The sequence below is a fragment of the Methylovulum psychrotolerans genome (genome assembly GCF_002209385.1).
Classification (GTDB): Bacteria; Pseudomonadota; Gammaproteobacteria; order Methylococcales; family Methylomonadaceae; genus Methylovulum; species Methylovulum psychrotolerans.
Genome location: NZ_CP022129.1, coordinates 2,364,711 through 2,422,381 on the forward strand (window position 1 = coordinate 2,364,711; position 57,671 = coordinate 2,422,381).

Sequence of the window (57,671 nt, forward strand, 5' to 3'; positions counted from 1 at the left end):
CTTTGAAGTATCCCCGCAAGCGGGGCGGTTTCTGCTGACCCATTACGACCGCGATCTGGCTTCGCTCTGGCGGTTGCTGGACACCTTAGACCGCGCCTCGTTAGCGGCGAAGCATAAGATTACCCTGCCTTTTGTGAAAAAGATTCTGCAACATCCCGTATGAGCAAGGTGTTAAGTGTTTATGTACGCGCTTGTGCTTGACGCTTTTTTTACTCAGTTTCTGAAGGCTTGATTATGACTAATCCCTATCGCATAGAAGCCCTAGCTTTACATCAAGTAGGCGTGTTCACGGACTAAACCTGCCCGCCAGAACCAAAGCCAGAAAAAGGGAATGGGAAAGTTATCACCGTGACCCTGAGCCGTTTTTGGATGATTACAATTACCGCTTTTTTCTGGATATGGCTTAGGCTAATCTGTTAATTGGAGGTGCAAGGACTTTAACCTTTACACCCCAATTTGTCATAAGCCTTTCACTGCCGCTTGGGCATCTTCCAAACCGATAAATTTTTGCTTACTGGCAAGTGCCTTGTTTAACAAAGCTTTTGCCTGTACTTTATCGCCCTGTCGTAGGTAAGTCATGCCCAAATGATAATTGAGCATCGGGTTTTCTGCATTCAGCTTTTGGCTTTTTGCCAAGAGGCTTTGGGCTTTCGGATAATCATTTTGCTGATAGGCAATCCATCCGGCGGTATCAAGCATTTGCGGGTCTGGGGTATTCGCCAGCGGCTCGGCAATTTTGGCGGCTTTCGCTATATTGGTAGGCTCTGGCGCGTACAACGACAAGTAGCTGGCCAAGCGTTGCCGTATCGCTAAGGCGTGTGGATAGAGCTGATAGAGCTCTTCGTATAAGGCAATGACTTGTTGGTGCTGGCCAGCCTGATGGTAGACCGCCGCCAAATCCGTCACAACATCCAAGGCATTATGGGTGTTGCGCTTGCCTTCATTGAGGATTTCCAGCATTTTATCGGTTTGTTTATGGTTAAGGTACAGCACCGCCAAATGCCGATACGCATCAGACCATTCGGGCTTGATGGCAATAGCTTTTTGATAGGCAGCTATCGCCTCGGCGGTTTTATTGCTGTTGGCATAAACATCACCGAGCAAGGAATAGGCATAAAAATGTTTGGCGTCTTGCACGGTCAATTCGCGCAGCTTTTGCACCGCCTTATCGGTTTGCTTTAACGCCAAATAGGTTTTTACCAATTGGGTCAGCGGTTCAACCGCCTCCGGCTGCTTAGCAAGGGCTTGGGCAAAACTGGCGGCACTTTTATCCAATTGCCCGGCGGCTTGGTACACCAAGCCGGTCATATAAAAGCCTGACGCGTCGTCCTTATAAGCGGTTTCCAATTGCTTGGCGATGTCCAGTGCCTGTTGCCATTGTTTTTGCGCCATATAAATCCTAAACAACGCTTCCAAGCCGTTTTTACTGTTAGGATTGCGCTTAAACAAGGCATTAAGCTGCTCGGTGGCTTGGTCTTTGGCACCGGTTTGAAGCAATAAATTGACCAAATCTAAGCGGGCGGCCTCATCATTGGGTACCAATTCGATAACTTTAGCTAAATTTTCCCGGGCTAACAAGGGTTCGTTATTGGTGACATGCGCCGCCGCCAACAGTTTGAGTAACTGGGTATTGTTAGGGTATTCAGCAAGCAAGTTCCTAAAGCCGCTGATCGCTTCGCCTAAGCGGTATTCCGCCAAGGCCATTTCATTGTCTAAAATCCGCGCATCAAGGTCTTTGGCATTGGCGGCCAATAAAGTTTTAATTAAGGCCTTGGCCTCATCAAAACGTTGGGTCGCCTTATACAAACGCGCCAATTTATTACGCGCCTTCGCAGCCTCTTTGCCGTCCTTATCCAAGCTGATAATGTCGTTTAAGGTTTCTTCGGCCTTATCCGGTTGTTTTTGTGCCCATTGCAAATCGGCTAGCTTAAAGCGCAACGCATAATAAGGCGTTTCAGAATCCAACATGGGCAACACTTCTGCTATCGCCACTTCCGGCGAGCGGTGCGCGGCTAAAAATTCTATCAGCAGCAATTTTGCCGATTCATTGTCGGGTAAGTCGGTTACGGCGGTACGCAAGACCTTTTCGGCGGCATCGGCCTGTTTATGTCCCAACAGCAAGGCCGCCAAGCGTTGGCGATGGTCAAGTTGCTGCGGTTCGGTTTTAATCAGGGCAGTCAGACTGGCCTCTGCCTTATCGGTTTGCCCCAATTGGTTGTACAAATTCGCCAGCATGAGTTGGGCGGCAACATGTTCGGGATGTTTGCCGATAAACTGTTGCAGCAACTTTAACGCCGCATCGGCTTGGCCGGTTTTCGCGTGTAACGAGGCCAATAACAGCGTCGCGGCGGCATCGTCGGGCTTTTTCGCCAATACGGCTTGGGCTTGGACAAAAGCGCCGTCGCTATTGTTTTCTGCCGCTAAGACACTGCCCATTAAGACCATGGCATCCGTGTCATCGGGGGCGATAGCCAAGGCTTCTTTCGCCATTTGTTCGGCCAATGCGGGTTTACCCGCCAGCAAGTAAATATTGCCCAGCTTTAACCGCGCTTGCAAATGCTTGGGATCTAGCTTAGCGACTTCTTGATATTGGCTGACGGCGCTTTGCACATCGCCTAATTGCCCTAATGCTTCGGCAACGGCAAACCGCCCAGCCGTATTTTTAGGGTCATCGCCAATAGCTTGCTCAAAAGCCGCTTGGGCGGTTTTATAATCACCCGCCTTAAAGGCTTGGCGGCCTTTTTCGATAGCTTCCGAGCTTTTGGAATTCTGGTCACAAGCGGATAAGCCATTGAGCAGGGAGGCAAGAAGTAAAAGTTTTACAGAATGTGCTAGTGTCGGCATAGTCAAATCCTATCGCTAGCCATTGGCAAGCGACATCATGAAAAAGAGGGGGAAGTGTGTAAGCAAAACGGCTGGATCTGCTGATTTAGGAAGGATAAGGCTTATTAAAGCTGTTCCGGGCATAAATATACCCGTATTCGATAAAAAAAGCCCTACCTGAATGCCGTGGCATTCTCCGGTAGGGCTTGGCAGTAAACAAGATAACCCGATTATTTGTTGCTTGGGGCGGGTTGTACAGCAGGTTTGGCCGCGTTAGGTACGGCTCCTGGCTTGGCAGTTTGTGCTGTAGGGGCGGCGGCAGTCGGAGCCGCTGGTTTTGCCGCTTGTCCGGTAGGCGGAACTGCCGGTTCGGCCTGCTCTTCTGGTGCCTGCGCTTGTGCAGGCGCTGAAGACGGGGCTTTTTTACCTTGATACTTTTGCTTTCTCAGCTTATCTTCGTAATCTTGCATGGCGTTTTCAAATTCGACATCCTTGACCTGAGAAAACGGTTCCGAGCCGATCAGCGTATCGACAATGCCGCGTTTTTGGCAGCTTTGGTAGCCGTCCATGACCGCTTTCGCGCCTTCAAACATCTTAACGTTTTTGGCTTCGCAGGTTTTTAAGTCTGACGATGTCGCTTGCTGGGCATTTTGCAACGCCGTATAGGCCACTGCCAAATCATTTTTGGCTTTATTTAAGGCATTGTATTTATCCACCACTTCGCGCAATTTTGCGGTGGTGTTGTCAAGGCGTTGATGGACTTCTTCGGCGGTGGATTTTTGCGCCGCCAAATCTTCCGCCAATTTATTTTTCTCAAGCCCTGCCGCCGTAACAGCATCTTGGCTTTGCTTTTGTTGGCCTTTTAAAGTCTCCAATTCGGCGGCGACTTTGGCGTTTTCGGCCTTTAGGGTGTCGCGCTCGGTGGTGATTTCTTTCACCATCGTCTGTAATTTATTGACCGCCGCCTTCGCGTTGCCGCCGCCCGCGTCACGCGGTGCGGCAGTCGCCGCACCTGTCGCTACCGCCGCCAGCAATATAACCCTAGCCACTGATTTCATAATAGTGTTATCCGCAGTCATTAGAAGCTCGTGTTCAAATCCAATTGCAATACGTCATTGCTGTATTGTGGGCCAGTAATCACATCGGTGCTTAACCAGCGGCCAGTCGCCCAAACATTTTTCATCAGACCATAGTTTGCCCCGATGACCCAACCTTTGGCGTTCGTACCGCCTAAATGGAAATCAGAATCAGTAAAGGCACTCAAGACGGCATCGCTTTGGACATATTTGTAAATACTAAAGACGTTCCATTGATGCGCACGGTTTACCCTTGGCCAACCGAAATCGACCCGCACTTGCCAAGCATTGGTATTGTCACCCACCGTAGTCTTCGCCAATCTTTGCACACTCGCCTGGTCAAAGCCGACGTTTTTCGCATAATCCGCACCGACAATCAAATGGTGCGGGGCAAACATCGCAAAGTCGTATGCAAGATTAGCGTTCACGATCCGGTAATCGGAGGCTAAACCATAACGGGCCGGAATGTTGTTGCTGTCATAACAGATAATGCCGACCGTGTTGCCAAACTGCATGTATTGTGGCACCGAAAAATTGTTATTCGCGTTATTGGTGTCACAAGTGGCTGGCGTATTGGTGTTGGGTTTGGCTTTGATATTTTCATAATCATAAAACGCCACGGCCATTTTAAACTGGTCATGGTTGGCAAAGCCCCAATCCACCCCTACTTGTGAGCCATACAGCCATTTATTGCCTGAGCTTAACGCCGATTCCTGTAATGGGAAAGCGCCGACAGTGGCAAATAACGAATGGCCGTTATTATTGCCTAACGCCTTACGCGCCGTGGCGGCAAAACCTTCAAAGTTTAAATCCGTATCCCAAACCAATTCGCTGCCGCCGCTGAACTCACCGCCGCCGACATACCAAGGGCTGGCAATCCGACCGCCTGTTAAGGTCAACCATTTAAAGCCGTCTTTATCGGTTGCGTCGTATTTAAGAAACGCCCGGTCGACTAAGAACTGATACTGGCCGCTGTAATTGCCCAGCGTTTGGTTGGTCGATGTCGGGTCATACCATAGATTATTACCACCAGCGGAAACGTTTGCGGTCGCCATACGCACACTGGCTTTCAGGCCTTCGGTGACATCGGCGTCGACCACTAAACGCAAGCGTTCACGAAAGCGCTGCCGATCTTGATTGGTGTTTAAGTAACCATTTAAGCCCGCCGCCGTCAAACCGCCGAATTGGTTGATATTTTGGAAGTTAGCATAATAAGAACCCAGCGGCGCGTTACCCTGTGCCATTATTTCGGTTTGCGAACGCAGGCGTAAATCGCCGGATAATTTAAAGCGGCTAATCCATTCAGGTAAGGCTTCAGGCATCCCCCATTTTTGGGTTTTGGCTTGTTGCATGACATCTTTGACCACATCGCCGCGCAATTCGTTACGGACTTGCTGGCGCAACTCGTCTTTGATGAAGTCGGGCACATAAGGCACCCTGACTTCACCTTGTTCGGGCGGCACATCTTTGCCCGCCGGTTTAGCGGCCTGCTGGGCGGCGACTTGTGCCTCTGCGTCAGCCTCGGCCCGTTTGATCATTTCTTGGGCGGCCTGCTCAGTCAACACATGCTGTTTGACTAATTCTTTAATCAAATTGGTCGTGGTATTGCGCAATTTGAGCAATTCTTCCTTTTCGCCCGCATGAGCCATGCCCACCATACCACAAAGCACCATGGTCATTAGCTGCTTTTTATTATCCATTTGTCTACCTGTACATTAATTTAGATTTTTGATGTAATTCTTAGCTTAATCGGCTGTTCCATCCCCACGGGGAGCGGTTCGTTGACCTTTTTGTATTTGGTCAATAACTGATTGATCAGCTCGTCTATTTCGCTGTCATTACTGCCTTTCGCTAGCTCGAAGCGGGAAATGGTGCCATCTGCTTCAACCCATAACTTGACGATTGCGGTGTAGCCTTTAATGCGCAGCTCTTCGTGTTCGGAAAGAATATCCAAAATATCGTTTTTAATAATACCGCCATACCAAGCGTTAGGATCGCCGCCGCCACCGCCACCTAATAGGCCTTTGCCGCCTTTACGCGCCGCCAAGCCAAAGCCGTCAGAACCCGCCGAACCTTCGGCATCCAAACCTAAATCACCGGGCGGTGGTGCATCGGCGACATCAGGCATTTCTTCGGGTTCCGGTTCAGGCTCTTGCTCAACCTTTTCCTCCATCTGCGGCTCAGGTGGTTTTTCCACCTTAGGGGGGGGAGGCGGAGGGGGGGGCGGTTTAGTTAAGGTAATCTTTTGGATGGTGCGTTCTTTTTTCTCCGGCTTATCTTCCATATTACTGATCGCCCGGACAATAAGTACCGTAACGGCCAGCAAGATGAGGCCACCGATAATGGTGGGCAAATAAACCCGAAAATGTTTCTTCTTTGTCGTCATTGGGCGTTTTTATTTAACCAGATTTTGCGTAACCAACCCGATCTGGGTAATGTCCAGTTTACCCAGCAATGCCAGTACATCGACGATCTTGACGTACTGCACGCTGGCATCGCCCTTAATAACCACGGGCAAGGCAGGGTTGACCGCCTTAAACTGTTGGAGCATAGATTCCAGTTGCGCCATATCGACCGGATAAGTATCCAAAAAAATAGTGCCGTCAGCGGTAACAGTAATGGCCTTGGTCTGTGGTTTGGCAAGGCTTGGCGCATCACTGGCCTTAGGCAGATCAACGGTAATGCCTTGCACCGATGCAGTACACATCAGGATGAACACTACCAATAACACATAAGCTAAATCCAACATCGGCGTGACGTTAATCTCGTCATACGCCGCATTCTCTTCTTGTACTTTCATAACGGTTGCTCAGGTACGGGGGATGATCCTAGGTATGCTGTTCGGACATTTTTGCGATGAACTCATCGACAAAAACGTGCATGTCAGCCGTAATGGATTGGATGCGTCCGCCCAAATAGTTGTAACCGAACAGACAAGGGATAGCCACCATCAGGCCGGCAACGGTGGCCGTTAACGCCGCCGCAATACCTGGGGCGATAGAGTTGACGTTAACCTCGCCGCTTACGGCAATTGCCGCAAAGGTAATCATAACCCCGACTACCGTACCCAACAGCCCCAAGAAGGGGCCACCACTAATAGCGATGGTCAACAAGACCATTTGTGCATTCAGCTTTTGTAATTCCCGCACCACAACCGCATCCATTGACGCTTTAACCGCATTCATGGCCTGGGCGCTCAACGCAATATCGTTAGTTTTGGTTTTGTTTAAACGACGGTTCATTTCTTCGACACCGACATGGTAAACGCGGTACAGCGAAGAGCCAGTGAATTCGCCGTGGCTCGCCGTCAGCGACAATAACAAGGGTGATTCTTCATAATCCGCATCTTCGTCGGTGTCTTCATGATTTAACGAGGCCATATCTTGAACGTTTAAAGAAGCAAAGGCTTCTTCAAACTTTTTATTTTGTTTGGCGGTGCGGCTGAGGATAATCGCCTTAGAAATCATTACCATCCAACTGATGACAAACATCACGCCCAAAATGCCGATAATGACCCAGCCGTCGATGGTCACGCTGTTAAGCGTACCCATAATATAAGATTCGCCTTCTTCACTATCAGGCGTAGCGTCTTCGCCGTAAGTCAGCATCGCCGAGTTTGCGCCTTGCATTTGCGCGTCAAATTTAACGGAATTGGCATCGCGGGTGATTTTGTAGACCACGAATTGGTCTAACGCTCCAGTCAAGCCTCTAGTGCCGCTAGTGTCAGCCCCTAAGGTCAAATCGCCTGTCAGTTCCGCTAGCGTTACCGGAAAAGTACCCGCCGCCGCGCCATTAACATAGAGGGTGATGTCGCTGGCCGTGGCTACCACCGCCAGATGTTGCCAAGTCGCGGCGGTTAACGGCGCAGTGGCGGCAAATTCTTTTTTGCTGCCTGAAGCATCGGTCACTTGCAAAGTGGGGGTCAGTTCTTTTACCGCCAAGGTAACGCCTGCCCGTTGGAAAATAACGGCATTTTGCTGGGCCTGTTCAACTTTGGCCCAAGTTTCCACTGTCCAGCCAGTCGTTGGGGACATTGCCAGCGACGGTGCGCTGGCGACACGGATAATTTGGCTACCTTGGAAAGTGGCGGCGGCACCAATCAAGCCCCCTTCGCTATTCGTGGCCGTCGCGTCTGAGGCGACATGCGCGTAAGCGGTCAGATCTTTAATGGCCGCTTGGTCAAACGGATACGCCAAGATTTCGCTGGCATCGAAGGCGTTAGCGGCATCTTGGCCATCAACCGCTTCGGCATTGCCATAGTACAACCAGAAACTGGGCTCGGGGTCTTTGCTAATGTCTTTCGGCAATTTCACCCAGATAAAGGCCATTTCGTTAACGGGGTCGAGTTTTTCGATATAAAATTTTAACGGTGTCGCTTCATCAGCCGCCAAGACACGGATATCTTTGCCTTTTTCGGCAAGATCTAAGAAATAAGTAAAGTTACCTGTATGCAAACGCACCAAGGCAAAAGCATCTTGGGGCATAGTGACCCCGTCTTGCTGCATTTTTTTTGCATCAAAGCTTATTTTCTTCTTATAGCCCCAATCATCGTTCCACCATGCAGAGGCGAATGACGGGAAGAGTGTTAAAAGAATCAGTAGGAGGCCAAACCGTTTCATTGCTATTCTCAATTTCATAATTAATGACTCAATTATCACAAAATTTCGTTACAGTATTATGAAATTGGCGGGTTTTCTCAAAAAACCCAGCCATAACGGCTAAAATTAACGGACTATAGACGTTAGTCGATGGGTATAAGCGCAGATTTGTGCGGAATAGATCATATAAAAGGTATATATATTGCTTGGACAATGACACCTCCTAAAATGACTTGAAAGCCGTAGTTTAAATTTAATCCTTTTTATTATGAAGAACTCAAGGTTAAGGCTTGAAAAAGGCTATGGCCTTTGCGGCGAATGACTTTTAAACTATGGGTTTCAGGACAAATGGGGTTTAATAGGCATAAGACGGGCAAGCGTCAACTATTTTAAAAGCTTAAATACGTTAGTGCTGGGGATTACGGCTGTCTAGCTAAAGCTGACCATCACTGTCATGCACCATGATGGCTCAATAAAGCCTGCCTTAAAGGCATTAACAAAGGCGAAACAGCCAAGGCCGCCCTGATAAGCCCCGCCCTACCCCGTAATAGCAACCAAAGATCGGCAGAGCCTTAGTCAATCCCTCTTTATAGAGAACCTAATATTATGAAGTTTATATATTTATTAATAGCATTGCTGTTAGCCCCATTAGCTGCCGCGCAAACGCCCCTCACCGTTAAGGCTTCGCCACTGCTGATGCAACAAATAAAAATCATTACCTTAGGCTCCAGCCAAGTGCATGAATCCTTGCGTTTGCCCGCCAGGGTCGAACTCGACCAAGAAAGGATAGCCCGTATTGGTGCGACCGTCACCGGACGCATTACCGAAACCCAAGCGGTTATCGGCCAAGAAGTCCGTAAAGGCGAACGTTTGGCGACCCTCAACAGCACCGAACTGGGCATGGCCCAATCGGCTTATTTAAAGACCCGCTCGCAATTGGCTTTGCGACAGTTGGTCGCCAACCGTGCCAAACGCCTGTTTGCTAGCGACATCATCCCCAAGGCGGAATTGGAGGAACGGGAAAGCCTGCTGAGCGAAGCCGATATTGATTTGCGTACCGCGACCGACCAACTGCGGGTATTTGGCATGTCGGACGCAGATTTGGCGCGTTTGGCAAAAGAGCGGAAAATCCATTCGCTACTGCCGATCACTGCCAGCATCCAAGGCACTATTGTCGAGCGCACTGTCACCTTAGGGCAAGTGGTACAGCCTAGTGATGCGCTGTTCACGGTCGCCGACCTCTCCCATGTCTGGGTGGTGGCCGAACTGCCCGAACAGCAGGCGCATTGGGCGCATGAAGGCGACGAGGCTTTGGTTACCTTAGCGGCTATCCCCGAACAAGAACAACGCGGGCGCTTGATTTATGTCGCCGATATGGTCGATCCGCAAACCCGCACTGTCACCTTGCGCATGGACATCCCTAATCCCCTGCGCATTTTTAAGCCGCAAATGCTGGCTACCTTAGTCATCTACAAGCAAAGTACGCAAGAATTGGCACTGCCTGATTCGGCAATTATCCGCGTTGATGACCGTGACCATGTTTTTGTCCAGACCGCGCCGGATGAATTTACCTTAAAACCTGTCAAACTCAGTGCGCGTAATGGTGCGGTGCGCCAGGTTCTTGATGGTTTACAGCAAGGCGAAAAAGTCGTTATCGAGGGTGGCTTCCACCTGAACAGCGAACGTCAACGCAAAGAACTGGGGTAAACCATGATTGAAGCCTTGATCCATGGCGGTTTACAGAACCGTATTTTGGTGCTGGTATTGGCGGTGGGCTTGGGTCTGTTTGGCATAAAAGCCCTGCAATCCCTATCGGTTGATGCCTTTCCTGATGTCACTAACGTCCAAGTGCAAATCGCCACCGAAGCCACCGGACGCTCGCCTGAAGAAGTCGAACGCTTTATCACCGTACCGCTGGAGATTGCCGTGACCGGCTTGCCGGGACTAACGGAAATGCGCTCGCTCAACAAAAACGGCCTGTCGCTGATCACCCTCGTCTTCACGGATGACACGGACGTGTACTTCGCCAGGCAATTGGTCATGGAACGGCTGATGGAAGTCAGCCACACCATGCCCGAAGGGGTTATGCCTATTTTAGGCCCCGTTTCGACTGGCCTGGGTGAAGTCTACCAATATACCTTGGAGCGGACTGATGACGGGCAACGCGCCTTAAGCCCCGAAGAATTGATGCGCCGTCGGGAAGCTCAAGATTGGGTGGTGCGCCCCTTATTGCGTGGCATTGCCGGAGTGGCGGAAATCAACTCGCAAGGCGGCTATAACAAGCAATATCAAGTGCTGGTCAATCCGGACCGGATGCACCATTACCATATCGCCCTTAGTGAAGTGTTTGACGCACTTGCCCAAAACAATGCCAACAGCGGCGGCGGGGTGTTGCCGCATTATGCCGAGCAATACCTGATCCGTGGCGTGGGTCTGATCCGGGATGTCACCGATATTGGCAATATCGTCCTGAAAGAAGAAAACAGTGTCCCCATTCATATCCATGATGTCGCCGAAGTGAAAATAGGCCATGAAGGCCGGGTGGGTGCTGTGCTAAAAAACGGCTATACCGAGGCCGTAGGCGGTATTGTCATGATGCTGCGCGGCGGCAACGCCAAAGAAGTGGTTAGCCGCATCAAGGCACGGGTTCAGGAAATCAACGACAAAAACATGTTGCCGGAAGATTTGAAAATTGTCCCTTATTATGACCGTAGCGAACTGGTGGATGCGGCCTTGCACACCGTCACCAAAGTATTGCTGGAAGGGGTCGCCCTGGTCGTCGTCATCTTACTGCTGTTTTTAGGGGACATACGCTCCAGCGTCATCGTGGTCTGCACCCTACTCATCACTCCGCTGATTACTTTTATTGTCATGAACCAACTGGGGCTTTCCGCTAACTTAATGTCCTTGGGCGGCTTAGCGATAGCCATCGGGTTGATTGTCGATGGTTCGGTGGTAGTAGTCGAAAACGCCTTCACACTGCTGACCTTACGCAAAGGCGGCACGACCAGCCGCCTGAAAGTGGTCATGGCGGCGGCGGAAGAGGTCGCCACGCCGGTCCTGTTTGGGGTCGGCATCATTATCGTGGTGTTTTTGCCCTTAATGACCCTGCAAGGCATGGAAGGCAAAATGTTCGCCCCCCTTGCCTACACCATCGCCATTGCCTTGTTGATTTCGCTCATCTTATCGCTGACCTTAACACCTGTGCTGTGTTCGTTTCTGCTCCAAGGCCACTCTCATAAAGACCATGACACCCGCATTATCGCGGTCATGAAAAAGCCCTACTTGCAACTGCTCGACTTGTCCTTACAGCATGGCAAGCTAGTTGTTGCTGTGGCGGCGGCTTTGTTTGCCGGTACGCTAGCGTTAATGCCGTTCTTGGGCAGTTCCTTTATCCCGGAAATGAAAGAAGGCTCCATTGTCCCCGCCATTAACCGTGTCCCCAACATTTCCTTGCAAGAAGGCATTAACATGGAAATGGCCGCCATGCGCATGATTATGGACATTCCCGGCGTAAGCCTGGCTGTGACCAACATCGGACGTGGCGAAAGCCCCGCCGACCCGCAAAGCCAAAACGAATCCACCCCTATCGTCAGCCTGAAACCCAGAAACGAATGGCCAAAGGGCTGGAATCAAGACACCATCGCCGATGCCATCCGCAATAAACTCAGCACTAGCCTGCCCGGTGTGCAAGTGGTCATGGCCCAACCCATTTCCGACCGCGTTGACGAAATGCTCACCGGAGTACGTTCCGACTTGGCGATAAAAGTCTTCGGCGATGATTTGGAACAGCTTAAAAATACCGCCAATACCATCGCCAAAGTCGCCGGTACTATCCCAGGTGCTCAAGACATCCGCGTCGAACGCCTGACCGGACAACAATATCTATCCATTACCGTCAACCGCGAAGCTATTGCCAGACACGGCATTAACGCCGCCGCCATCCATGATGTTATCGAAACCGCCATCGGCGGCAAAACCGCCACCGAAATCTACGAAGGCGAACGCCGCTTTTCCGCCGCCGTGCGCCTACCCGAAAGTTTCCGCAATAGCATAGAAGCTATTGATGCCATCTTGTTAACCTCTACTAACGGCGCACGGGTCCCCTTAGGCGATTTGGCCGACATCCGCCTGAACGACGGCCCCTCACAAATTAGCCGCGAAATGGGCAAACGCCGGATTGTCATCGGTGTTAACGTTAAGGACAGGGATTTGGGCAGTTTCGTCGCCGAACTGCAACAGGCCGTCGGTAGCCAAGTCAAACTACCGGAAAGCTATTATCTGGAATGGGGCGGACAGTTCCAAAACATGGAACGGGCATTGGGGCACTTAAAAATCATCATCCCGATCACCATCGGTGCCATCTTCTTTTTATTATTCATGCTCTTTAACTCGCTACGTTTTGCCAGCCTTATCATCTTAGTCCTACCCTTTGCCTCCATCGGCGGCGTAGTGGCGCTGTTCATCAGCGGCGAATACCTGTCCGTCCCCGCTTCGGTTGGCTTTATCGCCTTATGGGGTATCGCGGTGCTGAACGGCGTGGTGCTGGTGTCCTACATCCGCAATTTGCGTGATAGCGGCCTCAGCCAACTGGAAGCCATCCGCCAAGGCTGCGCCCAACGCTTCCGCCCCGTCATGATGACCGCCACCATCGCCCTGCTCGGCCTCGTACCCTTCCTGTTCGCCAACGGCCCAGGCTCGGAGGTGCAAAAACCCCTAGCCATCGTGGTTATCGGCGGCCTAATTACCTCAACATTGCTGACTTTGGTGATGCTGCCGACGCTGTATCGGTGGTTTGAGGAAAAGCGTTGATACTGGCAAGTATTCTAAACGGTTAACTTTTAGTTTCTGTACACATGGCCATTCATAGTTCGTTAAGCCTTTCATGATAAAGTCAACCTGAAAGACATCGAGAAACGACTTAAAAAATTCGTGTCCTTCGTAATAAATATCTGTTTTAAATAATGAATTTTAAAATATGCTGGGTTGGAAAATAAAATGGCAAAAAACCAAATAATGGGTAAAACTATGGGGCCGACATTCAGCAAACGACAGAATAAACATACAGGCTAACGGTCGGCCTTAAAGCCGGATTGGTCTGTGCCGATTAATTGGCGATGGCATCCCTATCTTAGGCATACAGTATAAGACGCAGTATAATATCGAAAAAATAACAATATTATCAATACATTAATGTATTTTAAGGATAAGCGATGGCAACCTATAACGGCAATAACAATAATAACACCTACAATGGTACAAGTGCGGCGGATACCATTTATGGCAATGGGGGCAATGATACCCTTAATGGTGCAGGGGGCGATGATTACATAAATGGCGGTAGTGGTAATGATATTTTAAAAGGCGGTACGGGCAACGACTACCTGCAAGGTGATGGCGGGGCGGACACCTATGTGTTCGGGATAGGCGACGGGCAAGACGAAATTTACAATGACGACACCGACAACAGCATGGACACCGTGCAGTTCACCAACCTCGCGTCGTCCGGCCTGACCGCCCTGTTTGACAACGGCAACTACGGCCTCGTCCTCCAGTACGGCAGTGGCGACCAGGTCACCATCGACAATTATTTTTATTACAGCGACACCAACTGGCAAGTCGATAAAATACAGTTCACCGATGCCACTTGGGGCTTCGCCGACCTCCTCCAGCGGCATAACGGCACCTCAGCCGGTGACACCCTGAACGCGATGGACGGTATGGTAAACACCCTCAACGGGCTGGGCGGCAACGACATCCTTTATGGCGGCACGGGCAATGACACCCTGGCGGGCGGCACGGGCAACGACTACTTGCAAGGCAATGGCGGGCTTGACACCTATGTGTTCGGCATAGGTGACGGGCAGGACGAAGTTTACAATTACGACACCGACAACAGCATGGACACCGTGCAGTTCACCAACCTCGCGTCGTCCGGCCTGACCGCCCTGTTTGACAACGGCAACTACGGCCTCGTCCTCCAGTACGGCAGTGGCGACCAGGTCACCATCGACAATTATTTTTATTACAGCGACACCAACTGGCAAGTCGATAACATACAGTTCACCGATGCCACTTGGGGCTTCGCCGACCTCCTCCAGCGGCATAACGGCACCTCAGCCGGGGATACCCTGAACGCGATGGACGGTATGGTAAACACCCTCAACGGGCTGGGTGGCAACGACATCCTTTATGGCGGCACGGGCAATGACACCCTGGCGGGCGGCACGGGCAACGACTACTTGCAAGGCAATGGCGGGCTTGACACCTATGTGTTCGGCATAGGTGACGGGCAGGACGAAGTTTACAATTACGACACCGACAACAGCATGGACACTGTGCAGTTCACCAATCTGACACTGTCCGGCCTGACCGCCCTGTTTGAAGACGGCAACTACGGCCTCGTCCTCCAGTACGGCAGTGGCGACCAGGTCACCATCGACAATTATTTTTATTTCAGCGACATCAACTGGCAGGTAAATCAAGTTCAGTTTACAGGCGGCGACACATTAACCCACTTTATCGTCGGCACTACCGGAAAGGATATTTTGGTGGGTACTGCCGGCAACGATGCGTTGAACGGACTTGCAGGTGCCGACACCATGAGCGGCGGAACGGGTAACGACCTTTATTTTGTTGATAACGTTGGTGATATTGTCAATGAAAATCCCGCCGCAGGCATCGACACGGTGCAAAGCTCGATTTCTTACCAGCTAACCGCTAACGTTGAAAACCTGACCTTATTGGGTTCTGCCGCTATTAACGGAACAGGCAACAACCTTGCCAATACCCTCATAGGTAACTCGGCAGCTAACGTGCTGGATGGCGGAACGGGGGCAGATAGCTTAAAAGGCGGACTCGGTAATGACAGCTATATTGTTGACAATATCGGCGACACGGTGATTGAAAATACCAATGCAGGCATTGATACGGTACAAAGCTCCGTCACTTACACCTTGGCCGCTAATGTTGAAAATCTGACCCTGACCGGAGCCGCCGCCATCAACGGTATCGGTAACAGTTTGGCAAATACGGTCATTGGCAACATTGCTAATAATACGCTGAATGGCGGTAAGGGTGCGGACAGCCTGATAGGCGGTTTGGGTGACGATATTTATATCGTTGACAATATAGGCGATACGGTCACGGAAAATATCGGCGAAGGCACAGATACCGTGCAAAGTGCCATCTCCTGGACGCTGGGCGCGAACCTGGAAAACCTGACCCTGACCGGGATTGCCGCCATTAACGGTACTGGCAACAGCCTTGCCAATACCCTGATCGGCAATGCTGGGGCAAACATACTCAATGGCGGCTCTGGTGTCGATAACTTAAAGGGTGGCTTAGGCAATGACATCTATGTAGTGGATAATATTGATGACAAGGTGTATGAAACTGTCGACGCAGGCATCGACAAAGTGCAGAGTTCGGTCTCGTATGCCTTGACGGCGAATGTCGAAAACCTGACTTTGACCGGCAGCAAGGCCATTAACGGCACCGGAAACCTGTTCGCCAATGTGCTGCTCGGCAACACCGCCAACAATGTCTTGAACGGCGGTGGCGGAGCGGACACTCTGACAGGCGGCGCGGGCAGCGACACCTTCGTGTTCGGCACGGTGACAGGCGGCTCTGACAAGGTGCTGGATTTTGTCTCCGGCACCGACAAGCTGCAAGTGCTGGACGCGGCGCTGGGCCTGTCCATCGGCAACGGCGACCATAACATCGACAACGCTGCGCTCATCAACGGCCTAGGCGGTTTTTCCGCCTTATCCGAACTGGTGGTGGTCACTTCCAACATCATCGGCGCCATCACCACCGCTACTGCCGCCACCGACATCGGCAGCGCCGCCAGCAGTTACGCGCTGGGCGACACCCGCCTGTTCGCCGTGGACAACGGCGTGGACAGTGCTTTATACCTGTTCAAATCAGCGGGTGCAGATGCTGTGGTCAGTGCCGGTGAATTGACCTTGTTAGGTACGTTGCAAGGCACGGCACAAACGGCTCTGGCGGATTATGGGTTTGCCTGATAAACCTCAAACAGAGGGGTATCTACACCCATCCTTAAATTAAGGGACGGGCAGAAAATAATTGCGGGTAAGGCCTTTCACTCGATCATCAAGTTTTTCATAAAGTCACCTCTAAATAGTGGAAAAGATTAGCGAAGAGCTAAGGCTTGTCAAGGTAGACGGCTCCCTCCCCTGATGGGGAGGGTTGGGGTCACTGCCATTAAGTTAAGGAAATTCTGTTCAGAAACAATGTTTTTTCTTCCTTTTATGGAAGTTCAGCAACCCCCTTGCCGATGTCTTTTGTCTGGGCGGGTTACGGTGCTTTCGTTCCAAGCAAGGATTACGGCGAAATGCGCTTCCATGACAACCTGAAAATCTTTCTTTATGGCACGCCCGGCCAAAAACGCTTTGATTTTATGAGCCAGTTATTATTTGATAACGCCTGGGGCGCCGTGCTGCTGATTGATAACCGCGAAGACGACCCGTTTGCCGAATTGGCCTATTATTTGGATATGGTCAAAGATTTCCGCCATAAAATTCATTTGGCGATAGGCATAACCCATTATGACCTCTGTGCAACCCCCTCCATTAAAGACTATGCCGACTATCTGGGCCAAAATGACCTGTCTTATCCGGTGATGTCGGCGGATGCCCGCGATATCAGCAGCTTAACCCATGTATTAGGCAGTTTAACGCATCAGCCCGCCTTGGCACTGGCTAGCTAAACGAAATAGTTTGATACTACCTTAAATCAACGGGTTACTCATGATGCAACTAATATGCGGGCATTTGCTTTGCCGGATAGGGCTTAAGCGGGTTATTACAGGATATTTGCTCTGTGTTTGATGGTGCGCCATGTTAATATCAAATTTTTAACACATCCCATAAGCCGTTACAATCCTTGGCATTACGCTTTCAAGGATTTAGTTGGGGGGCTAGATAATTACTAGATAACAATAACAACATGGTCACATAATTTAGCAAAATTTTTATTGTCAAACCAACCTAGCCCGCCCAACGGTTAAAAATCCCTGCTTGCTTAAACGCCACCTGCCGCCCAAACACTATCCACCACACACAACGCCGTCATATTGACAATCCGCCGCACCGTCGCCGAGGCGGTCAGGATATGCACGGGCTTAGCGCAACCCAGCAACACCGGCCCAATGGCAACGCCATTACCCGCCGTCGCTTTCAGCAGATTGTAAGAAATGTTAGCGGCATCAATATTCGGCGAGACCAGCAAGTTGGCGCTGCTGGTTAAGGTGGTGTCAGGCAGGGTGTGTTTCAGCATGGCGTAATCAATAGCGTTGTCGGCGTGCATTTCTCCGTCCACTTCCAAATCGGCATCTTTAGCGCGGATAATCGCCAACGCCTTGCGCATTTTTTGCGCGGACAGGCTGTTGCTGGAGCCGAAGTTAGAGTGTGACAGCAACGCCACTCTAGGGATTAGGCCTAAATGGCGCATTTGATCCGCCGCCAGCAAAGTAATTTCGGCAAGCTGTTCGGCGCTGGGGTCTTCGTTGATATGGGTATCGACCAAAGCGATTTGCCGATCCGCCAGCACCAGGTAGTTCATCGCCGCGTATAAGGTGCAATCCGGGCGTTTGCCCAGCACTTGGTCGATATAGTGCAAATGCAGCCTAGGGGTGCCGAACGTGCCGCAGATCAGACCGTCGGCATCGCCTTTATGGACGAGCATCGCGGCGATCAGCGTATGCCGGCGGCGCATTTCCAGCTTGGCATATTGTTCGGTAACGCCTTTGCGTAGGGTCATATTCAGATAGCTTTGCCAATAATCGTGGTAACGCTCGTCCTGATCGGGGTTGACGATAGAAAAATCCACCCCCACTTTCATGCGCAGGCCTAATTTGTCGATATGTTGCTGGATAACAGCAGGGCGGCCTATCAAGATCGGCACCGCAATTTTTTCATCCAACACAATTTGTACCGCGCGTAACACCCGCTCGTCTTCCCCTTCGGCAAAGGCGATGCGCTTGATGGCGGCATCGGTATTTCTCGCCTTATGGAAAGCGGGCTGCATAAACGAGCCGCTATGGTAAGCGAACTGGCGCAGCCGTTCGGTATAGGCCTCCAGATCGGCTATCGGCAGGGTGGCGACCCCCGATTCGGCGGCGGCTTTGGCGACCGCCGGGGCGATGTGGCTCATCAGGCGCGGGTCAAACGGCAGCGGGATCAGGTAATTCACCCCAAAGGACAGGTCTTGGCTACCATAGGCATTGGCGACCACATCCGACGGTTCCGCTTGCGCCAATTGGGCGATGGCGTGAACCGTGGCGATTTCCATTTCACGCGTGATGGTGGTCGCACCGCAATCTAAAGCCCCACGGAAGATATAGGGGAAGCACAGCACGTTATTGACCTGGTTAGGGTAATCCGAGCGGCCTGTGGCAATCACGGCATCGTCACGCACGGCGCGGATTTCTTCGGGCAGGATTTCCGGGGTCGGGTTGGCTAGCGCCATAATGAGCGGGTTGGCAGCCATGCTTTTGACCATCGCCGGCTTTAACACCCCGCCCGCCGACAAGCCCAGAAACACATCTGCATTAGGGATAACTTCCGCCAAGGTACGCGCGGGGGTGTCTTGCATAAAACGGGCTTTGTCGGCATCCATCAACTCGGTACGGCCTGTATAAACCACTCCCGCCAAATCAGAGACGAAGATATTCGCCAGCGGAAACCCCATATCGACCAACAAATCCAAACAGGCCAACGCCGCCGCCCCTGCACCGGACACCACCAGCTTACACTGGCGGAAGTCTTTGCCCACCACTTTCAGGCCGTTGAAGATCGCCGCGCTGACGATAATCGCCGTGCCGTGCTGGTCATCATGAAACACCGGGATTTTCATACGGCTACGCAATTGCCGCTCGATATAGAAACATTCCGGGGCTTTAATATCTTCCAGATTGATACCGCCAAAAGTCGGCTCTAAGGCGGCGATAATATCGCAAAGTTTGTCCGGGTCAGACTCGTTAATTTCAATGTCAAACACATCAATCCCGGCAAACTTTTTAAACAGCACCGCTTTGCCTTCCATCACCGGTTTCGCGGCCAGCGGGCCGATATTGCCCAACCCCAGCACCGCCGTGCCGTTGGTGATGACCGCCACCAAATTGCCCCGCGACGTGAAACGGGCGACATTGTGCGGGTCTTCAACAATTTTTTCGCAAGTGGCGGCCACGCCGGGCGAATAGGCCAAGGACAAATCGCGCTGGCAGGTCAGTTGTTTGGTCGGGGTGACGCTGATTTTGCCAGGCGTTGGAAATTCGTGGTAATCCAAAGCGGCTTGGTTTAGTTGTTGGCGGCACTGTTCTGCTTTCGGGAGAGAATCATTCATATTGGGTAGAAATCCTATTACGGTAAGACGTTGGGCGTAGCCGTCCTGAGCCTGTCGGGTAGGCTATGACGGCAGGATAAAATAAGTGCGGCTCGCCGTTTATGGTTTGACCACGCTGGTTTCAGGGGCAACGGGTTCGCTCAAAGCCGCTTGGCAGCCTTGGCGATAAAATTGCAATGACGGGGTAAACGGGGTAATGTCGATAGTCAAAGTAGTCTCTTGGGTAAACTTGGCGATAGCGGGGGCTACGGCACGTTGGAAGTTCACGCTTAAGTCTTTGGCCAGCCCCTCTTGGGCTTCGTCTTGGCCTAAAGCAAACGGGTTATCATCCAGGTTGGTGGCATTAACGGCCTGTTGTAAGACATCCGCCGAAAAGGCTTGGATGCGGTCAGAAAATTCGGCAAATACCTTATCGCCGCGCTCACGCTTGATACGCTCTATATCTTCAGGATAGGCGTAAATCAGAAAACTGCCTTGCGCCCCTTGCGCCGTGTTCTTACAAGCCAAACCATCCATAATCCTGACCAGATGTAGCTTTTTGCCGCCTTTATCCAAGGTCATGGCGGGGTTTTGGCCGGAAGCCGACGTTTTGTCCGGTTGGGCGGCGGGCGGCGGAACCACGGCGGCAGGAGCTGGGGTGTCACGTTTGACTTCCTGGGTGGAGCAAGCGGCCAACGCTATCAAGACACCAACCGTTAAAAAATTTAAGCTTGCTTTCATAAGAATGTCCTGCTGACTTACTATAAGGTGGGATATAGGCTTATTATAATCGGTAAGAAAGCATAACGGTTAAGAAAGCCGCTAAGATGTGCCATTTTTTGTTATTATCGCCCTTTCGTCTCCGGCACATTTGAACCATCAGCACCAATTGACTCTAACCGTATACCCTTTCCTCCCCCCTCTTTTGACCCTAGACCTACCCTAACCTTGCTTTTGCCTTGCCTAATGAAACAGACAGATAAACGTAGACCTTATTTTTACGCCCAATGGCCCTTGCTGACCGTGTTATTAATACTGGGCATAGGAGCCGTCCAAGCGGCTAACACCCAAACCGGACAAAACCCCCCCGTATCGGCCAGCACCGCCCTACAGGCGAAAATTGATGCCGTTACCGCCCGCCAAGATTTTGACGAAACCACCAAAACCAGCGTCTTAAAATTTTATCATTCCGCGCAAGATAATCTGGCAAATATCGAACTGTTTAACTCAAAAACCGAAAGCTTTAAGCAAGCCACCAAGCAAGCACCCGAAGCGATCAAAAAACTCCAAAAAGACCTCGAACAAATCCAACAAAAACAAGCCAAACAAAAGCCGGAAAGTTTTACCGACATCGCCACCGACGAACTGGAGCAACGCCTGATTATCGAGAAAGAAAAGCTCAGCAACTTGGATGAGCAACTCAAAAATCTCGATACCGAACTGACCCTGCAAAACAGCAGACCGCCCTTAATCCGCCAAGAAACGCTCACCGCCCAGCAGGACTTAGATAACAGCCAGAAAAAATCGGCAAGCCCCGCCACGTCCACCACCTTAAAAATAGAGTCAGAAGCCGAGCAACTTTATCTAAAAACCCTCATTGATGCCCGCACCGCCGAGCTGAAAATGCTCGATATTGAAGCCATCAGCAACCCCGTCCGCGTTGACCTGTTAAAAGCCCAGTACCAACTGTTAGACTCACAAAGAAGCATGGAAGCGCCGATCTTGACCGCCATCGACAGCATTTTGGCAGAACGCCGCCTACAGGCCGCTAAAGAAGCCCAAGATGCGCTCAGCCAAGCAGAAAAGGACTTGGCAGGCAAACATCTGGTCATTCAGATGCTGACCCGCGAGAACATCCAATTCAGCAAGGATTTACAGGCGACCACCAGCAAAACCGACGCGTATAACGAGCAAGAAGCCAAGCTCGACAGCCAAGTCACCGAAATTGACAATGACTTTAAAAGTGCCGAAAAAAAAATCAGTCTGGCGGGCTTAAGCCCTGCCCTAGGCAAAATTCTCCGCGAGCAGCGGCGTAACCTGTTGATCGACATCCAACAAGGCCTACAATCGGAATCCGTCCAAAACGAGACTGCGTTAACCAGTCTGGAATTGTTTAAGGTGGAAGACAAGCTCCAAAAACTCGCCGATGTCGACCATGAGCTGCAACAGATCATGTCCGCGCAGGTTGACCCGCACATGCCCAATGAGCAACGGATGATGATCCAAGCAGAATTGCGGGTCTTGCTGAACAACCAGAAAGAACTGCTCAATAAAGTCATGGTCGCCGATGACACTTATCTGCGCTCTTTAGGCGATTTTGATTTTGCCAGACAACAAATGGTCGCCCAAGCCACAAAATATGCCGCTTTTTTGGACGAACGCCTGCTCTGGGTCCCCAGCTCCGAACCCATTAACGCCGATTTTTTGCCCGGCCTTTACCACGCCGGGCAATGGCTGTTATCGCCGATGAATTGGGCGGAGGTCATTAAAGACACCCTAAAATCCCTGTATTACCACGCGTTTGCCGCCGTCTTGGCAATTGCCAGCTTATTGGTCTTGGTGTTTTCCCAACATTGGAACAAAACCCATTTACTGGCCATTGCCGAACAGGTCGGTAAATTTTATAGCGACCATTTTCTGTACACGGTTAAGGCCTTACTGCATTTGCTCCTGCTTATCTTACCGTTGCCGCTACTGCTGTTTTACTGGGGTTGGTTTTTAAGCCATACCTGGAATATCAATGAATTCAGTAAAGTGGTGGGCACAGGCTTCCAAGTCTCCGCCGTGCCGATGTTCTTCTTGCAATTTTTTTACCGCCTGTTTGCCCCGCAAGGGATTGCCCGCAAACATTTCCAATGGCAAGCCGAAACCGCCAGCCTGTTCCGGCGACAAATCGCTTGGCTACGCTTCATTGCCGTGCCTAGCGTATTTCTGATTAACAGCACGGGCGCATCCGGTGTCGCCTTATACAGCGATAACATCGGACGCTTGGCTTTAGTGCTCAGCATGGTCGCGATGGCGGCGTTTTTCCGTAACATCCTGCATCCGACCCGCGGTCTCTTACAATATGTCATTGCTGCTGCCCCACAAGGCTGGCTCCACCAATCGCGGTATTTTTGGTATCCGGGGGCGATATCCTTACCCCTCATCATTATCGGCTTTGCCGTGGCCGGCTATTATTTAAGCGCCTTAGAGTTACAGCAACAACTGATCATCACCTTACGGCTAGTGTTTGTGCTGGTGGTGATACACTCGCTGGTGTTCCGCTGGCTGACCTTGGTCAATCGGCAGTTAGCGATAGCCAACGACCAGCAGCGCCGCAAATTGGCGGCACAGCCAGAAAAGCCCCATATTGTCGGCGCTGAAGATGTGGTTGTGCCGATTGAAGAACCGTTGATTGACATACCTAAAATTAATGCGCAAACCATCAAACTGCTGAATGTCTTTATCTGTGTGGCCTTGCTGATCGGCATTTGGCTGATTTGGAAAAATATCTTGCCCGCCTTCTCGTTCCTCGACCATATCCAACTCTGGGAATATCAGGTGACTGAAGGCAAGCAGGACACCATGAAACCCGTCACCCTAACTAACCTGCTGTTAGCTGGGGTCTATGTGTTTATCACCGTGGTCTCGGTAGTCAATTTTTCTGGGCTGATGGAAATAGTCTGGTTCCGCCGCCTATCGGTAGAGCCGGGCAGCCGTTATGCCATTAACAAACTCGCCAAATACCTGTTAATCTCCATCGGCTTCCTCTGTGTCGCCAATGAATTGGGCGGCAGTTGGACGCAAGTGCAATGGTTGGTGGCGGCGCTCAGTGTCGGCTTGGGCTTTGGTTTGCAGGAAATTTTTGCCAACTTAGTGTCCGGGATTATCCTCTTGTTTGAGCGGCCTATCCGCGTCGGCGATACCGTCACCATTGGTGACGTAACCGGCAGAGTCAGCCGCATCCAAATGCGGGCCACCACTATTATGGACTGGGACCAAAAAGAATTAGTGGTGCCGAACAAAACCTTCATCACCAACCAATTGGTTAACTGGACGCTCAGCGACTCCATCACCCGCGTGGTGATCCCCATCGGCATCGCCTACGGCACAGATTTGGAAAAAGCCCACCAGCTCATGCTCGAAACCGTGCAAAACACACCAATGGTACTGACCGACCCGGAGCCAGTGGTCGTATTAACCGGATTTGGCGACAGCTCACTGATGTTTTCTATCCGCGTGTTCGTCAGTGAAATGGCGCACCGCCTGCAAGTCGTCCATAACCTGCACCTGCGCTTAGACCGCGCCCTACGCGAACATAACATCGAGATACCTTTTCCGCAGCGGGAAGTGCATGTGCGCGAAACCGTGACGACCCAGGAGACACCGCCAAAATAGTCGTGGCAACCTTTAAACACCCATTTTTTAGTACGCTATCAAGCAGATAAACCAACAAGTTAGCGATGCCGTCCTGATCCGGCACGCGGGATTTTCGCACCCGCGCGTATTTAATCTGTCTATTATTTGACAGATGTTTGCCGTAACAGTACCTTAGATAGCTTTTTAACATTACCCCACCCTGGTTGCCCAAGAGTTGTACATGGAACAATTTCAAAGAATAAGTCGCTTACCCCCTTATGTATTTAATATTGTCAACGAGCTGAAAGCCAAGGCGCGAGCGGCGGGCGAGGACATTATTGATTTTGGTATGGGTAACCCCGACCAACCGACCCCCAAACATATCGTTGATAAAATGATAGAGGCAGCGCAGCGTGACGACACCCACCGCTACTCAATGTCTAAAGGCATCCCCCGCCTGCGCAAAGCCATCTGTAACTGGTACAAAACCCGTTTCGATGTCGACCTGAACCCCGAAACCGAAGCCATCGTCACCATCGGCTCAAAAGAAGGTCTGGCACATTTGGCCTTAGCGACCCTGGGGCCTGGCGATGTCGTGCTGGTGCCTAACCCCGCCTACCCTATCCACCCTTACGGCGTGGTGATTGCGGGCGCAGACTTGCGCCATGTCCCGCTAATCCCTGGTGTGGATTTTTTTGAAGAACTGCACAAGGCGATTATCGACTGCTGGCCTAAGCCGAAAATGCTGATCATCAACTTCCCCGGCAACCCGACCGCCCAATGTGTCGAGCTGGACTTTTTTGAAAAAATCATCGCCTTAGCCAAAGAGCATCATATCTGGGTCGTGCATGACATAGCCTATGTCGATATTGTTTTTGACGGCTACAAAGCCCCGTCCATTTTGCAAATCGAAGGCGCGAAAGACATTGCCGTGGAATTTTTCTCCATGTCAAAAAGCTACAACATGCCGGGCTGGCGGGTCGGCTTTATGTGCGGCAATAAAGAATTGGTGTCGGCGTTGGCGCGGATTAAATCCTATCTGGACTACGGCACCTTCACCCCGATCCAAGTCGCCGCTATCGCCGCCCTGGAAGGCCCACAAGATTGTGTGGCGGAAATCGCCGAAATGTACCGTAAACGCCGCGATGTCCTGTGCGAAGGCTTAGCGTCGGCAGGCTGGCCGGTCGAAAAACCCAAGGCCACCATGTTTGTTTGGGCAAAAATCCCCGAAGCCTACCAAGCCATGGGGTCATTGGAGTTTTCTAAAAAACTGCTCCTGGAAGCCAAGGTCGCGGTCGCGCCAGGCATCGGTTTCGGCCAATACGGCGACGACCATGTCCGCTTCGGCCTGATCGAAAACGAACACCGCACCCGCCAAGCCATCCGCGGTATCCGCATGATGATGAAGAAAGACAAGGTTATTTAACGCCACCACAGGACAACCTTTCCCGGCTACACTCAGGTAGCTGGGAAATTGCCTGACAGAAGCGGACTTATTCACCATAAAATAGCCGCACTATCGGGTCTTCATTTCGCGTATTTGGGCTGAAGCTGCGAAAACAGACAAGAACGCCCATCATTAGTGGCAATAGAAAGTCAAATGCGATTGCCCCGCATTAATACGTCCTCTATTGCACGCTTTCCCACAAATTCTTACGGCCACCCGCATTGATCCAACTTTTTTAGCAAGGCTGATAATAGTGCTTGAATTATTAAACGATAATCATTATCATTAATATCAAGCGATGAATGACCTCTCGCTACTTCTCGTTTAACGCACAGGCGCATTGGTTGTGCGTTAAACATTTTTTGGGCATTCAACCCGAATAGGCGAGCCTTATGCAGCAACAACAATATACCCCTGAAAAAACCGAATTGATCCGGCTCCATGCGGCAACCTGTTTCTCAATGACGCAATTTATCAATGGTCACCATTGCCCGAAACTGGCACATCTCATCGTGCGGCAATTAAGCCTGTTGGTTGCGCATCCTGATTTAGAAGAAGTGTCCGCTAGCCGTGACATGTATTTGCAACTTTTGGAACACTGGCAAAAAGTAACGTCCCATTTGTTGGAACAGCAAGCTATCCGTAGTCAGACGGCGAAATTTCACTAACATTTTTACATCCGAATTTATGAAAAACAATACGAATACCATTACCCTGAGGAGCCATCCCAGTGTCGTGATCTTGGAACAGGAAAATTCCCCAAGCCGACGGCGGGTCAGCAGCGGCGAATTGTTCGGCAAACAGCAAGAGCTGGTGATCGAACACAATGACGAAGAATACCGTTTGCGCATCACCAGCAACGACAAATTGATTTTAACCAAATAACAACACCCCGCAAGCCACCCAGCCCCATCGGGCTAGGCAGCCAGCCCAACAAACTACCATGTAACCATGAGAGGCGGCCATGCCTAGACCTGCTTTAAAAATAGTGCCGTTTCCGGTGCGTACCGACCCGATAATTACGGCGCAAAATAATTCCGACCGCCGTGTGCTGGCCGTAGTCAAAACACGTCCGCCAGTCTCCACGCCACTTGATACCCGCCCTCACTTCATGCGTCATGGCGGCTATGCCTTGGCGGTAGTGGCGACCATCGCCCTGCATGGCTTATGGCTTAGTACGGCGACCGACAGCGTGCCGCACCCGCAAGCAACAGCACCGACGATACTGAAGGTATCTTGGTTGCCTGCGCCTGTGGTGCAAGCGGCGGCAACACTGCAACCAAAAGTCAATGTTCCGCCCAAGCCCCAGGCCAAATCCCAAGCCTTGCCGAAAGCGCGTAACAAAACGCCTGATAAGCTGTTAGCCAAACCAAGCAAAAATGTGTTTGCCAGCAACCAAGGCAAGCGTAGCGTGGCGAGAAACACTACCGTCGTAACGCCGCCTAACTTTGTGCCTAGCCACGTCGCCGCTATCGCCAATCCCACGCCTCCCGCCAGTGCCGCGCCTGAGCCTAAAGCCATTGCCGAACCCATAACCTTGCCACATCTAAATGCCGATTATCTGCACAATCCTGCCCCGGATTATCCGGCGGCTTCGCGGGAATTGGGCGAACAAGGACGGGTGTTGGTACGCGCCAAAATCAGTGCCGACGGCAAGGTCGAGCAAATCCTGCTCCGCAAAAGCAGTGGTTACGCCCGGTTGGATGAGGCGGCATTGGCTGGCGTCAAACAATGGCGATTCGTACCCGCACGGCAAGGTGCAGAACAGGTTGCCGCTTGGGTGGTCGTGCCAGTCGCCTTTTCATTGGAGGGTTAATATATGGATTTACCACATTTTTTAGCGCAGAGCGATAGCGTCGGGCAAACTTTGTTTGGGCTATTGCTGGGCATGTCGATGGCAAGCTGGTTTTTCATCCTTGTCAAAGCTTGGCAAGGCCGCGTGGGCCGTCGCCGTAGCCAACGGTTTTTGGCGCAATTTTGGGAAGCGGCCTCTTTGGATGATGTCGCCCAGTCGTTAAACCGGCATCCTGCCAACGAACCCTTTGCCCATTTAACCCACCACGCCATCAGTTCCTCCCGGCATCATGCCGTTCACGGTGCGCATCGTCTGCATGAAGCGGGTTCGGCTACGGAGTTTTTGACCCGTGCCATGCGTCGCGTCATTGACGAAGAAACCGCTAAGCTTGAGTGGGGGCTAACCGCTTTGGCTTCCATCGCCAGCACTGCGCCGTTTGTCGGTTTGTTTGGCACGGTATGGGGTGTTTACCACGCACTGATCGGCATCGGTAAAGGTGGGCAAGGGACGCTGGACCAAATCGCCGGGCCTGTAGGCGAAGCATTGATTATGACCGGATTGGGTTTGGCAGTCGCCATACCCGCTGTATTAGCTTATAACGATTGCTCACGCTCGAACCGCTTGACGTTGGCAAAGCTTGATGCCTTTGCCCATGATTTGTTTGCATTTTTGACCACGGGTGCTGCCGTGCCGCCACAAACGGGAGGCCAATGATGGCGTTCGGAGGTTTTGACCACAACAAAAATGCGCATCCCGTTGCGGAAATTAATATGGTGCCGCTAATCGACGTGATGTTGGTGCTGTTAATTATTTTTATGATCGCCGCACCCTTGATGACACATACCGTGAAAATCGACTTGCCAAAAACAGGTGGCGCACCGCAACCCGAACAACCGGAGGCGGTCAGCTTGTCAATCAATGCCGACCAACATTTGTTCTGGAACAACAAGCACTTGTCACGCATGGAGTTCCAACAACATCTACAGGAAATTGTCACACAAACCCCGCAACCGGAAGTGCATATCCGTGCCGACCAAGCCGTGCCGTACCGACTGATAGCCGAAACCTTGTCAGACGCCGCCCAAGCGGGCGTAACCCGGATTGGCTTTGTCGCCGCGTCTGAATCAAGCAAGCAATAATAGTTTTAATTTTATTGAAAATTTTATTTTAAATCAGCCACCCAGCATTTCCCCAGCTAGGCAGCCATTTTGAACACTATAAACCTGAGGGGGAAACATGAATAAGGCTATAAATCAAAAAGCCAAATGGCGGTTAGGTACGTTCGTGCCGCTGGGGGCAATGTTGAGCGGTTTAGTCATGGCAGGCGAGCCTGCCGTCACTTATCCTGCCAAGACGGACACCCGCCATTATCAGCCGCACCGCCACCCTGCGGAAGACGACGAAACCGTACTGGAAGATGTCAAAGTCAAAGCCGCACAAGCGCCGAAACCCAACCGCTTCAAGGCTGAAACTTCCACCACAGGTAGTAAGGCCGAGATGGCACTCCGCGATATTCCGCAATCGGTCAGTGTCGTCACAAAAGAGCTGATCAAATCTCAAAATGCGTTCAATTTGCGGGATGCACTAAGAAACGTCAGTGGCCTAACCATAGCTGCTGGTGAAGGTGCACGCACAGGCGATTCCATCACTTTACGCGGATTTGCAGCCAATACCGACAATTATTTGGATGGTGTGAAAGAAAATGGGCAATACAACCGTGACACTTTTTTTATCGAGAAAGCTGAAGTGCTGAAAGGCGCGTCATCCATTCTATTTGGGCGCGGAGCCACTGGTGGGGTGATTAACCAAGTCGCCAAAAAACCGACGGGCAAAACAGGGGTGACGGGTGCTTTCACTTACGGGTCTTATGATTTTAAGCGCACGACCCTTGATGCTGAATCGGCTTACCAAAACCTGTCGGCGCGGCTGAATTTCCTGTTCCAAGATAACGGATCGTTCCGCGATTACAACGACACTCAGCGGCTAGGCTTAGCACCGTCGTTCCGCGTGAAAGTTGACGACGACACCAGCATGGATTTGAGTTTGCTGCATCAGGAAGAACAGGGGGTGTTCGATTACGGTGTGCCGATGTATCGCGGCAAACCCGCCGATGTGCCGATTAACACCTATTACGGTTTCACCGACAATCGCTTGCTGGATACCGACACCAACGTCGCTACAGTCGCCCTTAACCACCGGTTCAACAGTGATTTTTCAGTGAAAAACACCGTGCGGGCCGGAGCGTACCAACGCGATTACCTGACCCATTTGTTCGGTGCGGTCACAGACACGGGCGCAACGTCCACAGTGGCGCGTACCCAAGCCTTGCGCCGTAATGAGCAGGACAATGTCTATAACCAGACTGATTTTACCTATAAAAAACCGTTATGGGGTTTCAACAACACGCTGATGTTCGGTAGCGAATTCGGTTGGGAAAATTACGGTTTCAAATCTAAAAGCTCAACCGGAGTCAGTAGCATTTCGATATTTAATCCGGTGATAACCGCCAGTAGCACGGGTTTGGCGAGCGATTTTAGCGGCACATTGGCAACTGACCGTTACACCAAGGCACAAACTTACGCGGGCTATGTGCTGGATCAGTTTGAAATTACGCCGGAATGGAAATTATTGGCGGGTACGCGCTATGACCAATTTGATGCCCAGCAACTCGACCGCATCAGCACCAATAATTTCAGCCGCAGCGATAGCCAATGGAGTCCACGCAGTGGCTTGGTTTGGCAACCGGACAAAGCGCAGTCGTATTATTTTAGCTACGGCACTTCGTTTAACCCCTCGGCGGAAAGTTTATCTATCACTGCCGCCAACGCTAATTTGCCGCCGGAACATAACCAAAATTTTGAAATCGGCGCGAAATACGATGTGTTTGGCGGACGTTTGGGCGTGACCGCCGCCTTATTCCGTCTGGAAAAAACCAATGCCCGCACCACTAACCCCAACGATTCCGCGCTGAGTATTTTGGCGGGCGAACAGCGCACCGATGGTTTTGAATTCGGCTTGGCGGGTGAGGTATTGCCGCGTTGGGATATGTCGATGACTTATGCGTATTTGGATGCCAAAATCACCAAATCGACCACTACGGCGGTGGGCACGGTCAGTGGCCTGACCAAATCGTTCGAAGGCATGAGCGCAACCAACGTGCCGGAACACAGCGGCGTATTTTGGAACAGTTACCACATTACGCCGCAGTGGGAAGTCGGGGGAGGCGTGTTCTACGCTTCCGACCGCTATGCTGATAGCGTTAACGAAGTGACCTTACCCGCGTATGCACGTTTGGATGCTGTCGTTGCGTATCACCAGAAACATTACGATGTGCAGATGAATGTTTTTAACTTGGCGGATACGGTTTATTACGAATCAGGGCAGACAAGCTCGGCCTTACCGGGCGTACCGTTGTCGGCGCAGGTGACGGTTAATGTGAAATATTAATGTCGGTTAGCAGACCTAACCTATTATTTTGCACCGATTGCGGCGGGTTACACGACCGTTGCCCCGCCGCCCTTTTGTTCATGCCTTTTGGATATGACACATCCTATGCCATTCAAACAGCTACCCAAAAACATCACTTAACTCACCCAATGAACACCAGCCAATCTACAACCACCCATTCCCCTAAAAAAACGCAAGGCGGCTATCTTTTTCTGCCCAAACCTTTCGCCCGTGGCGCATTCTTAAAATGGTTACGCCGCACCCATGCCTGGCTGGGCTTATGGGGCGCGATGCTAGGGTTGCTGTTTGGTGTGTCAGGCATCCTGCTGAACCATCGCGACATCCTAAAAATCCCCGCCGTCAAAATCAGCCAACACGAACTGCAATTGCCATTGCCCGAACCGCACCCCAGTGATCCTAAAGCCTTGGCGGCTTGGTTGGGCCAGACTTTAAATATCGACATCAAACACGCCAAAATTCGCCTAGAACCCGCCAAACAGATCATCTGGAACAATACCGATTTCCGGCAACCACCACTGTGGCAAATTACCGTGCGTAATCCCAAACGCATGTTACAAGCCGACTATTGGCAAGGCAACGCCTTTGTCAGCGTCAAACAAGGCGAAGGCAATATTTTCGCCTTGTTGACCAACCTACACAAAGGCTCAGGCATGGGCATCGGCTGGATATTATTGGCGGACACGCTGGCGGGCAGTTTAATCATGTTGAGTTTGACCGGAACGTTGCTGTGGACAGGCTTGCACGGCAGACGCATTGTGGCAGTCGGTTTAGTGCTGGCTTGCTTGAGTTTGGGTGTGTTTTTCACCTGGCAAGCGATAGGCGAATAACCATGCTGATACACATTCCTGAACTACTCAGCCCGCAAGCTTTGCAGCAATGTCGTGACTTGCTCACTGATGCCGCTTGGGTGGACGGGCGAGTCACCGCCGGAACGCAATCGGCGCAAGTTAAAAACAATTGGCAATTACCCGAGCAAAGCCCCGAATGTCAGACCTTGCGCCCGATTATCGCCGATGCCTTAAATCAAGACGCATTATTTTTATCCGCCGCATTGCCGAAACGGATTTTTCCGCCTTTATTCAACCGCTACCAAGGTGCGCACAACGCCTTCGGCAACCATATCGACAATGCCATCCGCGCTTGCCCCGTCACAGGGCAACGCATCCGCACCGACTTGTCGGCAACGGTGTTTTTAAGCGACCCGGACAGTTACCAAGGCGGAGAGTTGGTGATTGAGGACACTTACGGGCAACACGCGGTGAAATTAGCGGCGGGCGATATGGTCCTGTACCCTGGTTCCAGTCTACATCGTGTCGAACCGGTCACCAGCGGTGTGCGGCTTGCGTCGTTTTTCTGGATAGAAAGCATGGTGCGGGAGACTGAACGCCGCCGCCTATTGTTTGAGATGGACATGGCCATCTTGGAACTGCGCAACACCCAAGGCGATACGGCCGCTACCGTCAATTTGACGGGCTGTTACCACAACTTATTGCGGATGTGGGCGGATGTATGAGCCCCCAATAATTAATCACGGGTAAACCCTCGGCTCTGCCGGAGAGACAGCAAAAGTTTGACATTAAGCGGTTAATCCGTCCATGATTCGACGACCATCGGAAGTCCCTGTGGGACAAGCTTAGGCCGAACGGTTAATCCTAAATCCGAAAACCTGACCGCTTAAAGTATACTTATGCCAGGACAAAGGGATAGGAGCCTAAGCTAGCAGGGGAATTGCCCAGCAGAAGCCGACTTATTCTCCAGAAAATAGCCGCACTAGAGGAGTCTGCGGAGAAATGACACTGGCACACAGCATGGATGTGGCAATCAGCCATTCCTCATACGGCGGTATTCCGACTGCCAGTGTTGTTTGCAGAAAATTATCTGAGACCCGTGATGCCCAGCCACCTTCAAGTACCTTGAACACAAAATAGCCCTGTTCCAGCCCCCCTTCATGCCAAAACGCCAGCATATCGCCTTCATCCATGACTTGAAAGGCTCGCGGATACTGAAAAAAAACCTCAACAAACGCTTCACTCTCTTGCGCCCGACCAATCAATAGGCGCAACCCGTGGCGCGAATACGCGATTTCCACTATTTCCGCACCAGCACTCCAGTGACAAAACGCTCCAATCGGTTCAGTGCGCATTGTCATGAATTCCGCACTATCGCCATAAACCGCGCCAACAAAGCATTAGCCGCCTCCGTATCGGCAACCGCCGCCTGTAAGGCCGTCACATCCACCGCATTAGCCCTTAACGCCCCTGCCTGTTCGTCGATATACGCCCGCATAATCGCCGCCGAAAATTCGGGATGGAACTGCACCCCCCACGCATTAGCGCCCAAACGGAAAGCATGGGTCGCCTCAAAAGCATTCGCAGCCAAACACACCGCCTCAGCGGGTAAAGCACTGACGGTTTGGGCATGGGTGACATGCGCCAGAAACGTGGTCGGCAAACAGCCTAACAGAAGGTCTGCCCGCCCCGCTGCCGTCAGTTGCACGGCTACCGTGCCTATCTCCCGCCCTTGCGGATGATAAGCCACCTGCCCTGCCATCGCCTGCGCCAAGAGCTGATGACCAAAGCAAATCCCTAGCAACGGGATACGCTGTGCCAACACCTGCGGCAACCATGCCGCCACCGCCTGCATCCACCCAGCCTGATCCGTCACCATCGCGGGCGAACCGGTAATGATGACCGCCGCCAAACTTTCCGCCGCAGGCAATGTCGCCCCGGCGGCGACATCCACCACCGCCACCACATCGGCGGACAGTCCGCAACCAGCGATAATCCAATCCTCAAAATCCCCCGACCTTTGCCGGATACCCGGAAAAGTCGATCCCGTTTTGATAATGGTTAAGGCAAACATAACGGCTTAGTGCAACAAATTAACGGGCTTTAAAAAACACATAATCCGCCGTATAAGCGACGCGCTTTTCACTGCCCAAATGGTTGCTGTTGCAACCCGACACAGGCGGCAAACCGCCGACCGTTTTAATGCGGGTGATAAAACGGGTTTGTGCCAACAAGCCTTTACCTTCATGGCCGACTGCTTCCAGCAATAGCCAAGGCACCGACGTGTCAGGGCTTACATCCAATTTTTCCAACACCTTGCCCGTCACCTTACTGCCGTCCGCTGCTTCCCACGTCGGCCCCGCAAAATGCTTGCCGATGACCTGGCCTTGATTATTGCGCAGCACCGCCTCCGGTGCTAGATATTGCCAAGCGTATTGGCCTTGGCTAAAGGTACACTGATAAATCTGCTCACCCTGGGCATGGGCCGCCCCAAACGCTTCATGGCCGACAGGCGGCTTAATCGCCGCCGGGCCTTGGCACTCGGCAAAGGCCGTTCCGGCGAGCAACAGCGTCCCTAACAACAGCATTCTTAACATAGGCTTCACCACGGCATTACGTTGCCATCATACTTAATAAAATCACCCGATTGTCCTAAGGTGAACCGGGCGATGACTTGGCGCATTCCGCTAATGCTCTCCTCTTTTTCGATTAAGGCATTAGGGCCGCCCATATCTGTTTTAACCCAACCGGGGTGCAGCGTCAAGACCCCAATGGCTTGCGGTTTTAAGTCGATGGCTAAGCTCTTCATCGCCGCATTCAACGCCGCCTTACTGGAACGGTAATAGATGCTGCCGCCACTGGTGTTGTCGGTAACGCTGCCCATCAGGCTGCTGACATTCACCACCAATTTCTGCCCACCACGCAGTAACTGCGGCAAAAACGCCTCGGCCATTTTCATCGGCGCTTGGGTATTGATGACAAACGACTGCAACCAGAGCGGATAATCCAGTTCCCCAAAAGCATTCGTACGGTTATCGCCATATACGCCCGCATTGTTCAGCAACACATCCAGCTGAATATCCGCCAATTTCGCCGCCAGGGCATCAATAGCGGCGAAATCGGCCACGTCTAAGGCCTCCACTTGGATGCCGGGTATTGCCCCGCCAACGCCAATAAAGCCTGCGCTTGGGCAGGCTGGCGGCAACAAGCGATCACTTGCCAACCGTCTTGCGCATACTGGCGGCAAAACTCCAACCCTAAACCCCGGTTAGCACCGGTTATTAATACTGTAGCCATGTTTTTCTCCCATAAAAAAGCCCCCTGCATCGGCAAAGACACAGAGGGCTAGATAGCAACCGTAAAAACCGGAACTTACGCGGCGAAATTAGCAGCGGCGAAATTCCAATTTACCAACGCCCAAAAAGCTTCTAAATATTTAGGACGCGCATTGCGGTAGTCGATGTAATAGGCATGTTCCCAAACGTCGCACGTCAACAACGGCGTTTGGCCTGTAGTTAAGGGGCAACCGGCATTGCTGGTGCTGACTAAGCCTAAGCTACCGTCGGCATTTTTCACCAACCACGCCCAACCGGAACCAAAGGTGCCGACCGCGCATTTAGTGAATTCTTCTTTAAACTGGGCAAAAGAGCCGAATTTTGCATTAATCGCCTCAGCCAACGCACCGGTAGGTTCGCCGCCTGCGTGAGGCGCCAAGCTGTTCCAGTAAAAGGTGTGGTTCCATACTTGTGCGGCATTGTTGAAAATGGGGCCGGAAGATTTCAGGATGATTTCTTCCAATGATAAGCCTTCAAATTCGGTGCCAGGAACCAAATTGTTCAGGTTAGTCACATAGGTTTGGTGGTGCTTACCGTGATGAAACTCTAAAGTCTCTTCAGAAATATAAGGGACCAATCTGTTGCTAGCATAAGGCAAAGCAGGAAGTTCGAAAGCCATTTGATTATCCTAAATAAACGTTAAAAGAAAGGGGTCGGCAAACCACTGGCTACATGAAATACCCAGTAATGTGCTAAGCTATAACTGTAGCATTGCTGGACAATTAAATAAAGCCGGACTTGCTTAAATTGTCTGCCAGAGCGCAATCCAGTGCCGCCCAAGCCCCGCCGCGCCAGTATTTTCCGTCCAAACCCACCAAAAACGTAAAACCTAAGCGACTGTTTTAGTATAAAAACCTGATAACAGTGCTACACAGTATCGGCCAATATCCTGCTTTTTTATAAAAAAATCATCCTCAGGACTGGTTTATTTTTATTCTTGCTATATAATGCCCCGCTTAACCAAACAGTTTCTATGCCTCGGTGGCGAAATTGGTAGACGCAAGGGACTTAAAATCCCTCGGTGGTAACACCGTGCCGGTTCGACTCCGGCCCGAGGCACCAAAAAATTCAAAGGCCTGTACAGCTTATGTACAGGCCTTTTTTATTGCCTGTCGAAAATGTCGCAACGGACACACCATTTCAACACCGAGGCTGAAGCATGAAACCCATCGCCACCGACCCTAGCGCCGCGCAAGCACTGCTAACCGATATTCGCCAGCTCATCAGCAAAAGCCGTGCGCAACTTGCCACCGTTGTTAATAGCGCGTTGACTGTACTTTATTGGCATATTGGTCGGCGCATCCAAAGCGAAGTGCTCAAAGGCGAGCGGGCCGAATACGGCGAGCAAATCATTGCAAGCTTGTCAAAGCAACTGGAAAGCGACTATGGGCGCGGCTTTTCCAACAAAAACCTACGCCACATGTTGCGTTTTGCCGATGTCTTTCCGTCCGAGGAGATTGTCTACGCACTGAGTAGACAATTAAGCTGGACTCACCTGCGTAGCCTGATCTATATCAGCGACCCACTGAAACGAGAATTCTACATCGAGATGTGCCAAGCTGAGCGTTGGAGTACCCGCACCCTGCAAGGGCGTTTAGATTCCATGCTGTTTGAACGCACGGCGCTATCGCGCAAACCTGATGAGGCATTGACTGCCGAACTGTCAGCATTGCGTGAAACGGGCGAAGTCACGCCCAATCTGCTGCTCAAAGACCCCTATGTGCTGGACTTTCTTCAACTCAACGACCGCTATCTGGAAAAAGACCTGGAAGATGCCATTCTGCGGGAGCTGGAAAACTTCCTGCTGGAATTAGGCGCGGGTTTTACCTTTGTTGCTCGGCAAAAACGCTTGCAAATCGACAACGACGACTTTTATATCGACCTGTTATTTTACAACCGCCGCTTAAAACGGCTGGTGGCTATCGACCTGAAACTGGGCGATTTCAAAGCTGCCGACAAAGGTCAAATGGAGCTTTATTTACGCTGGCTAGCCAAATACGAACAAGAACCCGGCGAAGCCTCCCCGCTGGGCATTATTCTGTGCAGCGGCAAAAAACAGGAACAAATTGAATTACTGGAACTGGATCAAACCGGCATCCATGTCGCCGAATACCTGACCGAATTGCCGCCTAAAGCCGTATTGCAACAAAAACTGCATGAAGCCATCCGTAACTCTCGGCAGCGGGTCGGCGACGTGCAAATGGAGGAAGATTGATGGATGCACAACAGTTTTTGGCTGAATTTGGGCATATTGCGGGTGCGCCGGAGGATTTGTGCGGTTACGGGAGCTAACTCTACAATTAGCTATTCAAAGGAAATTGATCAGTTTAGTCCTTGCAATAGCAGTTATACCCCAACTTGCTTGGATTATTTGTGTAGCTTTGTGAAAAATAAAGCCGCACTCCTTGCCAAATTCAGGCACAAAAAACAGCCCGAAGACGGCTTGTTTATAATGGCAATTCCGGTCACTTTCCGGCTCAATCGCCGTTCTCGGCCTTGTCGATCTGCCCCTTAGCCAAGCGATACCGCGCAGTTCCAGAAACTGCTTATGCTGTGCCGTTTTCAGGCGGATGGACATGTTTTTTGACCCTGCTGTAACGGTTTTCTGCCCGCACCCTTGGCGCGTGCATTCTTGGGTTCCATCGTGTCGTTCCCCAAAAGTTTATTGGCGGTCGCCGCAACCATTGTGCCCGGTCGGTGGCTGAATCCGCGAGTGTTTGTGGCCTCCACTACGGACTCCTTAACCTATCTTCACGAATCACCGTGCAATAATAATCCGTGTTAAACAAGCTTTTTATTGCCTGCCACTTTCAATTCCCGAATAGTTCAAATTTTGGTAATTTCAATATACAAAACCACTTACGGCAGTTAACATTTAGCCCTCAAACACGGACAGCGAAGTAAAAACCATGAAACGAGACTTTGAGTTAATAAAAACGATCTTGAAAGAGGCGGAAAGTATTTCGGTGGACAGCCCTGTTAGTAGCTTTGAATATCCAGGTGAATATGACCAGGAAGTAGTGGACTATCACACCGAGCTGTTGATAACGGAAGGCTTCCTTAAAGGGGAAGCCCTTTTCTGTGTCAGTGGTTATCAGTATTTTATGGTTTATGGCTTATGCTGGAAAGGCCACGAATTTATTGAAGAGGCGTTCAGGGATGAAAGCATTTGGGAAAAAGGGAAGGCTTTTGCCGCTTCTCAATCTCCTGCAATAAGTGCCGCCATATTACTCGAGGCTCAATATGGGTTTTGAGGTCTTTTGATAAAATGGTCGGATGGAAACTTCAATCATAACCATCAAACAACTAGTCAGCGAAGCCCAGTGTTACGCGACCATCCGCCAGTTACGTTGGGCAGACGGTGTCACCTGCCCCCATTGCGACAGCGGCGACACGATCCGGCGCGGCTTCGACAGTCCGCAACGCCTTTGCCAGCGTTACCAATGCAAGGCTTGCAACAAACGTTTCGACGACTTGACCGAAACCGTGCTGTCAGGGCATCATCAGCCGCTGTCGGCCTGGGTGCTATGCCTGTATTTCATGGGGCTGAACCTGTCCAACCAGCAGATCGCCCAAGAATTGGATTTGAACAAGGACGACTTGCAGTATATGACAGAACACTTGCGCTTAGGTCTGGATAAAAAAAAGAGCGGGTAACCCTGTCCGGCGTGGTCGAATGCGACGAAGTCTACATCGTGGCGGGCCATAAAGGCCAGCCGGACAAAGTTGCCAAAGCCGGAAGGAAGCCCCGTTGCCGCCGCCTAAAAGGTGCACCGGGGCGTGGCACGGCGGAGACCGAGAAGCCGCCCGTCTTCGGCATGATCCAGCGCACAGGTGAAGTCGTCATCAGGATGCTCGAAAACGTGCAACAGCCCACCATCAAGCCCTTGATCTTACAAACCATTATGCCCGGCACACAAATCTATACCGACGAATACAACATCTATAGCCGCTTGGAGGCTTGGGGTTACCCGCATAAGACGGTCAACCATTCGGCGGGGGAATATGCCCGTGACGAGGACGGCGACAGTTTTTGCGAAGTCCATTCAAACACCATGGAAGGCTTCTGGTCGCTGCTGCGTTCCTGGCTACGCCCGCATCGCGGCATATCACAGGCCAAGTTGCCCCTGTACCTGAGCTTTTTTGAGTTTGTCCATAATGTCAGAAAACGCGGGAAAAGCTTGCTGTCTTCGTTACTGGCTGTTTTAGTTAAAAAGACCCCGAAACCCATATAGAGCCTTACTCGAATGGCTAAAAGAACAACTTTTTTAGGTGTTAACTCCTGTCGCACCCGGCGGACACAGTCAGAATAGCATTCAACGCCATACCTGAGCAGCGGCTCTTCAATTGAGCATTTGCCCTCAAGTATCTCGCTTTTGCCTTGGGCGATGCGCCTATCCCATATATTAAGCAGGCTCAGCAGACCCTCATCACGACGTTTCACGGGAACAAGGACTAATCTATTCATCATGGCATTCACCCGGTAATCTGTTAAAAGCTCTATTATCCGGTCACGACTCGCCAACCTGAATTTTTCTACCAATTAGGATAAGATTTAGGCTTAATTCATTACTAGGTGGTGTTATGGGAAGAGTTATTATTTTTGCGGTTCTTTTTATGATTGCGGGGTGTTCGGAGAAAATAGTTTCCCGGTCTATTACCGTGCCTTTTGATATTGCGTTTATACCGACCGCCCTTATTCCGGGAGTGCCGCTATTTCCCATAACTAGGCAAGTGATTGCAGAAGAGGATTTTTCAAAATTATCCGCCAACTGGCAAGAAGTCAAATCGACTGGCGACCCAGAAAAAATAATTGCCTTTGTTGCCAGCATTGGCGAACTGAAAGAAGAGTTGAATTGTGACACATGCTACCCATCGCCCAATAAGGCCGAATCGCCAATTTACACCGAGATTAGGGATGCTTCTGGGCTAAAGCATCACTACGATGCCGCCAAGAAAACAAACTCCCGTGCAGGTTATTTGTCTCTTATTGGGTATGCCAAAAGCAATACTTTTTACAAGCTAATGCAAGATTATGTCAAACCGCCAGCCAAGCATTCAGCCGAAGCCTTTAATATCGCAAAAACCGCCAACTCCCAAAGCAGTTATGAGGAATTCCTAAAATGGTATCCCAATGGGCCGCTAAGCGACCAAGCAAGGGCGGCTATTGATGATTTCGTTTTTGCCGCCGCCAAGGATGCCAATAGGCTTGCCGATTATGATGGCTACCTAAGCCAGTATAAAAACGGAAAACATACTTTTGAGGCAAGCACACTAAGGGAGGAGGCCGCCTATCGCAATTCAACAAGAAAAGACAGCCTTGAGACTTATCAAGAATATTTAGCAGATTATCCGTATGGTAATTACTTTGCCGAAGTGCAGAAATTAGTCAGTATAAAACTTGCCGAGCAAGCGGAAGATAAGCGGATAGGCGACTTAAGGGCGGTCATCATTGACACGCTTTCCGTTAGCCGGATAGCCGAAGAGACTGAAGGAAAAAGGGCGCGAGAATACAAAATAAAGGCCATGTCTGGCGTTATTAGCACCAGCAATCTATACCGCTATGCATCCTTGCTACTGGACTGCAAGGAACGACTTGCATCAAACTGGAAAGTATATAAACGACTGGGAGGCAAAGCTGACTCGATTAACGAACTGACCGCAAAAAACAAGCAATCCTACGGCCTAAAGATATACTTTATCCCTTATTGACGGGGCTTGGAAGATTGTATAGTCTGTTTAATATCTTGAATAAGACCAACGGGCGGCGGTTCCGGTTGTCCGTTTTGGCTTGGCATGGGCAGGACGGCTCCAACGGCTGCCTTAAAATCCCTCGGTGGTAACACTGTGCCGGACTACCCGAATCAGCTATTATTCAACCTTTTTAGCAGCCCGTCAACTACAACCTCTATTATCATGGGACACAACGCTAATGGCCTTGCCGAATGGAAGAACAAGAAATACAAGCCGCCCTATAACATCGCTACTTCCTCGCCTCAATCAGCTTAATCATATCGCCGCTTTGCTCATCCACGCGCACCGACACAAAAGGGCACGCCTTAACGTTCTTAACGGTATTGCGGTCGATATTCGCGCCGAACAGGCGCAAGACCAGCGGGTTGAGGCGGTGCATCAGCCACGCCAGCGGCGGCCTGGAACTGAGCACATGCTCCAGCAATAAAACTTGGCCGCCGGGCTTGCAGACCCGGTGCAGTTCTTTAAGGCCTTTTAAGGGCATGGGTACAGAGCAGAATACGAAACTGGCGACCACTGTGTCGAAACTGTTATCGGCAAAATATAAAGCCTGCACATCCATCAATTCCAGATCGACCACCACTTTTTTGCGTTCACGCTGCTGCTGCGCCTGCTTCAGCATCCCCGGGCTAAAATCAATCGCGGTGATGCGGGCGTAGCCCGGATAATGGGCAAAATTTTTCCCCGTCCCCACCCCAACTTCAAGGATATGATAACCGTCCACTTTCGCCCACAGGCGTTTGCGCCATCTTTTAAAAAACAGGCCTTCGATAACGGCCTCTAAGACTTCAAAATAAGGGGCTATACGGTCATAGCGTTTTCTGACGGTTTCGCTATCGGTTTTCATAAGCGCTCAGGGGTTGGTAACAGGAAAGCGGGCATGGTACAGCGGGATAGGCGGGGGCGGCAATAGATTTTGGCAAGGCCGGCAAAGGGGTGGGCTTATGGTTTGCCGTAGATTTTCAGGACTAAGCGGTAAAACCAAGCGGGGCGGAACACCACCACCCACATCAGCCATAAGCCGGTAATGGGGATGGGGCCGATTTCCAGCAACGTAACGACCAGCAATACCAAAAGGCAAACAATGCGTGTCATTACGAAGCCCCCCTGAGGCTAATTAGAAATTGATAAACACCGACCCCATAATCAAGTGTCGCATGGTGTCGCTGGTGTGGGTAAGATTCTCCACATATTGGTTCATATAACCCAATTCGGTACGGACATTTTTATTAAACGACCAACCCAAACCGGCAAACGCGCGGTTTTGGTCAAAACCCGCCTGGCCGCCATAAGGCGTGTCGTTAAGGCGGATAAAAAACTCATCCCAAGCAATCAGGCTCAAACGCGGCTCGGCTTGCAACGGGTGCATAAAGCGCACCATTTGCCGTGGCCGGACACGCACATTGCTGTCTTGTAAAAAGTTACTTTCTACCAACGTCCGTAAGGATAAGGTACCGAAGCTGGTCGGCAAAACATAGCGCAGACCCGGCCAAACATCTTGCTGGGAGACAAAGCTCTTGCCGATATTTTGTGTCGGCAACCAAGTGTAACCCGCCCAAACAGTAAGGCGCTCAGTGAGCGAATAACCCACTGCCGCCCGCACCATACCTTGATACCAATGGCTAAAATCGCCGTCATAACGGGATTGGCCTTCCAGCCAGATACGGGTTTTTTCCAGTTTCGGGTCAATAATTTTTAAACTGCCCTCACCTACCATTTGCAGCCAGCTACCGTCATCCTCAACAAAGGTGGGGGCAGGGCCTGCGGCAGTGGCTGGCGGCGCTAAAGCGCCAAAACCCATTATCATGGCTAATGCCAGTAATTTTTTCATAGTATACGCCTATTTGCATTCACAATCGTTGTACCAGTGATGCGGTTATCAGTGATGTCGCACACAAAATAAAGCTGATCCAATGTGCGGCGGCTATCAGCTCATGACGACAAGAAAGGTGCGGGCATCAACAGCCCGCACCAGAATGTTTAACTAAAAGACAGCGTCTTATGCTTACGCGCGGCTAACGGGTGTTGCGAATAGGCTTCATGGTATTCCAAGCCGTAAAACTCGCATTTGCCGCCTTGGGCTTCATAGTCATGTTGGAAGTGGTGCATATATTCCATAAAGCTGTGGTCGAGCAAAAAGGCATCGTTTAACTGAAAAATGACCGTCTTACCTTGCCCTACCGTCATCATGGCATCTTTTAAGGCCATAAAATTAGAGAAAATGGCCGCACCGCTGATTTTTACCCATACCGTATTGTCATCAGCCTGTTGGATTTCAAAGTGGATTTTAAACAAATTATTAAACTTAACGCCCCGGCTGATATGGATTAACAGCTTAACAACAATCCCTAAGGCAACCCCGACCAATAAATCGGTGGCGATAACACCGACAATCGTCACCACAAACAAGAAAAACTGCTCTTTACCCAAACCCAAGACTTTGCCGAACTCTTTGGGCGAAGCCAGACGGAAGCCGGTAAAGACTAATAATGAAGCCAGTGCCGCTAAAGGAATACTATGGATCAGGCGCGGGAAGAAGGCCACAAACAGTAACAAAAAGACACCGTGGAAAAAGTTCGCCCAACTAGTTTTAGCGCCATTAGTGACATTGGCGGAACTGCGGACAATCTCGGCGATCATCGGCAAACCCCCGACCAAGCCAGCCACCAAATTGCCCGCACCCACTGCCATTAAATCCTTATCCAAATTGGCTTGGCGTTTATAGGGATCCAGTTTATCCACCGCCATCGCGCTTAACAAGCTTTCTAAGCTGCCGACCAAACAGATACTGACCACCGCTTCCCAAAATTCGACGGTGGCGAATTTTGAAAAATCAGGAAAGTAAAAGCTGGACATAAAATTATCAGAAATGGCCACCAAAAACTTCGGCCCTATAGTCGCTTCATGATGCGGCAAAATCGTCGCATCGGGCAAAAACAAATACACATGCTCATGGTCAAGGTCAAACACCTTACCCAAACCTATCCCGACCAACACCACGATTAACGGGGCGGGGATCATTTTCAGATAGCGGTTTTTCACCACCGTCCACAGAATCAAAATAGCCAAACCGGAAAAGCCAATAATGGCAATTTCAGGATTCATATTAATAAAGCTATTGGGAATCTGGGCGATAGTAGAAATCAGACTGCTGCCTTTGGTAGGCGCACTGCCAAGCACGGTATGGATTTGTTTCGCCATAATAATGATGCCGATGGCCGCCAACATTCCGTGGACTACCGAGGCCGGAAAAAACGAACTCAGCCGACCAGACTTAAAATAGCCCATCAGAATCTGAAACACACTGGCGACCACAATCGCCGCCAAGGTGTAACGGTAGCCCGCCATGGCATCGCCTTCGCCTAAAGACTGCACAGCTCCCAAGACCACGACAATCAGACCTGCCGCCGGGCCGTTAATAGTCACATACGAACCACTGATACGCGACACCAATACCCCGCCAATCACAGCGGTGATGATACCGGCTGACGGCGGAAAGCCAGAAGCCATAGAGATGCCTAAGCATAACGGCATAGCGATCAAAAATACCAGAAAACCCGACAACAAGTCACTGTGCCAGTTTTCTTTTAATCCGGCCAAGCCGGTTTGCGGCAACGCGGATGGGCTTACCTTACTCATAAATGTTTCCTCAGATTAATCGGGCTGTTTAGAGCTTAAATTGCAATTAACATGCCAATATAATTTATTTTATACCTCATTGGTTTTAATGTTTTTTTTTGTAAAAACCACCCATTATGGGCATCCAAAAGGGCAAAACAACCGATTTCCGGTTGATTTCAACCGCCCACCACCAATACTGATTGCTTAGCAACAAATTGCTGGTACGTTTAAATTTGCAACCATCATTGCCTAATCATTAGGCGTTGCGTATCATTCTGGACTAACACTAACTACGGCAGGAAAAAACGATGTCCCAGATTCCCGAAAACAAACGTCGGCATGTGCGTGTACCCACTAATCTGGCGTATCGCTTTGTTGTCGAAAACCAAGAATATGTCGGTCAAGTCGGTAACATCAGTTTAAGCGGTGCGTTCTTATCCGCACCAAACCCTCCGCTAAACCCTTCGCATCTGTGCCAATCAGGCATTCTGCAAATCTGCCTGCACCATGAGGCCCTGACACTAAAATGCGACATTATCTATGCGGCAACCATCGAAGGGACTTTTCCGGTTGGTGTCGGTGTCTGTTTTAGCGAAACCGACGCACCAACCCAGCAGTCCATAAAAGCATTAGAGGCGGCACTAGGATTAAAAAGTCATCCGCCTCATTAAGCTACTGGCACGGTTCCTCGCCTAACCCTGGGTAAAATGCGGAAATCGTCAGGCCAATGCCAATAAACTCATACTAAAAACGCGCAGTTAAGCTACACTAATGGAATAGATTACTTTCCCCACCTTTGGAGCTAAAGATTATGAGCGACACTATCTCAAATAACGCCGTCATTTACGCCACCCTTGCCTTAAACAGCGAAGTCGCTTTACAACGCGAATACTTGGCATCAGATGATGTGCCGGAAGACGAGCGCGAAAATGAAGAAGACATTCTTGCCGACTTAGAACAGGCTTTCATGGAGTTTATCGACATTTACAAAGTGCGTTGTAAAGCCGACCCTGAACTGCCCACGTTAGATGAACTGTTAAACAGCCAACTCTAATGCCAGATGACCACCGTCTTAACCTTATATGGCATCACCACCTGCCAATCTGTTAAAAAAGCGCGGCGCTGGCTAGAGCAACACCACAAACCCTACCGCTACCACGATGTCCGCGCCGATGGCCTCAACGCCGAGCAACTGCATGATTTTGTTGCGCGTGCCGATTGGAAACTGCTGCTTAACCGCAGCAGTACCGCATGGCGGCAATTATCCGCCGAACAGCAAGCCGACCTTAACCAAGAAAAAGCCATCGCCCTGATCTTGGCAACCCCCACCCTAATGAAACGTCCGGTATTGGATACCGGCGTGCAACTACTAGTCGGCTTTACTGCCGAACGCTACGAAACCGAACTATGAGCGACACTTTAGACCTGCTTAAAACCCTGATTAGCCGCCCCTCCATCACCCCGCAAGATGCCGGTTGCCAAGATTTGCTGACCGAACGCCTGACCCCATTGGGTTTTAGCGCCGAGCGGCTGGATTTTGCCGACACCCAAAACATTTGGCTAAGACGCGGCCAAAGCCAACCCTTATTGACGTTTCTGGGGCATACCGACGTGGTGCCGACCGGCGCGTTAACAGCGTGGGATTCGCCACCGTTTGAGCCGACCCTACGCGACGGTAAACTGTACGGGCGCGGGGCGGCTGATATGAAAGGCGGCATCGCCGCGTTCGTTACGGCGGTGGAGCGTTTTCTCAAACAGCACCCCGACCACCAAGGCTCGCTGGCCGTCATGATGACCAGCGATGAAGAAGGCATTGCCACCCACGGGGTCGTCAAAGTCGTTGAAGTGCTGGAAGCGCGTGGCGAAAAAATCACCTGGTGCTTAGTCGGCGAACCGTCCAGCGACAAACGCATCGGCGACGTTATCCGCGTCGGACGGCGCGGCTCTTTGTGCGCCCGCCTGACCGTCATCGGCATCCAAGGCCATGTCGCCTACCCCGAATTGGCCGAAAACCCTATTCATACCTTCGCCCCAGCCTTAAAAGCCCTGACCGAAGAAGTCTGGGATCAGGGTAATGCTTTTTTTCCGCCCACCCGCCTGCAAGTATCGAACATCAACGGCGGTACGGGTGCGGAAAACATTATCCCCGGCGAACTGGAAGTGCAATTTAACTTACGGTTCTGCACCGAACTCAATGCCGAAACCATCCAGCAACGCACCCGTGCCATCCTCGACCGCTTCGGCTTTAACTACCGCTTAGACTGGCGCTTATCAGGACAGCCGTTCCTGACCGCCTCCGGCGATCTGGTGGCCGCGACCCATGCCGCGATCAATAGCGTCACTGGCTACGAACCTAAAGACGACACAGGCGGCGGCACCTCAGACGGGCGTTTTATCGCCCCCACTGGCGCACAAGTCATCGAATTGGGGCCGCTCAATGAAAGCATCCACAAAATCAACGAGCATATCGGCGTGGCTGATCTGGAAACCTTATCGGCGATTTATGAGCAAATTTTAGTGAATTTGTTAGTCCGCGCTTAGAGACAGCCCTAAATAGCCAATCATGTACCGCAATATTCTAGGCCAGCAATTTATTCCCTAACTACCGTGGCAATTCCCTATGGATATGCTAACCTTAATGATGTTATGGGAAAGCCATAGCAGGGTGTAATACATTGCAACATTTTTATTAAATGGGTGGTTATCATGGCAATTTTAAAAGGCGATAAGCAAGCAAATATTATCAACGGTAGTGCGGAAAATGATGCCATATTCGGTTATGGCGACAACGATGTTTTGACGGGTGGCTTGGGTAATGATGTTTTGAATGGCGGAACGGGTGCCGACCAGTTAAGTGGCGGCGATGGCAACGATATTTATATCGTGGATAATGTCGGCGATGTGGTTTCAGAAACGCTAGGGGCGGGATTTGACGCTGTCCGCTCCTCAATAAACTGGACATTGGGCGACAACGTAGAAAAATTGGTGCTGATAGGGAAAGCGGCCATTAATGGCACGGGTAATGGCTTGGACAATAATCTAGTCGGCAACGCCGCCAACAATATCTTGGTAGGCGGTGCGGGTAACGATTTCTTGGAAGGTGGCTCAGGAGCCGATACCTTGATGGGTGGCGCAGGTGACGACCACTTAACTATCGATGACTTTAACAGTGATGTCATCGATGGCGGCACAGGCATGGATAGCCTGCAAATAAAGGCCAGTAACCAAACCTTGGATTTACGTTATGCGCCAACGATAACCAATATAGAAACCATCCGCTTGGCGGACAGCCACAGCACCTTGATGGTGTCGGCAGAAAGCATCATTAACCTCAGCAGCGATAGCGATACGTTAAAAGTTGACGGCAGCGCCAATAACACGCTGATGATGGAAAACGGCTGGGCAGATAACGGCATTACCGGCAATTATCATATCTTCACCAAAGATAATGCGGTTTTGCAAGTCAATGCCGCCATTACCGATATCGAAATAATCCCTCACTTCAGCGCTTACACCATTTCAGATGTGGCAACCGCCGCCCGTGTCGGCGGTAGTTTCGATAGCGGCGTGCAGACAATCACGATTGACTTTGGCGGCAAAGCTTATAATAATTGGGCGTTAAGCTCCATTGACCTGAGCGGTTTTGGCTTGGAAGATAAGCTGGTTATTGCCCAAAAAGATGGGGCGATCAATTATAGCAGAGCTTATTACCATAACGGTTCGCACGAGCGGACAAAATACATCAGCCAATCTATATCCGCTACGTCTTTTATAGGCTTCCATTTTGTCGCTAGGGATAGGGTGTCTTGGCAAGCTGGGGCAACCCATGCTTTACTCGTCAGCTCATCTTCTACATTTTATTCTTCGACACGCACCAGTTCTGCCCAAGCCCGTCCGGGCATCCCCACCAATCAAATCCTGCTCACAGGCCTGCCCACAGGCTTGGCCGATAGCCACTTTGTGTTTGTGTAACAGACCACCACACTAAGGAAACCTACCATGAACCCCGCCGAACCCCAAGCATCATCCCCCGTCAAACTGCCTTATTTTGATTACCTGCTCACTTTGCTCAAAGACGGCAACGAAGCCGTAGCCAAAAGTTTTGGCCGGCACGTCCACTGGGGCTATTGGGAAACGCCTAAACAAGCCACCCTGACGACCGACGACTTTGCCGAAGCCGCCGAAGCCCTGTCGGCGCAAGTGTGCTTGGCGGGCAACATCCACAACGGCCTCAGCGTGCTGGATGTCGGTTGTGGGTTTGGCGGCACTATCGCCCATATCAACGAGCGTTATGTGCGCATGGACTTGGTGGGCTTAAACCTGGACGAACGGCAACTGCAACGCGCCCGCGCCACGGTACTGGCGACCGAGCAGAACCAAGTGGCGTTCCGGCAAGGCAACGCCTGCGCCCTGCCCTTTCCCGACCAGTCGTTTGATGTGGTGCTGGCAGTGGAATGTATTTTTCATTTTCCCGACCGCAAGCAGTTTTTTCAGGAAGCCTACCGCGTCCTTAAGCCCGGCGGTTATTTGGCCTTATCGGATTTTGTCGCCGACACGAAACTCTTACCGCTGACCCGCCTAAAACTGCCGGACTGGGCATTCTACGGCAAATGCAATTTGCAATTTTCCGCCGCCGATTACCGGCGGCTCGCCGGAGCAACCGCGTTTACTGGTGCGACCGAGCGGGACATCACCGTAAACACCTTGCCCACTTATAGTTATCTGAGAAAATTAGCTCGGCAACAAGCCCGGATTATCAGCAAAAGCGCGGTGCTCGAAACCTTAGCGGCGGAAATCGCCAGCCGCTTGGCCTTATTGAACTATATGGTTTATGGTTTTAAAAAGAATTGAAGCAGCACAGCCTTGCTGCCCAATCGGCAGTTTCCCTGCCCTTGGTTGATACGGTGCAATCCATTATTGGTGAGCGGGTGAAATCCAGACATTACAATTCCCACAGGTAAAATTTCGCTTTCGCTGCCTCGTCTCCCGCGTTATGATTCTGATAGGCCTATGTCACTAACGACTAAAATAAAAGGCAGGGCATATTAATGGACAATCACCTTATCAGCCAGCTTGAGAAACTCATCGATATTGGCATTGCTTTGTCTGCCGAACAGGACAGTAGCCGACTGTTGGAAATGATTTTACAGGGGGCAAAACAAATCACCCGTGCAGATGGGGGGACGCTATACAGTATCGAAGGCAATGCCATAAAAATGGCTATTGTGCTGTCCGATAGCTTGGGCATCAATTTGGGCGGCAGTTTTGGCGTTCCGGTGACGATGCCGGATATTCCTTTGTATTTTGAAGATGGCGCACCAAACTTAAAAAATGTGGTCAGTTGTTCTTTCCATCATAATAAAACCATCAATATAGCCGATGCCTACCATAATCAGGACTTTGATTTTGCAGGCACGAAAGCGTTCGACCTACAAAACCAATACCATTCAAAGTCTTTCCTGGCCGTACCGATGCGCAACCATGAAGGTGACATTATCGGCATTTTGCAGCTTATCAATGCCATAAACGCAAGCGATAATAAAGTGATGGGGTTTGATGAAATATCCCAACACATTACCGAAGCTTTGGCATCACAAGCGGCGATTGTCCTGACCAAGCAATGTCTGATCGACGATTTGGCAAATATGTTCGAATCGCTGGTGCAATTGATCGCTACGGCGATTGACAATAAATCCCCTCATACCGGGGAGCATTGCCGCCGGGTGCCGGAATTGACCATGATGGTCGCCGAGGCGGCACATAATACCCGGCACGGTTATTTGCGTGATTTTGTCATGACCGATGCCGACCGCTATGAGCTTAAAATTGCCGGCTGGCTGCATGATTGCGGCAAAATCGCCACGCCCGAATCGGTCATTGATAAGGCGACTAAATTACAGACGATAGTTGACCGGATAGTATTGCTGGAGACCCGTTTTGAGGTAGTAAGGCGGGATATGGAAATTGCTTTGCTGAAACAACAAATCCAGGCTTTAGAGCAAGGGCAGACACCGGAGAGTGCCGGCACACAGGCCTATTTGGCGGCATTGGCCGAACTGGATGAAGATTTGGCTTTCATCCGGCAGGCCAATAAGGGCGTGGAATTTATGCCACCTGAAGACCAGGAGCGTATCCGCGCCTTTAAGCACAGAAGCTGGCGCTTAGGTGGCGAAATGCAGCCTTTGCTAAGCGATGATGAAATTGATAATTTGACCATTGCCAAAGGCACGCTGAATGCTGAGGAAAGGCGCATCATTAACCAGCATATCGATGTCACGATTGCCATGCTGGAGAAAATCACGTTTCCTAAGCATCTGCAACATGTCCCCGAATATGCCGGCGGCCACCATGAAAAAATGGATGGGACGGGATATCCTAAAGGCTTGTACCGTAGCCAGATGTCCATCCAAGCCAGAAGCATGGCGATTGCCGATATTTTTGAAGCCTTAACGTCTAAGGACAGGCCTTACAAGCAAGGCAAAACCTTGTCCGAATCCTTGGCTATCTTAAAAAAAATGAAAGAAACCAACCATATTGATCCTGACCTGTACGATGCGTTCATTGAGCAAAAGGTTTACCGGCATTATGCCGAAAAATTTCTTGATGATTATCAGTTGGATGTTGAGTAGGGCTGCTGTTGGCAGCTACTGATTCTTGCTTTAGGGTAAGATCGCTTTTTCCCCGTAAAGTTTCCGTTTCCCATGTCGACTACCCTCTCTTTAAGCTATTTACATGCCGCCATGCGCGAATGGCGGCGGCATTTGCACCAATATCCCGAAACAGCGTTTGAGGAAACCCAAACCGCACAATTTGTCACCGCTAAATTGCGTGAGTTTGGCTTAGATGTACATGAGGGCTTGGGCGGGACAGGCGTAGTGGGTACGTTGCGTGCCGGCACGGGCGGGAAAAAAATCGCCTTACGCGCGGATATGGACGCACTGTTTATTCAGGAACACAACGGGTTTGCCCATAAATCCCGCCATGACGGCAAGATGCACGCCTGTGGCCATGACGGGCATACCGCGATGTTGTTGGGGGCGGCTTGTCATCTGGTGCAACAGCCGGATTTTGACGGTACGGTGTATTTTATCTTCCAACCTGCCGAAGAATGCCGAGCCGGGGCGAAGGCGATGATTGATGACGGTTTGTTTGCGTTGTTTCCGGCGGATTGCGTGTTCGGGATGCACAATTATCCCGATATTCCGCTCGGCCAGTTTGCCGTTAAGCCGGGCGCGATGATGGCGGCTTTTGATTGCTTTGAAATTATCCTGCAAGGCCAAGCCACCCATGCGGCAATGCCGCATTTGGGCAATGATGCCGTGGTCGCCGCCGCACATTTGATTACGGCCTTGCAAACGATTGTCAGCCGTCACCTTAACCCTGCCGACGCGGCGGTGGTCAGTATCACGCAAATCCATGCGGGTAACACTTGGAACGCCATTCCCGATAGCGTGACCTTAAGGGGGACGGTGCGCTGTTTTAAACCGGAACTGCAAACGCAAATCGCCGCCCAACTCCGCCATCTTACCGGGCAGATTGCGGCGGCGTTTAACGTCAGCACCACGGTTGTGTTCAATCCCGAAAATCCCGGCTATCCGGTGACATGGAACAGTGCCGCAGAAACCGAGCTGGCCCGCCAAGCCGCGATTGCCATAGTAGGGGAAGCGGGGGTTGACGGACAACCCGCTTCCAGCATGGGGTCGGAAGATTTTGCCTTTATGTTACAGGAAAAGCCGGGCTGTTATCTGTGGATAGGCAACGGTTCGTCCGCCAATAGCTGTTTGCTGCATAATCCGCATTATGATTTTAATGATGCGATATTGCCGATAGGGGCAGCGTATTGGGTGGCATTGGTGGCGACGGTATGTCCGGTATTATAACTTAAAAATGTTGACAAGCCGCCTAATGTCCTGCAAGGTTAAGCCTTTTTTGCCTGATAGGGAGTCGCCATGCAAATATGGGTCGATGCCGATGCTTGTCCTAAGCCGATTAAAGATATTTTATTTCGGGCGGCGGAACGCACTGCCATTACCACCACACTGGTCGCTAACCAACAGTTGCCGATACCGCCGTCGCGTTATATCAAAATGCTACGCGTGCATTCGGGCTTTGATGTCGCCGATAATGAAATCGTCAGCCGCTTAAGTGCGGGGGATTTGGTGATTACCGGTGACATTCCTTTGGCTAGCGAAGTGCTGGCTAAGGGTGGTCATGCCATTAATCCGCGTGGCGAACGCTATAACCAAGAAACCATCAAGGAACGCCTAAATATGCGGGATTTTATGGATACGCTACGGGCCAGCGGCATTGATACCGGCGGCCCCGCCGCCTTAAGTGCGCGTGATGTGCAGGCCTTCGCCAATCAGTTAGATGGGTTTTTAGTCCGGCGACAACTTAACGGTCAGGTTTGATACAGATTTTTAAGCCAACGGTTTAACGCTGTTTTACCGACTTGTTTATTTTGGGTGTTTAGCCGCCGTCACTGCGGCCAGTTTAGCCTCCAGTTTATGGCAACGGTCCATAGATAGGTGCCATAAGTCCAGTACCGAATCCAACATTAAATGGGTAGTCGCTGCGTCATAGTTGACGGCGTGCCGTGCCTCGTAAGCTTGTTCGGGTGTCGCACCGTGGTGGATGGCAAAAATTTGTGCCGCCATAATCCGGTCTATGCCGAGTATGTGGTAGATCAGCCATGAGGTGATGAAGCTCACCAACTTTTCTGCAATATCCCCCACCTCCTCTTCCGAATACAAATGTTCCTGCATGTTTTGGATGTCGTAGATAAACGATTTGTGTTCCATCCGGTGAACATTGATATGGCGGGGGTCTAGGTGATGATGTTGCATCAGCAGTTCTTCATCGACAAAATGCTGGCCGGCGTATGCCATTAATTCTGTCAGTATGGCATCGATCGGCGCTTGTCTGCATACCCCTTCGGTCACATTTTCGGGCAATAGGTTAAGTAGTTCGAATAATTTTTTATGTTGTATATCGACAGATTCTATTTTTACCGAAAAATGGTCTGACCAAGTTAACATCCGCTTCTCCAAATAATGTGCCCAACTAGCACATACATTGTATGTGCATGATAGATAAGACTATGGTTTTTAATGTTTTTTTCGACTTAAGCAATGTTTGCCAGTTTTTTTATATTATCTTGTTGGGTATTTATATTTTTTCATGGGAATTGCCCAATTTAAGCGTCAGTTCTGGTGTAAGCTATTTTACCCCTTATATTGTAGGGTTAAAAATTTATTAAATCCCTACAAGCAATCGGTGCGGCTTTAACCTTGTGGGGCAATTGCCGTCATTATGCTGTCTTTTCTAAGTTCTTGTTATGCTCAATCGTATTTGGAGTGGTTTTTTTCTGGTGGCTTTTCTTGTCGCCTCAATTAAGGTGTTATACTTTGGCGACCAGCAAGTATTTGCCGAGATGTTGGCGGCTTTATTCGCGCAAGCCAAAGCGGCGTTTGAGATTGCCTTGGGGCTGACCGGGGTGTTGGCATTATGGTTGGGGATTATGCGCGTTGGCGAGCAAAGCGGTTTTGTCCGCTTGCTGACCCGTGGGCTTACGCCGCTGTTTAGCCGTCTGATGCCGGAGGTGCCGAAAGACCATCCGGCGTTGGCGGCGATGGTGATGAATTTGTCGGCGAATATGTTAGGCTTGGATAATGCCGCGACTCCCCTGGGCATTAAGGCCATGCAGGAGTTGCAAAAGCTGAACCCCAAACCGGACACCGCCAGTGCCGCGCAGATTCTGTTTATGGTGATTAACAGCTCCAGCGTCACTTTGTTGCCGGTGACGATTTTCAGTTACCGGGCGCAATTGGGGGCGCAAAATCCTACCGATGTGTTCATCCCTATTTTACTGGCGACCTATATATCGACACTAACTGGATTGTTAACGGTGGCTTTTATCCAGAAAATAAATTTGCTCGATAAAGTGGTATTGGCGTATTTACTGGGTCTGACTGTGTTGGTGGGCGGTTTGTTAGGCTATTTTTCGGCGTTACCGCAAGTGCAAATGCTGGCACAATCGGCATTGTTAAGCCAAGTTTTACTCTTTAGCCTGATCGTGGCGTTTATTGCCGGCGCGGCTTATAAAAAAGTGGACGCTTACGCGGCGTTTATTGACGGGGCAAAGGATGGTTTTCAAACGGCGGTGACGATTGTGCCATATTTGGTGGCGATGCTGGTTGCGATTGGCGTGTTCCGTGCCAGTGGGGCTTTTGCCCTGTTAGCGGAGGCATTGCGTACCGTAGCGGCCGCCTTGGCACTGGACGGGCGTTTTGTCGATGCCTTGCCGACCGCCTTAATTAAGCCGTTTAGCGGGAGTGCGGCGCGGGCTTTGATGATCGATACGATGCGGACGGCGGGTGTGGATTCTTTTGCCGGACGCTTGGTCTGTATTGTCCAAGGCAGTACCGAAACAACGTTTTATGTGCTGGCGGTGTATTTGGGGGCGGTCGGAGTCAGGCATAGCCGTTATGCGGTTACTTGTGGCTTGCTCGCCGATGGGGCTGGCGTATTGGCAAGTATTGTGGTGGCTTATTGGTTCTTTGGTTAATGACTGTAATACTTTGATATTATTTGTTATTTGTATTTGTCATCGGCTATTTCGGAACAAGGCAAGAGGGGGCCGCAAAAAAACGGTCTAATTGGGCAAGTTTTTATTAAAACTGTGAACTGGTTACTTGAATTTAAATGCCATTCTGTTATTAATGGGCTACATGGAATTTTAGTCGGAAGACGGTTATTATGCAGAGTTTGCTAGACTTTTTATTGCCCACTAATAGCTTTATGCCCCACGGCTATTGTTTCTTATGGCAACCTGGGTTGCTGTGGCTGTTGGTGGCTTCGCATTTGCTGACCGCTTTAGCGTACTTTTCCATCCCTTTGGCCATTGCCTATTTTCTCGAAAAGCGTAGCGATATTGTTTTTAAAGGCCTGTTCCGCTTATTTAGCGGCTTTATCCTGTGTTGCGGCATTACCCATGTCTTTGCGGTCATTATGATCTGGCAGCCCTATTATGCGTTGGAAGGGATATTGCTGGCGGTAACGGCGGCGGTGTCTTTGTGGACGGCTGTCGTTTTGTGGACGCTGATCCCCAAAGCCTTGCTGATTCCCAGTCCGGCCATACTGCTTAAGGCCAACCAACAATTGCAGGATGAAATTTTCGTCCACCAACAAACCAAAGCGCAATTGACCCGGATTAATGCGGATTTAGATCGGACAATCACCTTATTACAAGCCAGTAACCAAGCTTATCAGGAAAGTGAACAGCGTTTTAAGGCAGTGGTCAATCTAAGTCCGGCGGCTATTTATACTTCGGTACTGACCGATAAGTTACGCTATCTGTACCGCAACACCTTTGTCAGCGATGCATTTTTGCCGATAACAGGTTTTACCCCTCAAGAGTGGCACGATAACCGTTATCTATGGGTCGACCGTGTCCATCCTGAAGATTTAGCCGGGTTGCTGGACAAAGTACAGCGCTTGCCTGAGCTTGAGCACTTGGATATGCAGTACCGTTTCCGGCATAAGGACGGCACTTACCGCTGGGTATACGATAAAGTGAATTTTTTGCCCTCGCTGGATGGCCTCCATGATGAAGTCATAGGGGCATGGATGGATATTACGGAAGCGAAGAAGAATGAAGAGGAAATGCGTTTGGCGGCAATCACCTTTAATAGCCTGCAAGGCATTATGATTACGGATGCACAAACCCATATTTTGCGGGTAAATCCTGCCTTTAGCAAAATTACCGGCTACACGGCGGAAGAGGTCGTCGGCAAAAAACCGACTATTTTGCGTTCCGGCTTACATAATGATGCGTTTTATGATGACTTATGGCAACGGCTGGATAATGAAGGGCGTTTTGAAGGCGAGGTCATTGACCGCCGCAAAGACGGGGCGCTGTTTACCAAATGGCAGTCCATTACCGCCTTGAAGAACAGTGACGGAGCAGTGACCAATTATGTGTCGATGTTTACCGACATCAGCGAGAAAAAAAAGTTTGAAGAGCATATTAAGCAATTGGCTTTTTATGACCCTTTGACTAACCTGCCTAACCGCCGCTTGTTAGAAGACAAAATTGAGCAAGTGTTGACCGATTTGCAGGCGGAAGAGTGTTTTTTCGCCATCCTTTTTCTCGATCTTGACCATTTTAAATGGTTAAACGACTCGTTAGGCCATCATGCGGGGGATGAGTTGCTAAAGCAGGTAGCCGGACGTTTGCGCAGCGGCATTAATGAACAAGACACTGCCGCCCGTTTCGGGGGCGATGAATTTGTCATTTTACTGAATACCGCGTCAAGCCTTCAACATGAGGCCACTGATATTATCATCAGCCGCGCCACTCAAATTCTGTATGACTTGAATCAGCCGTACCATTTAAGCAATAGCGGGCATTATTTTTCTACTAGCATAGGTATTACCTTATTTTCCAATAAACTGGTCTGTTTGCCGGAAGAGCTGTTACAACAGGCGGATACCGCGATGTACCGCTCAAAAGCCAAAGGCCGCAATACCATCAGCTTTTTTGATTACAGTATGCAGGAAGCGGCGGATAGGCATCTGCAATTGGAATCTAATTTGCGGCTAGCCTTGCAAGAGCAGCAGTTTACTTTGTATTACCAGCCCCAGGTGGATGCCAATGGCGAGATGGTCAGTGCCGAAGCCTTGATCCGTTGGTTGCATCCTCTCCAAGGATTGATTGCCCCCAGTGAGTTCATTCCCTTGGCCGAAGATACCGGATTGATTGTGCAACTAGGCCAATGGGTGCTGTCGGAAGCGTGCCAAAACATAAAAAGATGGTCAGAACAAGGCCTCATCTTTAGGCATATTGCCGTCAATGTCAGCTCCAAACAGTTCCAGCAAAGCGATTTTGTCGAGCAGGTGGCGGCTATTGTCAACAATAGCCAAATTGATCCAAGGCAATTAATGTTGGAACTGACGGAAAGCGGGCTGATTGATAATATCCTGCAAACGGTGGAAAAAATGCGCCGGTTAAAAAAGCTGGGGCTGAGCATTAGTATCGACGATTTCGGTACCGGCTACTCTTCTTTAGCATACTTGACCGCATTTCCGCTCAGCCAGCTAAAAATAGACCGGAGCTTTGTTAATGATGTGACGGATAACCGCAGCAATGAAATTGTTGTCGAGACCATTATCCACATGGCGGATAACCTAGGCTTAGAAGTGATTGCCGAAGGCGTGGAAACCCAGGAGCAAGTGGATTTTCTGTTGCAAAAAGGCTGTAAATTGTTTCAGGGCTATT

The 57,671-nt window shown here is 50.7% G+C and carries 48 protein-coding genes, 1 tRNA gene and 1 pseudogene (2 of these 50 cut by a window edge); 32 read left to right on the top strand and 18 right to left on the bottom strand.

The genetic code is table 11. The annotated features are described in order from the left end of the window. Positions 1–163, top strand: partial view of a DnaA regulatory inactivator Hda gene (hda, locus tag CEK71_RS10775; RefSeq protein WP_088619386.1) — the final stretch only. It extends 539 nt beyond the left edge of the window; only the last 163 of its 702 coding nucleotides appear in the window; its start codon lies beyond the left edge, outside the window; its stop codon occupies positions 161–163. A gap of 296 nt (positions 164–459) precedes the next feature. On the opposite strand, the gene CEK71_RS10780 is transcribed toward hda, so the two are convergent. The 6 genes from CEK71_RS10780 to CEK71_RS10805 form a co-directional block, all read right to left on the bottom strand. Further along, positions 460–2,844: a tetratricopeptide repeat protein gene (locus tag CEK71_RS10780; RefSeq protein ID WP_088619387.1), complete on the bottom strand. Its 2,385-nt coding sequence runs from the start codon at positions 2,842–2,844 to the stop codon at positions 460–462. Between the two features lie 209 nt (positions 2,845–3,053). Then, positions 3,054–3,902, bottom strand: coding sequence for a hypothetical protein (locus CEK71_RS10785; RefSeq protein ID WP_088619388.1), 849 nt, complete (start codon positions 3,900–3,902; stop codon positions 3,054–3,056). After that, entirely contained in the window at positions 3,902–5,599 is a 1,698-nt protein-coding gene (locus CEK71_RS10790) for a putative porin (RefSeq protein ID WP_088619389.1), read from the bottom strand. The genes CEK71_RS10785 and CEK71_RS10790 overlap by 1 nt, the downstream gene beginning before the upstream one ends. Positions 5,600–5,619: 20 nt before the next feature. Further along, a complete protein-coding gene (locus CEK71_RS10795) occupies positions 5,620–6,285 on the bottom strand; it encodes a TonB C-terminal domain-containing protein (RefSeq protein WP_088619390.1) in 666 nt (221 codons plus the stop codon). Positions 6,286–6,294: 9 nt separating this feature from the next. After that, positions 6,295–6,699, bottom strand: a complete 405-nt coding sequence (locus CEK71_RS10800) for an ExbD/TolR family protein (protein ID WP_088619391.1) — start codon at positions 6,697–6,699, stop codon at positions 6,295–6,297. 28 nt (positions 6,700–6,727) lie between these two features. Beyond that, positions 6,728–8,404 carry a DUF2341 domain-containing protein gene (locus CEK71_RS10805; protein ID WP_232463808.1) on the bottom strand — a complete coding sequence of 559 codons (1,677 nt, stop codon included), beginning with the start codon at positions 8,402–8,404 and terminating at the stop codon, positions 6,728–6,730. Between the two features lie 699 nt (positions 8,405–9,103). Here CEK71_RS10805 and CEK71_RS10810 point away from each other — a divergent pair. From CEK71_RS10810 to CEK71_RS10825, 4 genes are all read left to right on the top strand, one after another. Further along, positions 9,104–10,204, top strand: a complete 1,101-nt coding sequence (locus CEK71_RS10810; protein ID WP_088619393.1) for an efflux RND transporter periplasmic adaptor subunit — start codon at positions 9,104–9,106, stop codon at positions 10,202–10,204. A gap of 3 nt (positions 10,205–10,207) precedes the next feature. Next, positions 10,208–13,309 (top strand): efflux RND transporter permease subunit, encoded by a 3,102-nt coding sequence (locus tag CEK71_RS10815; protein ID WP_088619394.1) that lies wholly within the window; start codon positions 10,208–10,210, stop codon positions 13,307–13,309. A 401-nt stretch (positions 13,310–13,710) separates the two neighbouring features. After that, entirely contained in the window at positions 13,711–16,524 is a 2,814-nt protein-coding gene (locus CEK71_RS23595; protein ID WP_088619395.1) for a beta strand repeat-containing protein, read from the top strand. Between the two features lie 272 nt (positions 16,525–16,796). Further along, on the top strand, positions 16,797–17,228 hold the full coding sequence (locus tag CEK71_RS10825) for a GTP-binding protein (protein ID WP_088619396.1): 432 nt from the start codon (positions 16,797–16,799) through the stop codon (positions 17,226–17,228). Between the two features lie 314 nt (positions 17,229–17,542). On the opposite strand, the gene CEK71_RS10830 is transcribed toward CEK71_RS10825, so the two are convergent. Both CEK71_RS10830 and CEK71_RS10835 read right to left on the bottom strand, forming a co-directional pair. Beyond that, positions 17,543–19,864: an NADP-dependent malic enzyme gene (locus CEK71_RS10830; RefSeq protein WP_088619397.1), complete on the bottom strand. Its 2,322-nt coding sequence runs from the start codon at positions 19,862–19,864 to the stop codon at positions 17,543–17,545. Positions 19,865–19,963: 99 nt separating this feature from the next. After that, entirely contained in the window at positions 19,964–20,584 is a 621-nt protein-coding gene (locus tag CEK71_RS10835) for a hypothetical protein (protein ID WP_088619398.1), read from the bottom strand. A 225-nt stretch (positions 20,585–20,809) separates the two neighbouring features. Between CEK71_RS10835 and CEK71_RS10840 the strand changes: the two genes are divergently transcribed. The 10 genes from CEK71_RS10840 to CEK71_RS10885 all read left to right on the top strand — a co-directional run bounded on the left by CEK71_RS10840 (position 20,810) and on the right by CEK71_RS10885 (position 32,407). Beyond that, positions 20,810–24,223: a mechanosensitive ion channel domain-containing protein gene (locus CEK71_RS10840; protein WP_088619399.1), complete on the top strand. Its 3,414-nt coding sequence runs from the start codon at positions 20,810–20,812 to the stop codon at positions 24,221–24,223. Between the two features lie 202 nt (positions 24,224–24,425). After that, positions 24,426–25,610: an alanine transaminase gene (gene alaC, locus CEK71_RS10845; RefSeq protein ID WP_088619400.1), complete on the top strand. Its 1,185-nt coding sequence runs from the start codon at positions 24,426–24,428 to the stop codon at positions 25,608–25,610. A 413-nt stretch (positions 25,611–26,023) separates the two neighbouring features. Further along, complete coding sequence (locus CEK71_RS10850; RefSeq protein WP_088619401.1) at positions 26,024–26,299, top strand: hypothetical protein; 276 nt, start codon at positions 26,024–26,026, stop codon at positions 26,297–26,299. Between the two features lie 19 nt (positions 26,300–26,318). Beyond that, complete coding sequence (gene hemP, locus CEK71_RS10855; RefSeq protein ID WP_088619402.1) at positions 26,319–26,516, top strand: hemin uptake protein HemP; 198 nt, start codon at positions 26,319–26,321, stop codon at positions 26,514–26,516. Between the two features lie 79 nt (positions 26,517–26,595). Continuing rightward, entirely contained in the window at positions 26,596–27,447 is an 852-nt protein-coding gene (locus CEK71_RS10860; RefSeq protein ID WP_088619403.1) for an energy transducer TonB, read from the top strand. Between the two features lie 3 nt (positions 27,448–27,450). Beyond that, positions 27,451–28,140, top strand: coding sequence for a MotA/TolQ/ExbB proton channel family protein (locus CEK71_RS10865; protein ID WP_088619404.1), 690 nt, complete (start codon positions 27,451–27,453; stop codon positions 28,138–28,140). After that, complete coding sequence (locus CEK71_RS10870; protein WP_088619405.1) at positions 28,140–28,565, top strand: ExbD/TolR family protein; 426 nt, start codon at positions 28,140–28,142, stop codon at positions 28,563–28,565. The genes CEK71_RS10865 and CEK71_RS10870 overlap by 1 nt, the downstream gene beginning before the upstream one ends. 97 nt (positions 28,566–28,662) lie before the next feature. Then, complete coding sequence (locus CEK71_RS10875; protein ID WP_088619406.1) at positions 28,663–30,873, top strand: TonB-dependent receptor; 2,211 nt, start codon at positions 28,663–28,665, stop codon at positions 30,871–30,873. 149 nt (positions 30,874–31,022) lie between these two features. After that, complete coding sequence (locus CEK71_RS10880) at positions 31,023–31,721, top strand: PepSY-associated TM helix domain-containing protein (protein WP_088621581.1); 699 nt, start codon at positions 31,023–31,025, stop codon at positions 31,719–31,721. Positions 31,722–31,723: 2 nt separating this feature from the next. Continuing rightward, positions 31,724–32,407: a Fe2+-dependent dioxygenase gene (locus tag CEK71_RS10885; RefSeq protein WP_088619407.1), complete on the top strand. Its 684-nt coding sequence runs from the start codon at positions 31,724–31,726 to the stop codon at positions 32,405–32,407. 234 nt (positions 32,408–32,641) lie between these two features. On the opposite strand, the gene CEK71_RS10890 is transcribed toward CEK71_RS10885, so the two are convergent. The 5 genes and pseudogenes from CEK71_RS10890 to sodB form a co-directional block, all read right to left on the bottom strand. After that, positions 32,642–33,037: a hypothetical protein gene (locus CEK71_RS10890; protein WP_088619408.1), complete on the bottom strand. Its 396-nt coding sequence runs from the start codon at positions 33,035–33,037 to the stop codon at positions 32,642–32,644. A 2-nt stretch (positions 33,038–33,039) separates the two neighbouring features. Beyond that, on the bottom strand, positions 33,040–33,756 hold the full coding sequence (locus tag CEK71_RS10895; protein ID WP_088619409.1) for a glutamine amidotransferase: 717 nt from the start codon (positions 33,754–33,756) through the stop codon (positions 33,040–33,042). Positions 33,757–33,775: 19 nt separating this feature from the next. Next, complete coding sequence (locus tag CEK71_RS10900) at positions 33,776–34,279, bottom strand: DUF3455 domain-containing protein (RefSeq protein ID WP_088619410.1); 504 nt, start codon at positions 34,277–34,279, stop codon at positions 33,776–33,778. 5 nt (positions 34,280–34,284) lie between these two features. Continuing rightward, positions 34,285–34,979, bottom strand: a pseudogene (locus tag CEK71_RS10905) (SDR family oxidoreductase). 75 nt (positions 34,980–35,054) lie between these two features. Continuing rightward, entirely contained in the window at positions 35,055–35,636 is a 582-nt protein-coding gene (sodB, locus tag CEK71_RS10910; protein ID WP_088619411.1) for a superoxide dismutase [Fe], read from the bottom strand. A gap of 356 nt (positions 35,637–35,992) precedes the next feature. Here sodB and CEK71_RS10915 point away from each other — a divergent pair. From CEK71_RS10915 to CEK71_RS10945, 6 genes are all read left to right on the top strand, one after another. Then, positions 35,993–36,079 (top strand) — tRNA-Leu (locus CEK71_RS10915). 97 nt (positions 36,080–36,176) lie between these two features. Further along, positions 36,177–37,232: a PDDEXK nuclease domain-containing protein gene (locus CEK71_RS10920; RefSeq protein WP_088619412.1), complete on the top strand. Its 1,056-nt coding sequence runs from the start codon at positions 36,177–36,179 to the stop codon at positions 37,230–37,232. Between the two features lie 694 nt (positions 37,233–37,926). Then, positions 37,927–38,271: a DUF2513 domain-containing protein gene (locus CEK71_RS10930; RefSeq protein WP_088619414.1), complete on the top strand. Its 345-nt coding sequence runs from the start codon at positions 37,927–37,929 to the stop codon at positions 38,269–38,271. Positions 38,272–38,293: 22 nt separating this feature from the next. Continuing rightward, entirely contained in the window at positions 38,294–38,674 is a 381-nt protein-coding gene (locus tag CEK71_RS10935) for a transposase (RefSeq protein WP_088619415.1), read from the top strand. 11 nt (positions 38,675–38,685) lie between these two features. Continuing rightward, the gene (locus tag CEK71_RS10940) at positions 38,686–39,252 is read left to right on the top strand and encodes an IS1595 family transposase (RefSeq protein ID WP_088619416.1); all 567 of its coding nucleotides are present in this window, start codon (positions 38,686–38,688) and stop codon (positions 39,250–39,252) included. Positions 39,253–39,601: 349 nt separating this feature from the next. Further along, the gene (locus tag CEK71_RS10945; RefSeq protein WP_088619417.1) at positions 39,602–40,729 is read left to right on the top strand and encodes a tetratricopeptide repeat protein; all 1,128 of its coding nucleotides are present in this window, start codon (positions 39,602–39,604) and stop codon (positions 40,727–40,729) included. A gap of 271 nt (positions 40,730–41,000) precedes the next feature. Here the strand turns inward: CEK71_RS10945 and CEK71_RS10955 are convergent, their stop codons facing one another. The 4 genes from CEK71_RS10955 to CEK71_RS10965 all read right to left on the bottom strand — a co-directional run bounded on the left by CEK71_RS10955 (position 41,001) and on the right by CEK71_RS10965 (position 44,410). Continuing rightward, positions 41,001–41,618, bottom strand: coding sequence for a class I SAM-dependent methyltransferase (locus tag CEK71_RS10955; protein WP_088619419.1), 618 nt, complete (start codon positions 41,616–41,618; stop codon positions 41,001–41,003). A 95-nt stretch (positions 41,619–41,713) separates the two neighbouring features. Then, complete coding sequence (locus tag CEK71_RS23180) at positions 41,714–41,866, bottom strand: hypothetical protein (protein ID WP_170065019.1); 153 nt, start codon at positions 41,864–41,866, stop codon at positions 41,714–41,716. A 22-nt stretch (positions 41,867–41,888) separates the two neighbouring features. After that, positions 41,889–42,602 (bottom strand): DUF2490 domain-containing protein, encoded by a 714-nt coding sequence (locus CEK71_RS10960; RefSeq protein ID WP_088619420.1) that lies wholly within the window; start codon positions 42,600–42,602, stop codon positions 41,889–41,891. 149 nt (positions 42,603–42,751) lie between these two features. Then, a complete protein-coding gene (locus CEK71_RS10965) occupies positions 42,752–44,410 on the bottom strand; it encodes a SulP family inorganic anion transporter (RefSeq protein WP_088619421.1) in 1,659 nt (552 codons plus the stop codon). 290 nt (positions 44,411–44,700) lie between these two features. Between CEK71_RS10965 and CEK71_RS10970 the strand changes: the two genes are divergently transcribed. From CEK71_RS10970 to CEK71_RS11010, 9 genes are all read left to right on the top strand, one after another. Then, on the top strand, positions 44,701–45,063 hold the full coding sequence (locus CEK71_RS10970) for a PilZ domain-containing protein (RefSeq protein WP_088619422.1): 363 nt from the start codon (positions 44,701–44,703) through the stop codon (positions 45,061–45,063). A gap of 140 nt (positions 45,064–45,203) precedes the next feature. Further along, positions 45,204–45,446: a hypothetical protein gene (locus CEK71_RS10975; protein ID WP_088619423.1), complete on the top strand. Its 243-nt coding sequence runs from the start codon at positions 45,204–45,206 to the stop codon at positions 45,444–45,446. A 6-nt stretch (positions 45,447–45,452) separates the two neighbouring features. After that, positions 45,453–45,803 carry a Spx/MgsR family RNA polymerase-binding regulatory protein gene (locus CEK71_RS10980; RefSeq protein WP_088619424.1) on the top strand — a complete coding sequence of 117 codons (351 nt, stop codon included), beginning with the start codon at positions 45,453–45,455 and terminating at the stop codon, positions 45,801–45,803. Then, entirely contained in the window at positions 45,800–46,933 is a 1,134-nt protein-coding gene (gene dapE / locus CEK71_RS10985) for a succinyl-diaminopimelate desuccinylase (protein WP_088619425.1), read from the top strand. Before CEK71_RS10980 ends, dapE begins: the two co-directional genes overlap by 4 nt. Before the next feature lie 165 nt (positions 46,934–47,098). Further along, positions 47,099–48,364, top strand: a complete 1,266-nt coding sequence (locus CEK71_RS10990; RefSeq protein ID WP_088619426.1) for a calcium-binding protein — start codon at positions 47,099–47,101, stop codon at positions 48,362–48,364. A gap of 27 nt (positions 48,365–48,391) precedes the next feature. Then, entirely contained in the window at positions 48,392–49,243 is an 852-nt protein-coding gene (locus tag CEK71_RS10995) for a class I SAM-dependent methyltransferase (RefSeq protein ID WP_088619427.1), read from the top strand. A 197-nt stretch (positions 49,244–49,440) separates the two neighbouring features. After that, positions 49,441–51,021 (top strand): HD domain-containing phosphohydrolase, encoded by a 1,581-nt coding sequence (locus CEK71_RS11000; protein ID WP_088619428.1) that lies wholly within the window; start codon positions 49,441–49,443, stop codon positions 51,019–51,021. A gap of 72 nt (positions 51,022–51,093) precedes the next feature. Further along, positions 51,094–52,272 (top strand): M20 aminoacylase family protein, encoded by a 1,179-nt coding sequence (locus tag CEK71_RS11005; protein WP_232463809.1) that lies wholly within the window; start codon positions 51,094–51,096, stop codon positions 52,270–52,272. Positions 52,273–52,341: 69 nt separating this feature from the next. Next, positions 52,342–52,803, top strand: a complete 462-nt coding sequence (locus CEK71_RS11010) for a YaiI/YqxD family protein (RefSeq protein ID WP_088619429.1) — start codon at positions 52,342–52,344, stop codon at positions 52,801–52,803. Positions 52,804–52,848: 45 nt separating this feature from the next. On the opposite strand, the gene CEK71_RS11015 is transcribed toward CEK71_RS11010, so the two are convergent. Next, entirely contained in the window at positions 52,849–53,430 is a 582-nt protein-coding gene (locus tag CEK71_RS11015; protein ID WP_088619430.1) for a bacteriohemerythrin, read from the bottom strand. A gap of 299 nt (positions 53,431–53,729) precedes the next feature. Here CEK71_RS11015 and CEK71_RS11020 point away from each other — a divergent pair, with 299 nt between their 5' ends. Together CEK71_RS11020 and CEK71_RS11025 are read left to right on the top strand one after the other, a co-directional pair. Next, on the top strand, positions 53,730–54,959 hold the full coding sequence (locus tag CEK71_RS11020; RefSeq protein ID WP_088619431.1) for a nucleoside recognition domain-containing protein: 1,230 nt from the start codon (positions 53,730–53,732) through the stop codon (positions 54,957–54,959). Between the two features lie 191 nt (positions 54,960–55,150). Further along, a protein-coding gene (locus CEK71_RS11025) for a bifunctional diguanylate cyclase/phosphodiesterase (RefSeq protein ID WP_088619432.1) crosses the window boundary here: on the top strand, positions 55,151–57,671 show its 5' portion. The gene runs 71 nt beyond the window's last position; 2,521 of the gene's 2,592 nt are visible here — the first part of the coding sequence; the start codon lies at positions 55,151–55,153; its stop codon lies off the right edge, out of view.

Coding starts and splice junctions, on each gene's coding strand:
- CEK71_RS10780 (WP_088619387.1), bottom strand. CDS start 2,844: ATGCCGACACTAGCACATTCTGTAAAACTTTTACTTCTTGCCTCCCTG.
- CEK71_RS10785 (WP_088619388.1), bottom strand. CDS start 3,902: ATGACTGCGGATAACACTATTATGAAATCAGTGGCTAGGGTTATATTG.
- CEK71_RS10790 (WP_088619389.1), bottom strand. CDS start 5,599: ATGGATAATAAAAAGCAGCTAATGACCATGGTGCTTTGTGGTATGGTG.
- CEK71_RS10795 (WP_088619390.1), bottom strand. CDS start 6,285: ATGACGACAAAGAAGAAACATTTTCGGGTTTATTTGCCCACCATTATC.
- CEK71_RS10800 (WP_088619391.1), bottom strand. CDS start 6,699: ATGAAAGTACAAGAAGAGAATGCGGCGTATGACGAGATTAACGTCACG.
- CEK71_RS10805 (WP_232463808.1), bottom strand. CDS start 8,404: ATGCAGCAAGACGGGGTCACTATGCCCCAAGATGCTTTTGCCTTGGTG.
- CEK71_RS10810 (WP_088619393.1), top strand. CDS start 9,104: ATGAAGTTTATATATTTATTAATAGCATTGCTGTTAGCCCCATTAGCT.
- CEK71_RS10815 (WP_088619394.1), top strand. CDS start 10,208: ATGATTGAAGCCTTGATCCATGGCGGTTTACAGAACCGTATTTTGGTG.
- CEK71_RS23595 (WP_088619395.1), top strand. CDS start 13,711: ATGGCAACCTATAACGGCAATAACAATAATAACACCTACAATGGTACA.
- CEK71_RS10825 (WP_088619396.1), top strand. CDS start 16,797: ATGTCTTTTGTCTGGGCGGGTTACGGTGCTTTCGTTCCAAGCAAGGAT.
- CEK71_RS10830 (WP_088619397.1), bottom strand. CDS start 19,864: ATGAATGATTCTCTCCCGAAAGCAGAACAGTGCCGCCAACAACTAAAC.
- CEK71_RS10835 (WP_088619398.1), bottom strand. CDS start 20,584: ATGAAAGCAAGCTTAAATTTTTTAACGGTTGGTGTCTTGATAGCGTTG.
- CEK71_RS10840 (WP_088619399.1), top strand. CDS start 20,810: ATGAAACAGACAGATAAACGTAGACCTTATTTTTACGCCCAATGGCCC.
- alaC (WP_088619400.1), top strand. CDS start 24,426: ATGGAACAATTTCAAAGAATAAGTCGCTTACCCCCTTATGTATTTAAT.
- CEK71_RS10850 (WP_088619401.1), top strand. CDS start 26,024: ATGCAGCAACAACAATATACCCCTGAAAAAACCGAATTGATCCGGCTC.
- hemP (WP_088619402.1), top strand. CDS start 26,319: ATGAAAAACAATACGAATACCATTACCCTGAGGAGCCATCCCAGTGTC.
- CEK71_RS10860 (WP_088619403.1), top strand. CDS start 26,596: ATGCCTAGACCTGCTTTAAAAATAGTGCCGTTTCCGGTGCGTACCGAC.
- CEK71_RS10865 (WP_088619404.1), top strand. CDS start 27,451: ATGGATTTACCACATTTTTTAGCGCAGAGCGATAGCGTCGGGCAAACT.
- CEK71_RS10870 (WP_088619405.1), top strand. CDS start 28,140: ATGGCGTTCGGAGGTTTTGACCACAACAAAAATGCGCATCCCGTTGCG.
- CEK71_RS10875 (WP_088619406.1), top strand. CDS start 28,663: ATGAATAAGGCTATAAATCAAAAAGCCAAATGGCGGTTAGGTACGTTC.
- CEK71_RS10880 (WP_088621581.1), top strand. CDS start 31,023: ATGAACACCAGCCAATCTACAACCACCCATTCCCCTAAAAAAACGCAA.
- CEK71_RS10885 (WP_088619407.1), top strand. CDS start 31,724: ATGCTGATACACATTCCTGAACTACTCAGCCCGCAAGCTTTGCAGCAA.
- CEK71_RS10890 (WP_088619408.1), bottom strand. CDS start 33,037: ATGCGCACTGAACCGATTGGAGCGTTTTGTCACTGGAGTGCTGGTGCG.
- CEK71_RS10895 (WP_088619409.1), bottom strand. CDS start 33,756: ATGTTTGCCTTAACCATTATCAAAACGGGATCGACTTTTCCGGGTATC.
- CEK71_RS10900 (WP_088619410.1), bottom strand. CDS start 34,279: ATGTTAAGAATGCTGTTGTTAGGGACGCTGTTGCTCGCCGGAACGGCC.
- sodB (WP_088619411.1), bottom strand. CDS start 35,636: ATGGCTTTCGAACTTCCTGCTTTGCCTTATGCTAGCAACAGATTGGTC.
- CEK71_RS10920 (WP_088619412.1), top strand. CDS start 36,177: ATGAAACCCATCGCCACCGACCCTAGCGCCGCGCAAGCACTGCTAACC.
- CEK71_RS10930 (WP_088619414.1), top strand. CDS start 37,927: ATGAAACGAGACTTTGAGTTAATAAAAACGATCTTGAAAGAGGCGGAA.
- CEK71_RS10935 (WP_088619415.1), top strand. CDS start 38,294: ATGGAAACTTCAATCATAACCATCAAACAACTAGTCAGCGAAGCCCAG.
- CEK71_RS10945 (WP_088619417.1), top strand. CDS start 39,602: ATGGGAAGAGTTATTATTTTTGCGGTTCTTTTTATGATTGCGGGGTGT.
- CEK71_RS10955 (WP_088619419.1), bottom strand. CDS start 41,618: ATGAAAACCGATAGCGAAACCGTCAGAAAACGCTATGACCGTATAGCC.
- CEK71_RS23180 (WP_170065019.1), bottom strand. CDS start 41,866: ATGACACGCATTGTTTGCCTTTTGGTATTGCTGGTCGTTACGTTGCTG.
- CEK71_RS10960 (WP_088619420.1), bottom strand. CDS start 42,602: ATGAAAAAATTACTGGCATTAGCCATGATAATGGGTTTTGGCGCTTTA.
- CEK71_RS10965 (WP_088619421.1), bottom strand. CDS start 44,410: ATGAGTAAGGTAAGCCCATCCGCGTTGCCGCAAACCGGCTTGGCCGGA.
- CEK71_RS10970 (WP_088619422.1), top strand. CDS start 44,701: ATGTCCCAGATTCCCGAAAACAAACGTCGGCATGTGCGTGTACCCACT.
- CEK71_RS10975 (WP_088619423.1), top strand. CDS start 45,204: ATGAGCGACACTATCTCAAATAACGCCGTCATTTACGCCACCCTTGCC.
- CEK71_RS10980 (WP_088619424.1), top strand. CDS start 45,453: ATGACCACCGTCTTAACCTTATATGGCATCACCACCTGCCAATCTGTT.
- dapE (WP_088619425.1), top strand. CDS start 45,800: ATGAGCGACACTTTAGACCTGCTTAAAACCCTGATTAGCCGCCCCTCC.
- CEK71_RS10990 (WP_088619426.1), top strand. CDS start 47,099: ATGGCAATTTTAAAAGGCGATAAGCAAGCAAATATTATCAACGGTAGT.
- CEK71_RS10995 (WP_088619427.1), top strand. CDS start 48,392: ATGAACCCCGCCGAACCCCAAGCATCATCCCCCGTCAAACTGCCTTAT.
- CEK71_RS11000 (WP_088619428.1), top strand. CDS start 49,441: ATGGACAATCACCTTATCAGCCAGCTTGAGAAACTCATCGATATTGGC.
- CEK71_RS11005 (WP_232463809.1), top strand. CDS start 51,094: ATGTCGACTACCCTCTCTTTAAGCTATTTACATGCCGCCATGCGCGAA.
- CEK71_RS11010 (WP_088619429.1), top strand. CDS start 52,342: ATGCAAATATGGGTCGATGCCGATGCTTGTCCTAAGCCGATTAAAGAT.
- CEK71_RS11015 (WP_088619430.1), bottom strand. CDS start 53,430: ATGTTAACTTGGTCAGACCATTTTTCGGTAAAAATAGAATCTGTCGAT.
- CEK71_RS11020 (WP_088619431.1), top strand. CDS start 53,730: ATGCTCAATCGTATTTGGAGTGGTTTTTTTCTGGTGGCTTTTCTTGTC.